This is a genomic window from Rhodococcus sp. SMB37 (genome assembly GCF_004345605.1).
Classification (GTDB): Bacteria; Actinomycetota; Actinomycetes; order Mycobacteriales; family Mycobacteriaceae; genus Rhodococcus.
In genome coordinates this window covers 1-57,671 of sequence record NZ_SLVY01000016.1, presented here as the reverse complement: position 1 = coordinate 57,671, position 57,671 = coordinate 1, and the positions used below count along the sequence as shown (strand labels likewise).

Sequence of the window (57,671 nt, the reverse complement as noted above, 5' to 3'; positions counted from 1 at the left end):
ACACGCGCGGCGAGCGAATCACCCTCGAAGGACGCGTATTCGACGGGTCCGGCACCCCGGTCCGCGACGTGCTCATCGAGATCTGGCAGGCCAATGCCGACGGCAAGTACGCCCACCCCGGCGACAACCAGGACAAGGACGTCGATCCGTCGTTCCGCGGGTGGGGTCGTACCGGTGGCGACTTCGACACAGGCGTCTACACGTTCGAGACCATCAAGCCCGGCGCCGTGCCCGGAAACAACGGCAGGACCCAGGCCCCGCACGTGCTGATGGTGTTGTTCGCGCGCGGCATCAACGTCGGCCTGCACACGCGGCTCTACTTCGACGACGAGACCGACGCCAACGCCGCCGACCCGCTGCTGAGTTCGATCGAGTGGGAGGTGCGCCGCGATACGCTGATCGCCAAGCGCAGCGAACGCGACGGAAAGCCCGTCTATACCTTGGATATCCGGTTGCAGGACACCCCGGACGGCGGACGCGAGACCGTCTTCCTCGACATCTGAACGCGGGACTGTCGAAGCCGGCAGCACAAACAAGAACCTCGCAGGGCCAGTGGTACGCCACCGGCCCTGCGAGGTTTACTTCTGCCCTGCTTACTTCGCTTCGGCCAGCGCCGCCGCAGGCTTCCGGATGAAGAACGCCGCGACCACCGCCAGCAGCGACACGACGCCACCGCACAGGAACGCCATGTGGATACCGTCCTGATTCGCAGCGAGCTCGCTCGCACCGTCGGATGCGGCGGATGTGGCAGTCACGGTCATGACCGTGATGAACAGCGCCGTACCCGCAGCACCCGCAAGCTGCTGGACGGTGTTGAAGATCGCGCTGCCGTGCGAATACAGCTCGGCCGGCACCGCTCCGAGCGACGATGTCATCAGCGGCGTCATCACCGATGCCAGGCCCAGCATCAGCATCACGTGGACGCAGACGATCATCGGCGTCGACGACTCCGCGTCGAGGAGGGTCATCAACCACAGCGAGGCACTGACGACGGCAGCACCCGGGATGACGAGGGGGCGCGCACCGATGCGGTCGTAGATGCGTCCGACGAACGGCGACAGCAGACCCATCGCCAAGCCACCCGGGAGCAGCAGCAGACCGGTCTCGAGGGTGTCGAGGCCGCGCACGTTCTGCAGGTACAGCGGCAGCAGGATCAACGCACCGAACAACGCCATCATGCTGACGACCACCATGCTCAAACCGATGCTGAACACCGGGTACCCGAACGGGCGCATGTCGAGGAGGGCGCGTCCATCCTTCTGCCGGGACAGCTGACGCAGTACGAACACGACCAACGCACCCACACCGACGACGAGCGGCACCCACACCGGGATACTCGACTCCTCCGCCGAATGACCGATGCTGCTCAGTCCGTAGACGATGCCGCCGAACGCGAAGACGGACAGGATGACCGACACGACGTCGAGCGGGACCTTCTTCGTCTCGGTGACGTTCTTGACCAGCACGACACCGATAGCGAACGCGATGAGTGCGATGGGCAGGACGATCCAGAACATCCAGCGCCAGTCGAGGGCGTCGAGGATGATGCCGGAGATGGTGGGGCCGATGGCGGGGGCCACGGAGATGACGATGGAGATGATGCCCATCATGCCGCCGCGCTTGTGGGCGGGCACCACGCGCAGCACAGTCGTCATCAGCAACGGAAGCATGATGGCGGTGCCTGCGGCCTGCGTTACACGACCGGCGAGGAGCAGTTCGAATCCCGGTGCGGACGCCGCCAGCAGCGTGCCGAGACTGAACACGCCCATCGCCGCGATGAACACCTGGCGGAGCGTGAACCGCTCGAACAGATAGCCGGTGATCGGGATGACGACGGCCATGGTGAGCATGAAGCCGGTGGTGAGCCACTGGGCGGTGCTCGCGGTGATGTCGAGATCGACCATCAACGGCGGCAGCGCGACGCTCATGATCGTCTCGTTCAGGATCATGACGAATGCCGCGACGACGAGGACACCGATCAGCACCTTGCTGCCCGGCTCCAGATCGGCCTCGCGACCGACGTCGGCCTGGCCTTCCAACTGAGGTGACTGCATATCCGATTACTTCCTGAACCTGAATGGGTATATCGATCGCGACTGCGACAACCCTGAAAGTCTCGCCCGGCTTGGAAGTGACTGTCAACTTGATTTTCACTGCTAGATTGACGCGGACTCTCAACGTTGCGGTCCGAGGTGAAAGGAACCCCACCGATGACCCAGAAAACCCAGCCACGCGTCCCGGACCTGCGGGAACGACGCAGGCAGGAGACGCGCCTCGAGATTTCGAGGGCCGCCCTGGAGCTGTTCGAACTCCAGGGATTCGCTGCGACGACCGTCGAAGAGATCGCCCGTGCGGCAGGTGTGTCTTCGAGCACATTCTTCCGATGCTTCGCCACCAAAGAGGAATCGGTGTGGGGCCCGGACCGCGAACTCGAAACCGAAATCGTCGAGTGGCTCGAGTCGATTCCGCAGGAAGACATCAACCTCCCCGGCATCGAAGCCTTCTACGAGCGTTCACTGCAGCGACTCGTGACGAGCTCCGAGGACACACGGGATCGCATCCTGCGCACCCGCCGGCTCATCGCGTCCGACGACCACTTGCGTGCTGCCGCGTTCGCCGCCGACGCCCTGGCCATGTGCCGCATCACCACGAGCGTCGCCGAGCGCCTGCGCGGACTCCGCTCCGAATCGTTCGCGCGGCTACTCGTCGAATCGGCCGGTGTGGCCTCGCGCATCGCGTTCGACACCTGGGTCCGGCGCATCGAACGCGGCGAGGACGCCGACCTCGTGGAGATCTACCGCACCACCCGAACCGATCTCCGCGAGATCGTCGTCACCTGATACTTCGACGGAGCGACCTCTCGCGTGCAAGAGTGACGTAATGCCCGATAGGTTGCGAGCCCGGTTCAGCCGGTCCGATCAGCTCACGGAGCGCCCCGACTTCGCCCTCGTCGGTGTGCTGAAAGTTCCCCAGACATCGACGAGCCCGGCGCGCGCGATCGTGCGTCGCATCGGCTACGCCCTGGCGGCCCTGCTGGTGATGGTGGCGCTCGTCTACATCGACCGCGACGGCTACCGGGATGCCCAGGACAACGAGCTGTCGCTGCTCGACTGCTTCTACTACGCGTCGGTGTCGCTCTCGACGACCGGCTACGGCGACATCACCCCGATCACCCCGTCCGCGCGACTGATGAACGTCCTCGTCATCACGCCGCTGCGCGTCTTCTTCCTCATCGTGCTGGTCGGTACGACGCTGGGCGCCCTGACCGAGACGTCACGTCAGACGTTCCGAATCCAGAATTGGCGACGCCGGGTCCGCGACCACACCGTCGTCCTCGGATATGGCACCAAGGGCCGCTCCGCCGTCGACGCGTTGCTCGGCGACGAGGTGCCGCCGTCACAGATCGTGGTGGTCGACACCGACCCCGTCGTCCTCGAGAGTGCGGCCGGGCAGGGCCTGGTGACCGTGCACGGCTCGGCCACCAAACAGGACGTGCTGCGTGTCGCGGGGGTGCAGCGCGCGGCGTCGGTGATCGTGGCGGCGAACCGCGACGACACCGCCGTGCTCATCACCCTCGCCGCCCGCGAGATCAATCCGAACGCGAAGATCGTCGTCTCGATCCGCGAATCGGAGAATGCGCATCTGCTGCGTCGCTCCGGCGCCGACTCGGTGGTGGTCTCGTCGGAGACCGCCGGGCGGCTCCTCGGTGCCGCACGAAGCTCACCGCGCGTGGTCGACATGATCGAGGACATCCTCACTCCGGAGGAGGGCTTCACCATCGCCGAGCGAGCCGTGGACCTCGAGGAGGTCGGTCAGGACCCGCGACATCTGGGTCAGATCGTGTTGGGCGTCGAGCGCAACGGAAGCCTGTTCCGGGTGGGATCGCCCGAGGTCAGCGCCTTGTCCGCACGCGACAAGCTCCTCTACATCCGGTTGGCGGGGGACGGGTCGGGTCACCGCGGCTGAACGTAGCTCTCCCGCTCCGCCCGATTTTATGGAAGAGTCATTTCCATGATTGAGAATGACATTTCCACAAAGGGAGGGATGGACGTGTCCGCTGACAACACTTTCACCTCGGATTTCGGCATCAAGTCGCTGCAGGTCTCGAGGGACCGCGCAATCATGGGCGCGACCGTCACCGAGAAGCTGTGCACCTCCGCGGGCACAGCGTCACTCGGCTTCCTCACGACCCTCGTCGACATCGTCGCGTCCTCCCCGGCGCTGGTCGTGGGCTCCCCCGACTGGACCGCGACGCAGGATCTGTCGATCCACGCCGCCGGCTTCCTGCGACCCGGCCCGGTCGCGATCGACGCCGAGCTGGTCCGCGTCGGGAAGAAGACAATCCTGGTGGAGGTCGACGTGTACGACACGCACGGCGTCACCGATCTCCGTGAGATCGCGAACTCGATCGACACCCCGGGCACGGGCGGTCTCACCCTCGCCGCACGCGGACTCGTGACGTTCGTGCGTCTCCCCCGCTCCGCCGCGACCCACGGCGATGTCGCGTCGTACACCCCCGAGCAGTGGGTCGGGACGATTCGCGAATACCCACCCGTCCCCATCGACGACGACGTCTTCTCGCGCCTGAATCTTCGCGAGGTCGACGCCGCCAACGGGGAGTTCGAACTCGATCTCACCGCTTTCGTCGCCAATTCCATCGGCACCATCCAGGGCGGCGCGCAGGCTCTGCTCGCCGAGGCTGCCGCACATGCGATGCGTCCCGGTCTCGTCGCCACCGACGTCCAGGTCCACTACCTCGCACAGGTGAAAAAGGGCCCGGCGCGGTCGCACGGCACGGTGGTGCGCGACGCCGACGACCACTCGGTGATCAAGGTCGCACTCGTCGATTCCGGCAACGAAGACAAGCTGCTCACGCTGCTGACGATCACCCTTCAGCGCCCCACGCGGTAACCCGACGAGCGCCACCCTCGTTTGACGAGGTATCGGGGCGGAGGCCGCACTCCTTCCCGCGCGCCTGCCAGTTTCAGACAACGGCAATCACCGAAGCGGAAAGCTGGGCCGTACGCGGGAAGGAGGGATGATCGCTAGTGACGCCTCGCTCGCACAATCGCCCGCTCGAAGCGGGCGCGAACGACGTCGAATCGGGACAGTTCCGCCCACGTCCAGCGGATCACGTGGAAACCCAGATCGCGTAGCGCGTCCTCCCGAAGCTTCTCCCGACGAAAGACGTCGGGGCTGGCACTGCCGTACTTGCCCATACCGTCGAATTCGCCGACGATCCGATGCTCCTTCCAGTAGAAGTCGGTGCGGGCAACGAACTCGCCCTCCGGAGTGTGCACAACCTCCTGCAACGAGGGGGCGGGCAGCCCGATCTGTTCCATCCGCAACCGGCTCAGCGACTCACCGGGGCTTTCGCTACGTCCGTCGAGAAACGCGATGACCCGTCGCGCTGCGGCGATACCTTGCCGTCGGCCGAGGGACTCGAAGGTCTCAGCCAGTGCCGCCCTCAGCGACGGGTTTCTCGCCAATGCCGAATCCCCGGCAATCACGACCTCGTCGATCGGTGCCGTGCAGGCAAGGTCCGCGACCGTCCGCGCGATGGACGTACACGGCACTCCGTCGACCTCGACGACGTCGCCGGCGCCGAGGTGCACCACGTGCAGATGACGGCCGGTGCCGCGACGGCCACCGGATGTCCCGTCACGGCTCACGTGGACACGGCTCAGGTCGGGGCGCCACAATGTCAGTCCGTGCAGAACTGCGGCAGACACATGGCTGATCGCGGACCCGTCAGGCAGTCCTTCCCCCGTGGTCCGCGCCCGGATTCGATGTCGTTCGGTCGCGTCGAGGCCCTCGGCCGTTGGGCCATCCAGATAGATTCCGGGAGCGAGGCGCTCCAGTTCGCCGGTCCGGAGCGCACGACGGATCTCGGAATCGCTCAGACCTGAGCTGAGTGCGTCGCTGCGGCGGAAGGGTTTCGGTGAGGTCATGACGCCGAGAGTGTCACCGCGAGACATCGGGATCCTGCCCAGTGCAGGGATTTCCGCAGATCTGTGGATGGTTCTGACAGCTGTGGATAACTCCCGCGACGCAATTCGCTTCCCACAGCCTTCTTTACAGGTGTGCGAAGCCAATTTCCGCGCGGGAAGCGCCTACCGGGTAGTGAGGGAACTCAAGAAGCTCCGCGTCCGCTGGACCGAGCCGCGCACGTCGTCGCCGACGGGGAAGATCGCGGCCCAGACGTCGGTGGCGCCGGCGTCGAGCAGGTTCTGCAGTTGGGCGCGGACGGACTCTTCGGTGCCGACGATCGCGACGTCGGCGGGGGTGCTCGCTCCCCCGACCTCGAGGACACGCTGATAGTTCGGCATTCCGGCGTACATGGTGGCGGTCGCAGCGACCGCTGCGCGTGCTTCGTCGGCATCGTCGTGCACCGCAACGGGTAGCCCCGCGACGATGCGCGGCGACGGGCGGCCCGCTTTCTCCGCCGCAGTGCGGATTGCGGGTGAGATGACGGATTCGACCACCTTCGCCGACGCCATCCACAGCACCGTGCCGTCGGCGTATTGCCCTGCGACACGCAGCATCCGAGGCGACATCGCCGACAGCAACACGGGTACCTCATGCGCGACAGGCGTCATCCGACCCTCGCTCCGGGTACTCCACTCGCCGCCCTGGAAGTCGACGTCCTCGCCGCGCAGAAGCGCGGTGACGATGCGGACGTATTCCTCGGTGTTGCGACCGGGCCGGTCGTACGACATGCCGTAGACGTCGCGCACGAGACTCTCGTGCGACGGTCCGAGGCCCAGGGTGAAACCGGGACGCCCCATCGCTTCCGCCACCGCTGCGACACGGTTCGCCTGCAACAGCGGGTGGACGGGGTAGGTCTGCAGCACCGCGGTGCCCAGTTCGATCGACGAGGTCTCACGACCCGCGACGGCGAGCGCAGTGAGTGGATCGCCCGCGACCGTGCTCGCGTACCAGAGCGACGTGAAGCCGTCGGCCTCCGCTTTCTGCGCCTGTCGCACGATCTTGTCGGTGGTCGATGCGCCGCCCGTCAACCCGATACGCACTAGAACCTCCTATGAGAACCTTACCTATACTGAATGAGAATAGTACTCTCAGAAAAACAGTATCCACTTCTTGTCGACCCGGAGGCCGCACCTTGTTTCCCGACATCACCCCCATCTCGGAAGAAATCGGCGCAGAGATCACCGGCGTCGCAGGCCACACGCTCAACGACCCGGGGGCCGCCGCGCGCTGCCGAGAACTGGTCGACGAATACGGCGTCGTCGTGTTCCGCGAAGCAAAGATCAGCGACCGCGATCTCGTCGAACTGAGCCGCATGCTCGGTGAGGTCGTCGTTCCGCCGATGGGCGGCCAGGAAGACCACCCCGAGGTGTCCGCTATCAGCCTCGATCCCGCCAAGACGGTCCTCGCGGCGTACAACACCGGCACCTTCCACTGGCATATCGACGGCGCCACCGATGAGGTCCCCCAGAAGGGCACGCTGCTGACCGCGCTGCAGGTGTCCGACGAGGGCGGCGACACCGAGTTCGCGAACACCTACGCGTCGTACGAAGCCCTCTCCGACCAGGACAAGGCCGAGTTCGAGACGCTCCGCGTGGTGCACAGCTTCGCCACGGCCCAGCGGCTGGCCAACCCCGATCCGACGGAGAAGCAGGAGGCCGCGTGGGCTCGGGTGCCCGAGCGTGAGCATCCGCTGGTGTGGACACGGCGCAGCGGCCGCAAGTCACTGCTGATCGGCGCCACCGCCTCGCACGTCGTCGGCTGGCCCGAAGAGCAGGGCAAAGGCCTGATCGGACGCCTCCTCGCATGGTCGACGCAGCCGCGATTCTCACTGCGCCATCACTGGCAGCCCGGCGACCTCGTGCTGTGGGACAACACGGGCATGCTGCACCGCGCGGTGCCGTATTCGGCCACGTCACCTCGGCTTCTGCACCGCACCACACTCGTCGGCGAGGAAGCCGTCGCATGACCGACCTGACCGATCTCGAACGCAACGTGCAGTACCTGATGGACAGGACGGCGATTCTGGACTGCATCGCGAACCATGCACGCGGATGTGACCGACACGACACCGACCTTCTCGGTGGTACCTACCATGACGACGGCGTCGACGAGCACGGCGCGACCATCAACAGCGGACCGGACTACGCGGGCTGGGCCAACTCCACCCATGCCGCGACGGCAGACGCCCACACCCACAACATCACCACCCACACGTGCGAGATCGACGGCGACACCGCACACTGCGAGAGCTATGCCATCGTCGGACTGCTCGGAAAGGGTTCGTCCACAGTGCAATTGATGAGCGGTCGCTACATCGACCGGCTCGAGAAGCGCGACGGCACCTGGCGGATCGCGGTGCGCAGGTCGACGGTGGAGTGGACTGCCTCGGCCGACGCATCGCTTCTGCAGTCGCCCTTCTTCACGAAACAGGCCTTCCTCAAGGGCACCCGCGACACGTCCGATCTGTCCTATCAACGCCCCCTCGAAGCCGACTCCGATGCTCCCGCTCGCTGGCGATAGCAATCCCGATCAGCGGCTACTCCTTTTGACAAGGGCACACGGTCCCTGTTCGGATGGGAGGGATGATTTTGCGCGAAATTGGAGATACTCGACGATGATGGACTCGCTCGACACCTTCCGGCTGTACGTCAACGATGGGTTGTCGGACGAAGAAATCGCAGCTCAGGCAGCGCGCTACCAGCCGCTTGCCCAGGATCTGCGCGACCTCATCGTGCTGTCGATCCAGTCTCGTGGCGGCGACGACGACATCCTCGCTGCCCGCAAACACCTCTCCGACGCCAAGTCGGTCCTCGAACAGGATCGGGAAACCGGTCCGTACGGGACGCGCTTCAACGATTCCGGCACCTTCAGGACGTGGGGAAACGCCGCGATCGGACTGCGCAACCCGATCGCGCCGCCGCTGGACTTCCAGTTCGAGGACGACGGTCGGGTGTGGGCCGACTTCCATCTCCACGCCGGCTACGAGGGGCCCGCCGGGTTCGCGCACGGTGGAGTCTCCGCCTTGGTGCTCGATCAACTCCTCGGAGACACAGCCCGCCACGCAGGCGCTCCGGGAATGACGGGCACGCTCACCGTGAAGTATCGGCGTCCCACCCCGCTCGGCGATCTGCGCTGCGAGGCGCAGCTCGATCGGATCGAGGGCGCCAAGGCGTTCGCGACGGGAACCATCTCCGGTCCGGAGGGAGTGTGTGTGGAGGCCGAGGGCGTCTTCATCGCGCCGAAGTGGATGCGTGAGCAGCGCGAGCGCACCGGCGTCCGGGGCGGCTGAGAGTAACCCAGAACACCCGCGCAGCTACGGCAAGCGCGGCGTCGCGCTGAGTACAGTGGTTCGGGTACGCAGCGCGAAGGATGGTGACCGCACATGGAGAACGTCGAGTTCTATTCACTCGTCGCCATGTGTTCGCTCTTCGCGGCGTCCACGTGGTGTCTTGCCCGCCCGCATCTGCTGTCGAGCCTCGCCGCTGCCGTCGCGTCCTGCTTGTGGGTTCTCCTCAACGGGCCGATCGAAGGCCGTGTCCTCTATGTGGTCACGCCCGATCACGGACTCACCGAATCGGATCTGCTGTCGGCTGTAGGACTGTGCATCGCCGTGTGGGGCTACTGGTACAGCGTCCGGAACAGGCGTCGCCGGCGTCGGCGCCACACGAACGGGCCCACCCACCGGCATCCCGACGACTCTCGTGCAGTGCCCGTCCGCGTCGGCGATTAGCGCATGAACTTCCCCGAATCTCGGCGTTACATCACCATTCGGTATCGGTTCTGGACGAATCATCCAGGCTCACTTAGACTTGCCAACGGCCACTTCGGGTGGCCGTATCTCCCTGAAGTCCTCCCCGACACAGGAGATGCAGCGCAGAGCCCCGCTGGCTCCTCCCCCCTCAATTCGCCGGCGGGGCTTTCCTGCGCCCGCCTGTCGACAGTCCGGCGACCACACCGTCGAGGATCCTCCCGAGCAGCGCGTCCGACGTTGCGAAGTTGATCCGCACGTGGTTTCGGGAATCGAGCCCGAACCGTGAACCTCCTTCGACGAGGACGCCGCGCTCACCTATGCGGGTCACGGGGTCGTCGATTCCGAGTGGGCCGGTGTCGATCCACGACAGGTACGTTGCTTCGGGCACATGATGTCGTGCAGCGGGAACCTCGGCTCGTAGCACCTCGTGCACGCGTCTGCGATTGCGTTCCAGCACCCGCAGCAGGTCGGTCTGCCATGCGTCGCCGTCCTGCCAGGCGGCCAGTGTCGCCACCACTCCCGGCACCGACACCGTCCCGTACAGATCGAACGGTTCTCCGTCGCGTCGCGACAACAGACCAGATGGTCCGTAATGCACCACGGCGCAGCGCAGTCCGGCCAGATTGAAGGCCTTGCTCGCCGACGTGATGGTCACCGTGCGTGCCGCGGCCGCACTGCCGAGTGATGCGAAGGGAATGTGCCGGTGCGGCTCGTAGGTCAACTCGGCGTGGATCTCGTCGCTGACGACGAGGATGTCGAATCGCTCGGCGATGTCGGCGATGCGCTCGAGTTCGTCGCGGGTGTGCACGCGTCCGGTCGGGTTGTGCGGGTTCACCAGCACCAGAACCCGGGGACGATACCGCGCGACCGACTGCTCGAAGGTATCGAAGTCGAGTTCCCACCTGTGGCCGGTGTCGACGAACGGAAAGTCGATCTGCTGCAATCCCATTCGCCTCAGCGTGGAGAGGAACGGCGGGTAGTTCGGGGTCTGGATCGCGACGGCGTCGCCGCGGGTGGTGGCGAGATGCAGGATGATCTGCAATGCCTGAATGAGGTCGGTCTGCTCACGGACCGCTTCCGGATCGGGTTCCCACCCGTATCGCGCGGCCATGCGCCGGGAGAATTCTGTACGCAGCGGTGTGCCGCGGAACCAGTCGGGGTATCCGAGGTCGCTGCTGTCGATCCGGTCGTGTAGCGCGCGCCGGATCTCCGGGGCTACGGGGAAGTCCATGTCGGCGACCCAGGACGGGATCAACCCTTCTGCTGTCGCTTGCGCCCATTTCGCTCCCGCGCGGGCCGACAGCTCATCTACATCGAGATCGTCGAAACCGGGGACACCGGTCATCGAGCCTCCGAACGCTTCCGCTGCGGACAGCCGCGCGCTGCAGACAACGCGCGGCTGACTTCGCAGCACGCGGATGATGTCAGTTGCGTCGGTCTACTGCCCTGTCGTCGCCCTGAACGTCTTCATCCATCCGCGCGAGGTGGGCTTTGATCCACTCGGTGCTCCCCGGTGCGGCGGAGCTGTCGAACGTCGAATCGGTAATGCAGGTGCTCAAGTCAATCCTCGTCGCACTCGACGCCGGTTTGCCCGGCGGACGCAGGTCACATCCACCCCTTGTGAGTGACCGTCGTCACTATAGCCCTGGAATCAGAGCTCTGCCAAACCGCCTCGTAGCGGCCCGGCAGCGCCCGTAGAGGAGGGCACCGCCGGGACTACGAGTTCACCTCACGGCTGCGAGGACTGAGGTGCGAGCAGGTCTCGAATGAAGTCGAGGAACCACTGGATCGGATCGATCGGCAGTTCTTCCAGCGGCGGCTCCGGCGTCGTCACCGGCTCGTCGGAGACGGGCCCCGCCTGTGCCGGAGCACCCTCAGCGGGCGCGGCCGGAGCGGACTCGGCGGGTGCACCCTCGGCAGGCGCGGCCTCGCCGCCACCGACGGTCACCGTGATGGGTTCCTTCGCGAACGGGCGGCCCGATGCGTCGAAGATGTTGTCGTAGGTGGTGCCCGCGGCGTCCTGGCAACCCCAGTAGACGTCGTACGTGCCCGGCGTCAGCGCGCGAGCACCGGTCTGAGCGGGCGCGCCGTCCTTGACGTAGGTGGCCGACGACGTCTCGGTGTTCCTCACCGAGAACTTGGTACCGGCGGGCTGGTTGTCGATGCGGCCCGACGGGGTCGCGGTGTCGACGGTGCCCGGCTCGAGGACATAGGTGACGCAGGTGGCGCCGAGTTCGACGGAGTCCTGCGGCAGGTCGAAGTCGACCGTGATCGAGGTGTCGTCCGCGGACGCGGAGACGTTCGGGCCGGCAGCGGATGCGACACCCGGGACGGCGAACGCCAACGCAGCGGCACCGGCAGCAGTGAGGGCAGCTTTCTTCGCGACAGAATTCATAAATTTCCTCCCCGAAATTTTCTGGTGCGCCCGCGTCGTGAGCGGCACGCGAAACCCACCTCTGTCAGGCGCAGCTTCGTCTGCACGTTATCGCAGGTAACGAGCCGTGTCGCGACGAAGGGGCATTGCACGCCGGGAAGAACCGGAATGTCCCATTATCGATGCGGTCGGTCAGTTCAGGAGGGGTGGCTGCGCGTGATCGCGTTGCTCACGCTGCAATTCGACGAGCTGTTCTTCTCGCTCCGCCACCCGCAGGAACGCCCCCACAGCGAACGCAATGGCGGCCGACACTGTCAGCCAGGCCATCAGTCCCACTGCGATCCACCACCACATGAGCACAGTGTGCGCGAAAACGGGAGGCCTGCCAAACACCCTTACCGGACGAAACGACAACACTCCTGTCACGAAACGGACACGTCCCGTCGCTCACCTGGAGTTTCTTTCACCGGCAGTGCAGACCGGGCGAAATACAACATGTTTGCAACGCCACATCGCGGTGTCCCACAGCCGACATGTCAGGCAGCGTCCCCTACGATCGCCCAATGCGGATCTTCTTTGTGTGCACCGGAAACGTTTGCCGCTCGCCAACCGCTGAACGTCTGACCTCCGCATACGCGGCCGAGGCCGGCCGGACCGATCTCACCGCACACAGCGGTGGTACCCGCGCAATGGTCGGGCACGGGATGGAGCCCACGGCAGCGCTGGTGCTGCAGCAACTCGGTGGAGACCCCGAGGGGTTCACCGCACAGCGCATCTCACCGCAGCTCGCGGAAGATTCCGACATGGTCATCACCATGAGCGAACGGCAGCGCAACAAGGTCGTCGAGGTGGCACCGCGCATGATGCGCGTGACGTTCACCCTGAAGGAAGCGGCCCGTCTCATGGAGGCGAGTGGCGCAACCACCGTCGCAGAATTGGCAGCGGCCCGGGCTCAGCACACTGCTGAGCCCGGGCCGGAAGACATCACCGATCCGATGGGCCAGGACGAGGAGACGTTCGTCGCGGTCGGTTCGGAGATTGCCGATCTGTTGCTACCCCTGCTTGCCCGAATCCGGGTCTGAGTCGTCCACCGGGCGTCGCGGTGCTTGGATCACCGGCCGCGATACCTGATTCTCGGATGCATGACCGTTGTTGGGTCCGTAGCCCTGCACGGCCGAGTACGCCTGCGGCGGGTACTGCTCGTCGCTGTGGCGTGACGGTGCCTGCGGGAACTCGGATACCCGCCAGGAGTGACCATTGCTGCGCGGATAGTCGCTGCCATCACCACTGCTGCGCGGATAGTCGCTGCCATCACCACTGCTGCGCGGATAGTCGCCGCTGGTGCGGTACTGCATCGCCTGCGTCTGATCGGGCGTCGCATGCTGATCCTGCTCGGGGCCCTGTGGACTCCGGGGAACCGGCGGATTCACGACTCGCTGGGCGACGGGAGCGGGCTGCGCCGCAACCGGTGTGGCAGGCGCAGCCTTGGCAGCGCCGGCAGCCGGCTTGTCCGTCTCGTAGTAGTAGCGGTACTCGTACGATCCGCCACGACCCTTCGACGGGGTCATGTTGAGGATCGTGCCCAGCACGGTCGCGTTGACCGAACGCAGATTGCCGACCGCGCGGGAGAGCTGTTCCTTGGTGGTCTTGCCGTAACGCGCGATGAGCAGCGCGCCGTCGGTGATGGTGCTGAGCACGGCTGCGTCGGTGACGGGCAGCAGCGGCGGCGCATCGATGATGACGTAATCGAACCGCGACCGCAGATCTTCGAGCACATGGCGGGCGTGCTCGGAGCCCAGCAGCTCGGACGGGTTCGGCGGCAACGCGCCCGCACCGAGCACCCACAGGCCGTCGTACTTGGTGGTCTGCATGACGTCGGCGATCGACGCCTGGTTCGCGAGCACGGTCGACAGACCGGCTCCGCCCATCACACCGAGGTACTTCGACACACGCGGACGACGCAGATCGCCCTCGACGAGTGCGACGGTGTGCCCGGCCTCGGTGAGCACCAGCGCAATGTTGATCGCGGTGGTCGTCTTGCCTTCGGTGGGCAGTGCGCTGGTGACCACGATCGCGCGCGGCGGGTGGTCGACTTCGAGGAACTGCAGGTTGGTGCGCATTTCGCGGTAGGCCTCGGCGTCACCGCTGTTGGCGTCGACGAACGAGATGGGCGGCGTCTCCTGTCGCGCCTTGTCCATCGGGATCACACCGACCACACCGGCTCCGGCGATCTCTTCGATGGTCTCGCGGTCCTTGACGGTGTTGTCGAGGCGATCGCGCAGCACCGCGAGGGCGATGCCGAGCAGAACGCCGACGGCCAGACCGAGCGCAACGTTGCGCGTGGTCTTGGGTGTCACCGGTGCCGACGGGGTCGAGGCGTGGGTTTCCACCACGACGCGCGCCGTGGGAGGACCGCCGTTCTCGGGGGTTTCGAGCTCACGGACCATGACGACGAACTCGTCGGACATCGCGTTGGCGATGTCGCGCGCCCGCTCGGGCGACGGGTCGGTCACGGCCATGTCGATCAGGACCGTGTCGGGGGCCGACGCCGCAGTGACCTTCGAGGCCAGTTCGTTGGGTGTCACGTCGGTGAATCCGAGCGTGTCGATGGTGCGCTCGGCGAGGTTCGTACCCGTCAGCAGCTTGGTGTACGACGCGACACGCTGCTGCGAGAACAGGTTGCCCTGGTAGATCTCCTGCACCGATCCGCCCGACGACGTCGACACGAACATCCGCGTCTTCGCTTCGTACTGCGGCGTGGTGAGCAGTGACGCACCGAGCGCGGCGAGAACGGCGACCACCGTCGTGACCGCGACGATCTTCCACCTCGCCTGCAGAATTCGCAGGTAATCGTGTACTTCCATCAGGGCGTCTCCCTCATTGCGGTTACTGCGCACCCAACGGGCACGGTAGGACAGTCGTCGCGATCCGCCAGCGCACCGGCGAGAACCGGACCGAACGAACGCAGAGCATCCGCGCCGGTCAACTCCGAGTGCGTGTACGGCACCGGGTGTTCGACGACGAGACCGTGCACGTATCGCTGCCAGGTGGCAGCGAGATCCGGGTGCCGGTCAAGATCTGGGGTGGCGACGAACAAATCGATGTCGCCCTCGTAGGTACGTGGCGTGTGCCGCAGCGCGGCCGCTTCGATGGCATCTGCTGCTGCGTCGATGCGGCGGAGCGCGTCGCCCACGAGTTCGTCGGGCAGCGCTGCGATATCGAGTGCTGAGATATCGACTTGGGGGGTGTCGACGTCGGGTTCCGGCTCAGAGGTTTCTCCGAGCGGAAGGGTTTCCGGGGTCAGGGTGTCGAGCAGTGCAAGCACCCCCACCTGGTCGCCGCTCTCCCGTAGCTGCACAGCCATTTCGTGAGCGATGGTGCCACCGACCGACCATCCGAGCAGGTGATAGGGACCATCGGGCCGAATATTACGGATGGCGTCGATATACCGCGCGGCGAATTCGGAAATGCTGTGGGGCATGTCACCCGATCCGGTGGCCTGCACTCCGTAAAGCGAGCGGCCGCCCAGGTGATCGGCGAGACCGCGGTAGGTCCACGAGAGCCCGCTGATGGGGTGGATGCAGAACAGCGGCGGACCGGTGTCGCCGGCAGCGAGTTCGACGACCGTCCCGAGCGGATCGGGTGTCGCACCGCCGTGCTCGATGTGGTGGGCGAGTTCGTCGACTGTCGTTGCGGTGAAGAGCCATTCGAGTGGAATGTCCCGATCGAGTTCGGCGCGCAGATCGCCGGCCACCGCAACAGCGGTGATGGAACTCCCGCCGAGATCGAAGAAACCGTGGTCGGCAGAGACGCTCTCGACAGGTACGTCGAGATTCCGGGCGAAGACCGCGGCGACGGTCTGCGCGATCGGTCCCTGCGGCGGCACGAACTCGGCTCCGGCCGGGGCAGGTGTCGGCAGTGCTGCGCGATCGATCTTCCCCGACGACGTGAACGGCATGGCGTCGACGACGGTGATGCTCGCGGGCCGCAGGTGGCGCGGGAGCTGGGCAGCGACGCGTCGTCGCAGGCTTGCGACCGTCGCCGTGCCCTGAACGTAGGAAGCGAGGACGGTGTCGCCGGAAGAGCCGGCGGCGGCGGAGCTGGGGACGGTGATGGCTGCGCCGACCTGCGGGTCGGAGAGGAGCACGGCGTCGACCTCGGCGGGTTCGACGCGGATGCCGTGGATCTGCACCTGGTCGTCGGCGCGGCCCACGTGGTCGAGTTCTCCGTACGCATCGATCCGCACCAGGTCGCCCGTGCGATACAACCGGTCGCCGGGTGCACCGAACGGATCGGCCACGAATCGTATTGCGGTATCGCCGCGTCGGTTGCGATATCCGCGGGCGAGTCCGCTTCCGCTCACATACAGCTCCCCCACCGCGCCGACGGGAACCGGGTGCAGCCGCGCGTCGAGGACGTGGACGGTAGCACCCGCGACCGGAACTCCGATGCCGGGTTTCGCATCACCGAGCAGTGGTCCACCCACAGAGACGCCGACGGTCAGCTCGGTGGGGCCGTATCCGTTGAACAACCGGTGCGCACTCCACTTGCCGGCAAGCGCAGCAGAAAGCGATTCACCCGCGGCGACGACGGTCATCGGCGCCACATCCGGCGACAGGGTCGCCAACACGGTCGGTGTGAGGTTGGCGTGGGTGATGCGCCCGTCGATGATCAACTGCTGCAGCGGCTCTCCCGCGAAGGTGTGCTCGGGCGCCACTACCAGTGTGCCGCCGTGCACGTGCGCAGTGAGCAGTTCGAACACCGCGGCGTCGAAGGTGTGCGACGCCGCCTGCAGCACCCGCACGCCGGGCGCGGCGTCGAGGCGTTCGCGCTGCAGGTCGACGAGGGCGGTGAGTCCGCGGTGCGTCACCTCGACGCCCTTCGGGGTGCCCGTCGTGCCGGATGTGTAGATCACGTAGGCGACGTCGTCGACGCGCACGGCCGGTGCTGCGGGCACAAGCACGTCGTCGCGGTCGGCGGTGAGGTCGAGCCAGGCGATGTTGCCGGGTCCGTCCTCACCGACGGTGAGTCCGAAGACGGCGCCGCAGTCGCGCAGGATTGCGTCGATGCGCGCGGCGGGCTGCGCCGGATCCACCGACACCCACGCGGCGCCGCTCTTGGCGACGGCCCACACCGCGAGCGGCCAATGCTGATCGCGCGGAGACGAAATCGCGACGACGGAGCCGGGGCCCACACCGCGTCGGGCGAGGTCGGCGGCGATCTCGTCGGCGCGGGCAGAGAGCCCGGAGTACGTCCACGCGACACGTCCCGCCTGCACGGCGATCGCACCGGGGTGCTCTGCGACGGCGCCCTCGAGCAGCTCCACCAGGGTGCGGGGTTCGACGGCGGGCGTGGACAACGGTGCGGGTGCGGGGACGGCGAGGTCGCCGACGGGCAGTTGCGGGCGGTCCACGGCATCACCGAGCAGCGACACGTAGTCCGCGAGCAGCGACTCCGCGGTGGCGGTGTCGAAGAGGTCGACGGCGTGCACGAGACGCAGGTCGATGCCCTTGCGGTCGATATCACTGTGGTCGCCCCGTTCGACGATCTCGAGCACGAGATCGAACTGTGCGGGCGGTGCACCGACGTCGGCCTCGGTGATCTGCAGTCCGGGCAGGTGCGGCAGCGTCTCGCCGGCCACCGCACGGTGGGTGAGCAATACCTGGAACAGCGGGTGGTAGGCCTGCTCCCGCGTCGGCGCGACCTTCGCGACCACCTCTTCGAACGGCACGTCGGCGTGCGCGAACGCGCCGAGGTCGGCGGCGCGGATGTCGCGCAGCAGTGCGTCGAACGGGCGGGCGGGGTCGATGACGGTGCGCAGCGGCACGGTGCCGACGAACATACCGACGAGGCGCTCGAGCTGCGGGTCGCCGCGCCCGGCCACTGCGGTGCCGACGGTGATGTCGTCGCGGCCGCTGCGCCGTGCGAGCAGCGCGACGAGCACAGCGTGGGCCAGCATGAACACGGTCACGTCGTGGTTGCGTGCCGCTTCGCGGAGCCGGCGTTGCAGGTCTGCGTCGAGGTGGACGACGGTCTGCTCACCACGATGCGTCGGGCGTGTGGGTCGCGGCCGGTCGGTGGGCAGCGGCAGCGGGCCGTCGGGGGCGCCGCTCAAGATCGTCGCCCAGTAGTCGAGCTGCCGCGCGGCGAGCGACGTCGGGTCGGTGGGGTCGCCGAGCAGGTCGTGCTGCCAGCGCGCGTAGTCGCTGTAGGTCACGGTCAGCTCCGCGAACTGCGGTGTGTCACCGGAAAGTCGGGCGGTGTAGGCACGCGACAGGTCGTCGAGCAATGGGCCGACGGAGCCGCCGTCGAACGCCATGTGGTGTACGGCGGCGGCGAGGATCCACTTGCCGGGCTCGACGTCGAGCAGCCGGATCCGGAGTGGCGCCTCGGTGACGAGGTCGAACGGGTCAGCCACGGTCTCGGCGATCGCCGCATCGACATCGGTACGCGAGAGATGTTCGAGTACAGGCGGATCGAGAAGTACCTGACCGGCGTCGGTGTGTGCGGTGCGCAGGATCCGATGGCGATCGATCACGTCGCTCACCGCCGCAGCCAACGCGTCCACATCGAGTTCACCGGTGAGCGAGAGGACGACCGGCACGACATACGCCGCCGTGTCGGGGTCGACGCGGTTCAGCAGCCACAGTCGTCGCTGCGCGGGAGCGAGCGGCACAGAGACGTCGGTATCGTAGTGCCGCAGTGGGATTCGGACGTCCTCGTCACCTCGCTCCCCTCCGATGCGGTGGGCCAGCGCCGCGAGTGTCGGTGCGTGCAGCACCGACCGCACCGGCACGTCCACCTCGAAGGCATCGGTGAGGCGCGCGGCGAACACGACGGCCGACAGCGAGTCGCCGCCCGCCGCGAAGAACCCGCGGTGCGCGGACGGCCGCGCGCCGAGGACGTGTTCGGCGACGGTGACCACGAGGTCTTCGGCGTCGGTGAGTGGACGATCGTCGACCACCACATCGTCGAACGGCTGCGCGGCATCGAACGCTTCGAGCGCCGAGACGTCGAGTTTGCCGTTGGGGGTGAGCGGCAGTGCGTCCACCACGCGCACGCGACCGGGCATGCGCTGTGGCGGCACCACCAGCGACAGCGACGCCTGCACGTTCTGCGCGGTCAGCTCACGGCCCGCGACGAATGCCACGAGCGAGCCGCCGAGCGCGAGGACCGCGGCATGCCGCACGTCGGGTTGCGCGAGCAGCGACGCCTCGAGCTCGCCGGGTTCGATGCGCACGCCACGCACCTTGAGCTGACGGTCGGTTCGGCCCCGGTAGGCAAGTGACTCCCCGGTGCGGTGCACGAGATCGCCCGTGCGGTACACGCGAGTGCCGTCCGCCGCCGCGACGAAACGCTCGGCGGTGAGCACAGGCTCGTCGAGGTATCCGGCAGCCAATCCTTCACCGGCGAGGTAGAGCTCGCCGACGGCGCCGTCGGGTACCGGACGCAGCCGGGCGTCGAGGACGTGAGCGACGGTGCCCGGCACCGGGCTTCCGATACCGGCCGGGGTGTCGCCGGTGATCTCGACGAGGGTCGAGACGATCGTCGCTTCGCTGGGCCCGTAAGCGTCGAGCATCGTGCGGCCGGCAGCCCACCGCGCGGCCAGCGCGGGCGAGAGCGATTCGCCGCCCGACGCGACCACGCGCAGATCCGGTAGCCCGTCGGGGTCGAGGGTGCCGAGCACGGTGGGCGTCGACAGGTAGTGGGTGATGTGCTCGTCGACGAGCAGGTGGTGCAGATCTGCCCCCGCATACACATCGGGAGGTGCGACCACCAGCGTCGCCCCGGTCGTGTGCGCGAGGAGCAGTTCGAGCAGCGCTGCGTCGAAGGCCGGCGAATAACCTTGTAGTACACGGTCACCTGGGCCCACTCGGTAACGAGGCCCCACCTCCGCGGCGAGCGGCGCGAGTCCGCGGTGCGTGACGGCGACGCGCTTGGGGGTGCCGGTGGAACCGGACGTGGCGACGACGTAGGCGACGTCGGGCGGGCACTGCACCTCCACACCGGTGGAGTCCATGCCGGCAGACGACGTGAACGCCGCACCGGTCTTCGTGACGGCCCACAGCATGCGGATGTAGTCGACGCTGCGGGGCAGGTCGATGGGCACGACCCGGCCCGGTCCCGCTCCGGACGAGCGCAGTTCGTCTGCGAGGGCGTCGGACTGTTCTTCGAGTTCGCGGTAGGTGAGCGAGACGCCGTCGCCGCGCAGCGCTTCACGATCGGGATGCGCCGCGGCGGTGGCGCGCAGCAGTTCCGGCAGGGTGCGTATCGTCGCGGGGCTGCCGCCGACGAGAGGCGCGGCCACCGGCGCGAATTCGACCTCTCCCACCGCGGCGTCGGGTGCGGCGGTGAGGGCGTCGAGGATCGTCACGAACCGCTCGGCAAGTCGCGCGGCGCTGGGCTCGGTGAAGCGGGACGCGTCGAACAACAACGTCCCCGCGTAGCCGCCGGACGAAGCCCCCAACGAGAACTGCAGGTCGAATTTCGGTGTGTCGTCGACGCTTTCCTGTGTCTCGATCGTCAGCTCGCTCACCCGCAGCGGCTCCAGGCCGAAGTCCTGCAACGCCAGCGCCACCTGCGGGGTCCCGTGGATGTCGGCGACGACCTGTTCGAACGGCATGGCGGTGTGGTCGAACGCGGCGACGTCGAAGTCACGCACCTGGGTGAGCAGACCGGCGAACGGCATGTCGGATTCGACGCGTGCCCGCAGCACGAGCGTGTCGAGGAACGGCCCGACGAGATCTTCGAGCTGCGCCCAGTGGCGTCCACCCGTGACCGCGGCGATGGCAATGTCGTCGTGCGCGCCGAGGCGGGCGAGCAGCACCGACAGCGCGGCGTGCAGCACCATGAATTCGGTGGCGCCGTGCTCACGCGCGAGATCCGCGACCCGCTCCCGTACGCCGGTGGGAATCTCGAAGTCGAGACGCTGTGCCACGGCCTCGGCGCCGGTGTGATCGACGGGCAATTCGGTGACGGCGAGACCGTCGAGTGCGCGCTTCCAGTGCACCACATCGGCTTCCGGAACACCGCGCTCCTGCTCCCACAGTGCGTAGTCGGCGTACTGCAGCGGCAACGGCTGCCACCCCGGGGCCTCCCCTGCGAGACGTGCGAGATAGGCGACGGTGAGATCGCGCAGCAGCGGGCGCAGCGAGGCGCCGTCGGCGATGGAGTGGTCGACGTCGAGGTGCAGCACGTGCAGGTTCTCGGCGACAGGTTCGAGCCGGCTCGACCACCGCCCCCGGCCGGTCACCACCTGGTGCACCCCGTCGCCGTCGACGGCATAGTCGGTGCGCAGGATCTCGTGGCGCTGCGTCACGTCGTCGAGCGCATCTTCGAGGGCGGGTACGTCGAGCGGGCCGCGTAGCTGCACGGTGCTGTGCAGGCGATACGCCTCGGGCGTGAGGGTGCCCAGGCCCCACAGGCGACGCTGGGCGCGGCTGAGTGGAATGCGCCCGGGTCGCGGCGACACCGCGACCGGCCCGTCCTCACGCACGGACCCACCGGCGTCGATCACCGCGGCGAGCGCGTCGACGGTCGAGTGGGTGAACAGCGTCCGCAGCGACACGTTCACGCCGGTCTCATCGCGCAGGCGTCCGACGAGCACGGTCGCAAGCAGCGAGTTACCGCCGACGGCAAAGAAGTCGTCGTCGCGGCCCACTGTGTCCCGCACGAGCAGGTCGCCGAGGATCCTCGCCACCGTCATCTCGGTGAGGGTCACCGGTTCGGACGATCCCGATGCCGGCAACGCAGGCAGCGCCGCGACGTCGATCTTGCCGTGTGCGGTGAGCGGGATCGTGCCGAGCGGCACGATCGCGGTGGGCACCAGATGCGCGGGCAGCACGCCGCGCAGGTCGCGGCGAACCTCGTCGACATCCACCTCGGCGGGTGTCACATACGACGTGAGAATCCCGTTGCACAGCAACGTGACAGAACGATCGATACCGTCCTGCGCCGACAGTGCCGCATCGATCTCGCCGGGCTCGATACGCACACCGCGCAGCTTGAACTGGCTGTCGCTGCGACCGTGGAATTCGAGGGTGCCGTCGCGCCGCCACCGCACGAGATCGCCGGTGCGATAGCGGCGGGTGCCGTCGGGTGCGGCGATGAAGCGTTCGGCGGTGCGGGACGGGGCACCGCGGTAGCCGGTGGCGAGACGTCCACCGCCCACATACAGTTCGCCGATCACGCCCACAGGCACGGGCTGCAACCGGTCGTCGAGCACCACCACCGACGACGCGCGCACAGGTGTGCCGATCACGATGTCGTCGCCCGGATGCAGCGGCTGCGAGTTGGTGACGAACATGGTGGTTTCGGCGGGGCCGTAGCTGTTGATCAGGGTGCGTCCCGGCGACCAGCGGTCGACGAGCGCGGACGTGAGCCGGTCGCCGCCCAGCATGAGCACCCGCAGGTGCGGCAGGTGGCGGGGCGGCACGGTCGCGAGGGTGGACGGCGTCATCACCGCGTGGGTGATGGCATCGCGTTCGAGGAGGTCGGCGAGGGCGGCGCCACCGTAGCTGTCGGTGTCGGCCACGACCAGTGTGGCACCGGCGATCCCGGCGGTGAGGATCTCGAGCATCGCCGCGTCGAAGCTGGGTGCGGCCACATGCAGCACGCGGTCGCCGGGCGCGGCGGCGAGATCCTGGGCGATATCGTCGGCGAATGCGCTGACGCCGCGCTGGGTGATGGTGACGCCCTTGGGGTTACCGGACGTGCCGGAGGTGAACACGTAGTACGCGGGCGAATCGGGTGCCGGCTCGAACACCGGGACGGGATCGAAGTCGGTGCCGTTGTCGACCGGCACCCACGTCACCGCGCCGGGCAGGGCGTCGTCCTCGCCCACACCGACGGTGACGCCGTCGAGCATCGCGGCGAGGCGCGCGGTGGGCTGGGCGGGGTCGACGAGCATCGGGGCGGCCCCGGCGCGGACGATGCCCCACACCGCGAGCACCGACTCCAGCGACCGCGGTACGGCACACGCCACCGCATCGCCGGGGCGCACACCGGCGTCCTGCAGGCGCGCGGCGAGATCATCGGCGTAGAAGACGAGTTCGGGGTACGTCAGTTCGCGATCGCCGTCGCGCACGGCCAGGTTGTCGCCGCCGAAGTCGGCGCCGGCGGCGAGACGCTGCCGCAGCGACCGGGTCGACGCGGCGAAGCGGCCTTCCACGACGGGGTTCTGTCGGTCGATGAGGTCGATGTCGCCGAGTCGGATCTGCGGGTCGGTGACCGCGGCGCGGAGGATCGCGGAGTACCGGCCTGCGGCAGCGGCGATGGTCGCCTCGTCGTACAGGTCTGTGCTGTAGAAGAATTCGAGGTCGAGGCCGGTTCCGGTCGGGGTCGCGGTGACCTGCAGGTCGAGCTGCGTGTAGCGGGTGTCGACGGGCCGCACCGACACGTCCATGCCGGGCAGCGCGGCGGTGTCGACGACGGGCCGGTTCAGCGACAGCGACACCTGGAACAGCGGGTGACGCGCCGCGCTGCGCACCGGGTTGAGGTGCTCGACGAGCGTCTCGAACGGCGCGTCGGGATGCATGTACGCGGCGACGTCGCGTCCGCGCACCTGCTCGAGGAAGTCGGTGAACGTCGCGTCGGGGTTCACGTCGGTGCGCAGCACGTGGGTGCCGACGAACATGCCGACGAGGTCGTCGAGTTGCGGTTCGCCGCGGCCGGAGACGACGGTGCCGATGGGGATGTCGTGGCCGGCGCCGTGTCGCTGCAGCAGGGTCGCAAGCGCGGCGTGCAACACCATGAACAGCGTTGCGTGTCCGGTGCGGGCGAGGTTCTGCAGGCCGTCGACGAGTTCGGCGTCGAGAGACACCACGTGCGCGGCGCCGCGTCCGGTGGGCTCCGACGGACGCGGACGATCGCCCGGCAGCGTGGTTTCCTCCGGCAGGTCGGCGAGGGCATCGAGCCAGAACGGGAGCTGGTCGTCGGCCATCGCGCGTTGGCGTCGTGCGTAGTCGCTGTACTGCACGGGCAGCGGCGACCACGTCGGCGACGAGCCCGCGTGGCGGGCTTCGTAGGCGACGGCGACGTCGCGCAGCAGCGGGGTGAGCGACCATCCGTCGGCGGCGATATGGTGCAGCACCACCACGAGCACGTGCCGCTCGGGAGCCGTCCGGTACAGACGGGTGCGCAGCGGGCGGTCGACGGTGAGATCGAATCCGGTAGAGGCGAATTCGGTGACGAACTCGTCGAGTGCGTCGTCAGGGACGGCGATCGGGTCGAGTACGACGGGTTCGGCGGGCAGCAGCACCTGCTCGGTTGCCGTGGGATACACGGTGCGCAGCGTGTGGTGCCGCTCGACGAGATCGCTCAGGGCGGCGGCGAGAGCGTCGACGTCGAGGTCGCCGTCGAGTTGCACCGCGAACGGAAGGTTGTAGCCGGGCGAGGCCGGGTCGAAGCGGTTGACGAACCACAGTCGCTGCTGCGCAGCGGACATCGGAGCGGGGCCGTCACCCGCCACCAGTTGCGGACGCGAGCGTCCGGCTCCGGTGCGCTCCGAGATGATCGCGGCGAGCCCGGTGACGGTGCGCGCGTCGAAGATGTCGCGGACGGTGACGTCGACATCGGTGATGTCGGTGAGGCGCCCGGCGAGGCGGGTGGCGAGCAGCGAGTTGCCGCCGAGGTGGAAGAAGTCGTCGGTCGCGGAGACTTGTGCGGCACCGTGGTCTGCATCGACGCCGAGCAGACCGGCGACGACCTCGGCGACGAGTTCTTCGACGGGCCCGTGCGGCGCTGCTCCCCCGGCGCTCGTGATCTCGGGAGCCGGCAGGGCGTCGCGGTCGAGCTTGCCGTTCGCGGTGCGCGGCAATTCGTCCAGCGACACGGCGGCCGCGGGCACGAGGTAGTCGGGCAGGGTGCGGCGCAGTTCGTCCAGCGCAGCAGTGCTGTCGCCGCCCACGAGGTAGGCGACGAGCCGGTCGTCGCGCAGCAGCACCGCGGCCTGGGTGACGCCGTCGCATGAAAGGAGAGCGGCTTCGATCTCGCCGGGTTCGATGCGATAGCCGCGCAGTTCGATCTGATGGTCGGCGCGGCCCAGATAACGCAATCCGCCGGAGCGGTCGCGGCGGGCGAGATCACCGGTGCGATAGCGGCGGGCACCACCGGCTGCGGCGACGAACCGGACCGCCGTGAGGCCGGGCCGGTCGCGGTAACCGCGGGCCAGCTGATCTCCGGTGACATACATTTCGCCGATCGCGCCGGGGAGCGCCGGCCGCAGCGACACGTCGAGGACCTCGACGCCCATCCCCGGGATCGGGGTACCGATGCCGGTGGCGGTGGCTTCGCCGGCGGTGACGTGCACCGTGGTCTCGGTGATACCGAACATGTTGACCACGTGGACGTGCGGGTGCCGCCGCGCCCACGGTGTCACACGGGTCGGGTCGAGCGCTTCGCCGCCGAAGACGACGAGCCGCAGGTCGGGCAGTTGCGCGTCAAGTTCTGCGAGCTGGTAGAAGGCGCGCGGTGTCTGGTTCAGGACCGTGACGTGCTCGCGGCCGAGGAGTTCGGCGAATGCTGCGGGATCGCGGACAGTGTGGTGATCGACCACGACGAGGCGCGCGCCCGTGGTGAGTGCGCCCCACATCTCCCACACCGAGAAGTCGAAGGCCGGCGAGTGGAACAGCGACCACACATCGCCGGGGACGCAGCCGAGGTCGAACGTGGTGGCGGCGAGCAGCGTCGCGAGGTTGCGGTGGGTGACGAGCACACCCTTCGGGGTGCCCGTGGAACCCGACGTGTAGATCAGGTAGGCGCCGCTGTCGGTGGGGATCGGCGTGTCGAAGTCGGCGCCGTCCTCGATGCGGGCGGCGACCTCGGGGTCGTCGATGTGCAGAGCAGGCACGGACGAGTCGAAGCCACTGTGGGCGAGCACAATCGACGGCGATGCGTCGGCAAACAACGCCTGTAGGCGCGCCGGTGGGTGGGTGACGTCCACCGGCAGGTACGTCGCCCCCGCTCGTGCGACGGCGAGGAGCGTGACGACGAGATCGAGCGAGCGCGGCAACGCCACGGCCACCACGTCGTCGGTGCCGACCCCCCGCTCGTGCAGCAGCGCGGCCAGTCCGCCGGAGCGCGACCACAGCTGTCCGTAAGTGAGGCTCTCACCGGCATCGGACAGCGCGACGGCTTCGGCGTCGTCGGCGACGCGGGCAGCGAGGAGGTCGATGGGCGAGGTGGCCACCGGGGGGAGCGTGACGCCGACGGGGGTGTGGTCGGCGCCACGCAGTGGGATACCGCCGACGGGCAGAGCCGGGTCTGCGGTAACCGAATCGAGGATACCCACAAGCCACTTACGCCACTCCACCACGGTGGCTGTGTCGAACATTTCCGCAGGAAAGCGGAAGGTCCCGGTGAGACCCGCCGGGGTACCCGCGGCGGTGCGGTGATCGCGGATGCCCAGTTCGAGGTCCACACGCGCAGCACCGGACGGCAGCTCACGCACCGTCGTGCCGGGTACCGCGAAGGTGTCGATGCCGAAGCTCTCGTAGGCGAGGATCACCTGGAACACCGGGTGATGCCCGCTGGTGCTCGCGCCCACCGCGTCGACGATGCGGTCGAAGGGGACGTCGGCGTGGGCGAACGCGTCGAGATCGGCGCGGCGCGCCTCGGCGAGCAGGTCGGTGAAGCTGTCCCGCGGCCGCACCGACAGCCGCAGCGGGACGGTGCCGACGAACATGCCCACCATGTCGTCGAGCGCGGCCTCGGTACGACCGGAGACGGGGGTGCCGATAACGATGTCGTCGGTGGCGGCGAGCGAATGCAGCAGCGTCGCAAACGCAGCGTGTATCACCATGAACGGGGTGACGTCGTTGGCGCGGGCCAGTTTGTCGATCGCGGCATGCAATTCGGCAGGCACCGTGAACCCGACCTGCCCGGCCGCGCCGGTGGTGATGTTGCTGCGCGGGTGGTCGGCGGGCAGCTCGAGCAGCGGCGGGGCGCCGGCGAGCGTCTCCTTCCAGTGCGCCAGCTGCGTCGCGGCGAGGCTGCCGGGGACGGTCTCGTCGCCGAGAACAGCTGCGTGCCACCGCGCGTAGTCGCGGTAGGTGACCGTCGAGCCGGCGAGGTCGGGGGTCTCGCCGGCTCGACGATCAGCATATGCGGTCGCGGCGTCGCGACCGAGTGGGAGCAGCGACAGACCGTCGGCTGCGATGTGGTGGAGCACCACAGCGAGCGTGAACCCGTCGGTGGTGCGGTAGAGCGCGGCGCGGACCGGCGCGTCCACCGTGAGATCGTAACGTGCGCGAGCGAACTCGCCCATCCGATCGTCGAGGTCTACGGGTGCCTCGACCGGCTCGAGGTCGAGTTCCACGGTATCGAGCAGGTGCTGACGCGGGCCGTCGCCGCTGTCGGGGTAGATGGTGCGCAGCGTCTCGTGCCGGGTGATGACGTCCGAGAACGCGGCGCGCAGGGCGTCGAGATCCGTGTCGGACGGGAGATCCACGGCGAACGCGATGTGGTCGCCGCCGTCCGTGTCGGCCGCGACATCGAACCGGTTGACGAGCCACACGCGTTGCTGTGCGGGCGCAAGTGGTGTGTCGGCGGTGCCTTCGTCATGAACGAGCGGGATGGCGGCAACCGCGTCGGAGGATCCGACCACGCGTGCGAGGTCGGCGACGGTGGGATTCTCGAACACGTCGCGCACACCCACGCGCCGAGCGGCGACCGCACCGAGGCGGGCAGCAAGCGTGGTGGCGAGCAGCGAATTGCCGCCGATCGCGAAGAAGTCGTCATCGCCCGAAACGACGGGCACGCCCAGCACATCGGCGACGATCCCAGCGACGAGTTCTTCGGTGACGCTCCGGAACCCGCGGTCGGCGGTGGAGTCACCCGCGGGGTCGGGCAGTGCAGCGCGGTCGATCTTGCCGGTGCTGGTGAGCGGCATCGCGTCGAGCACGGTGACGGTGGCGGGCATCATGTGTCGCGGCAGGCGCGAGGCAAGCCAGTCGCGGATCTCGCGCCCGTCGAGTTCGGTGTCGGGGCTGTGCACGTAGGCGGCGAGCGCACTGTCTCGGACGAGCGTCACGGCGGTGCGCACACCCGGATGCTCGTGCAGGACGGTGTCGATCTCGCCGAGTTCGATTCGGAACCCGCGGATCTTGACCTGGTGGTCGGCGCGGCCCACGAATTCGAGGGCGTGGTCGCGGGTCCAGCGCACGAGGTCGCCCGTGCGGTACATGCGTCCGCCCCCGAAAGGATCGGCGACGAAACGCTCGGCGCTGAGGGCGGGGGCGCCGAGGTAGCCGCGGGCCACGCCCTGACCCATGAGGTAGAGCTCGCCGATCACGCCGTCGGGCACGCGTTGCAGGCGATGATCGAGCACCGCGGCGGTGACACCGACGAGCCCGGTGCCGATGGTGAGCTTCTCGCCCGGGTGCAGCGGTGTGCTGGAGGTGGCGATCACCGTGGTTTCGGTGGGCCCGTACACATTCAGCATGGTTCGGCCCGGCGACCACCGTGCCGCGGTCTCGGCAGGCCACATCTCGCCGCCCACCGCGAGGACTTCGAGGTCGTCGAGTCCCGCAGGGTCAAACTGGGTGGGCACCGACGGCGTGGTGAACCAGTGCGTGATGCGTTCGCGACGAAGCAGCTCGAGCAGTTCGTCGCCGCCGAACAGCTCGGGCGGCGCCACCACGAGGGTCCCGCCCGCGGTCAGGGCCATCACCTGCTCGAGCACGGCGCCGTCGAAAGCGGGGTTCGCGAAGTGCAGCACGCGGGCATCGTCGTGGAGTGCGAAATGGTCGACGAACGACTGTGCGAGCGGCCCGAGTCCGCGGTGCGCGACCGCCACGCCCTTCGGCTTACCCGTCGACCCGGAGGTGTAAACGAGGTAGGCGAGGTTGTCGAGATGCACCGGACGCGTGCGGTCGCCGTCGGTGATCTCACGGGTGTCGCCGTCGAGAATGAACGGCACGATCTCCACACCGGACGGCACAGGCACGTCGGGCCCTGCGATGGCGTACGCGACGCCGGAGTCGGTGAGCAGCGCGTTGATACGAGCGGCGGGCTGGCCGGGATCGACGGGTACGAACGCCGCGCCGGTGAGTGTCACGGCGGCAGCCGCGATCACCGACGACGCCCCGCGCGGCAACATCACCGCGACACGGTCTTCGGCTCCCACTCCCCTGCCGAGCAGCGACCACGCCAGCGGCCGGGCGGCAGTCGCGATGTGGATCGGCTCGCCACCGGGCTCGACGACCCGCGCCGCGGATCGTTCGATGATCTCCGCGAAGGTGGCTTCGGGTCCGGGTTCGGCGACTGTCACCGGCACGGCGCCGAGGTCGACGTCGCTCACCGGCTCGGCGGGGTGCTGTGCGACGTGCTCGAGCACCGTGCCCAGACGCTGAGACCATGCGGCGATGGTGGTGTGGTCGAACAAGGTCGTGTCGTAGACGAGGCGGCCCGTCAAAGATCCGTCGCGCATGGCGCGTATCGAGATCTCGAGGTCGAACCGTGCTCGTGCCGAGCCGATTTCCTGCGGCCGCACCGTGAGGCCCGGAAGTTCGAGGTCGGGGACGTCGACGTTGTCGTAGGCGAGCATCACGCTGAAGGGGCTGAACCCGAGTACGTCGACGACCTGCTCGAACGGCACGGTGGCGTGCGCGAATGCGTCGAGGTCGACGCTCCGGGCGGCGGCGAGTAGCGAGGTGAAGGGGGCGGCGGGGTCGACGTCGAGGCGGAGTGCGACGGTACCGACGAACATGCCGACGAGGGCGTCGAGGTCGGGGTGGTCGCGGCCGGCCGTGCCGGTGCCGATCGCGATGTCGCGGCCGGACGTCCACGCCGACAACCACACCGCGACGGCGGCGTGCACGGCCATGAACACGGTGGCGTCGTGGGCGGCGGCGACCGAGCGCAGGGCGTCGACCTGGTCTGCGGGCACCGTGAACTCCACCGCGGAGGCCGGGCCGAACCCGCCGTTGCGGGGGCGGTCGGTGGGCAGGGGCGCTGCGGCGTCGAGCCCGCCGAGGGTGGTGGTCCAATAGGCGAGTTCGCGGCCGGCGGGGCTCGCGGGGTCGGCGGCGTTGCCGAGCCGGTCGCGGTGCCAGCGGGCGTAGTCGCGGTACTGCAGCGGCAGCGGCTCCCACGCGGGTGCCTGCCCGTCGACGCGCGCGGCGTAGGCGACGGCGACGTCGGTGGTCAGCGGCACGAACGAGGCGCCGTCGAGCGCGATGTGGTGGGCGACCACCGCAAGCACGTGCCGATCCTCGGCCACGCAGAACAGCCGGACGCGGAACGGGATCTCGGCGGTGAGGTCGAACGGGGCTGCCACCCACTCGCCGATCACCGCATCGACAGCCGCCTCATCGATCGCCTCACGGTCGAATGCCGGGACGGCAGCGTCGATCCCGAGCACCTCTTGTACCGGTCCGTCGCTCGTGATCGAGAAGACGGTGCGAAGGATGTCGTGGCGGCCGAGCACATCGGTGATCGCGGCCTGCAGTGCAGGTACGTCGAGTGCGCCGTCGAGGTGGAGGGCGAACGGCAGGTGGTAGGCGGCGGGGTCGCCGTGCGCGCGGGCGAGGAGCAGCAGTCGCTGCTGGGCCGGGGCGAGCGGGGCCGGTCCGGTGTCGGCCAGCGCGACCGGACCCGACGTAGCGAGCGGGCGTGCCTCGGCTGCGGCCGCGAGCCGGGTGACGGTTGGGTGCTCGAACACGTCGCGGAGCTGCACGTCGCGCCCGAGTGCGGCGCCCAGGCGCGCGGCGAGCTGCGCGGCGCCGAGTGAGTGGCCGCCGAGTGCGAAGAAGTCGGCGTCACCGCCCACATTGTCGGCTGCGGTGAGGTCGGTGAACAGTTCGGCCACAAGTAGTTCGGTGGGGCCGTTCAGCGGCCTCGACCCGGTAGAGGCGACCGCGGGGGCGGGCAGTTCACGGTGGTCGATCTTGCCGCCCGGGGTGAGTGGCAGGGCGTCGAGCACGGTGATCGACGTGGGCCGCAGATAGCCGGGCAGTTGTTCGGCGAGGTGGATGGTGAGGTCGGCAACGTCGACGTCGCCCACCACGTAGGCGGCGAGGTGCTCGCCGCGCACCACAACGGTGGCGGCACGCACGGCGTCGAACGAGGTGAGTGCCGCTTCGATTTCACCGAGTTCGATCCGGCGACCGCGGATCTTCACCTGCTGATCGGCGCGGCCGAGGAAGACGAGTTGTCCGTCGGAGTGCCAGCGCACCACGTCGCCCGTCCGGTACATACGACCGCCGAACGGGGATGCGACGAACCGCTCGGCGGTGAGTGCAGGTGCACCGAGGTAGCCGCGGGCCACGGCGTCTCCCCCGAGGTACAGCTCGCCGGACACTCCGACGGGCACAGGGTGCAGGCGGGAGTCGAGGACGACGGCGGTCATGCCGTCGATGGGTCGCCCGATGGGGACACCGGCGCCGGGTTCCAGTGGCGCGCTGAGCGTCGCGAGGACTGTGGTTTCCGTCGGTCCGTATGCGTTGAGCATGGTGTGGCCTGGCGACCAGCGGTCGGCGACGGCCTGCGGCAACGATTCGCCGCCGGCGTCGAGCATCGTCAGATCGGGCAACCCGTGTTCGGGGGTGACGGCGAGGACGGCGGGTGCGGTGATCGCGTGGGTGACGCGTTCGGTGCGCAGCAGTGTCGCGAGGGCGGGACCGCCGACAGCGTCGGGTGGGCAGAGGACGACGGTGGCGCCTGCGTCGAATGCCAGCAGTAGTTCTTGCAGCGACGCGTCGAAGCTGGGTGCGGCGAGGTGCAGCACACGCGAGTCGGCGTCGGCGCTGTAGCGGTCGCGCAGGGTGGCCACCAGCGCGGCGAGGCCGCGGTGTCCGACGGCGACGGCCTTCGGGGTGCCGGTGGAGCCGGAGGTGTGGATCACCCACGCGGGGTTGTCGAAGTGCAGTAGGCGCAGCCGGTGCTCGGCGGTGAACTTCTCGGACGTCTCACGCTGTGCGGCGGGCGCGACCGGCACGACGTGTGCAGGAAGCGACCGCTCTCCCGCGACGGCAACCTGCACGTCGGCAAGCAGTTCGGTGAGGCGGATGTCCGGGAGTTCCGGGTCGATGGGGGTGTAGGCGGCACCGGTTTTCGCGACGGCCCACAACGCGATCACGGAGTCGATCGAGCGCGGCAGCAACACCGCGACTCGATCCTCGGGGCCGGCACCGGCAGCGACGAGGCGGTGGGCGAGTTCGTCGGAGAGGGCGTCGAGGTCGCGGTAGGTGAGCGAGCGGTCGCGGTCGTGTACGGCGATGCGGTCGGTGTCGCAGTGTGCAGTGAGGAGATCAGGCAACACCTGCGGGGCGGGTGCCTCACTGCCACGCGCAGGGGTGAAGCCGTCGAGTTCGTCGGCGGTGGCGAACGGCAGATCTCCCACCGGTGCCGATGGGTCGCTGACGAACTCAAGGAGGAAGTCGAGGAACCTGCGGTGCAGGAAATCGAGGTAGTCCTGTGTGTACAGGTTGGGGTTGGCTTCGAAGTCGACGCGGAGGGTCTTCCCCGGAATCCCCGCATACACATTCATCGACAGGTCGTCGACCGGCCCGGTGGACTGCACGTGGTAATCGGCCGGTACGTCGCCGTAGACGATCGGCTGATGGAAATTCATGATGTTGACGACCGGCCCGAAGGCGTTGCGCGTCTCGGTGTGTTCGCGGCCGAGTGCGCGGAGGTCGGCGAGCATGTCGGCGTAGGAGTACCGCTGATGACGCAGCGCACCGTTCATCTCCACCTGAACGCTACGAATCAGATCGGTCCCCGGCGCCGACAGATCGAGGTGTACGCGTAGCGGCACCACGTTGGATATGACGCCCGCGGAACGTCTCAGCGCAGCGGTGGTGCGCGCCGATACGGGAAGCGACAGCACTACATCGGTGGTGCTTCGAGTACGAGCCAAGAACGCAGCGAACCCTGCGAGCACGATCGGCACCTCGGTGGCATTCACTTCCTGCGCCCGTGCTGTGATCGCTTCGGCAAGCCCGGAGGTGACAGCAGTTCCTGATCGCCGCGCCGGGACCGTAGGGGGCGCGACGTCGCCGATCAGAGAGAGCGGCTCGGGCAGATCTGCCAGACGCTGGGCCCAATGTTCGCGGTCACCGGCCTGTCGCTTCGATCCCACATACGCGGTTTCGAAGTCGAGGATCTTCTCGATCGGCAGTGACGTGACCGGCGGAGTCTCTTCGCCTGCGATCCACGCCGAGTACAGCTCCGCGGCCCGGCTCAACAGGATCATGGCCCCGTGGCCGTCGAGGGCAATGTGGTGGACGTAGCTCGACAGGAAATATCGCTCGTCGGCCACGTGCAGCAGGGTGCTGGCAATAAGGCGGTCGCGAAGGGGATCGAGTGGCGCCGAGAAGCGCGCAGTCATCCAACGATGCGCAGCGGCTTCCGGATCATCGAACCCTCGACAATCGACATATGGGACATCATCGACATATTCGATATCGACGAATTGCTCGGGAACGCCGTCTCCGTCAGCGAGAAAGAGAAAGCCCGATTCCACATCGCGCGCAGCCTGCAGCATTGCCTCGGTGACGAGACCATGATCGAGACTGCCCCGAAACTCCAAGTACTGGGCAGTAATAAAAGGTACGCCCGGGTTCAACACCTGGGCGTACCACAGCCCCCGCTGGCTTGGGGACAGCGGAAGTAAATGCACCACGCTCCCTCGCCTCACCCGACAAAACACATACTCGAGGCGTGATAGCTACGCTGTGAACCGCCCCGACGAACCGCAGCTGATGCCTCCCAACACCGTTGCCACGATCAACGGAACAAAGTGTATCCGGGGTTATGGAAGCTCACCACTTGAACGGACGGCCAACTCGATCTCGGTTATCGTCTCGGCGAGAAAACATGAAGGGGGCACAGACCGCGTGAACAATGTTACCGGTGAGTCAGATTCGTCCGGCGAACGTCGACGCAAGGTACGTCGGCGCTTGTCAGACGAGGAGGTCGCAGCGCGAAACAAGAAGCGCCGACGCATACAGATCGGCTGCGGTGTCGGCGTTCTCGCGGTGGTCGGATTCGCCGGTTGGCTGGGATACGAGGGGCTGCAAGCGAAGTCGAACCTGGAAAAGGCGCAGGATTTCGCCATGCAGGCGAAAGATGCGTTGCTGTCTGGTGATACCGAGGCCGCAACGCGCGCAGCCGGCGATGCCGATCGCTACGCCCGAGAGGCGCAGGGTTCGGTTGATTCGTTCCCGTGGCGCGCGGCAGGCGCGGTTCCATGGTTGGGCAGCCCGTTCGATTCCACGCGCCAAATGACCACCATTGTGACCGGTCTCACAGCAGATGTTCTGCTTCCTGCAGTCGACGCCGGCAGCGCGGTCTCCCCCGATCAGTTGATTCTCGACGGCGCACGGATCAACCTCGCCGCCCTTCGCGACGCCGCGCCGGTATTGGAAACGACGGCTGCGGCCATCACAGATCTCGATGCGCAAGCCCAAGAAGTCGACGGCACATACATCGGCTTGCTCAACGATGCGCGGCTGGATCTGCAGGACCAAGTGTCCGAATTGTCTGGCCTGCTGAACAATACGTCGACGGCAGCTCAGATCGCGCCCGCAATGTTGGGCGCCGATGGGCCGCGCAGCTACTTCATCGGATTCCAGACCAACGCCGAAGCGCGCGGCACAGGCGGACTGTTGGGCGGCTTCGCGGTGGCCGAGGCCGACGACGGCGCGGTGAGAATGAACGAGGTTGCCAGCAACCGAGAATTGAAGTTCGACTACCAACCCCTCGACCTCGGACCCGACTTCAAGCAGGCATACGGCCACAGCCGCGCCACTCAGGACTTCCGCAATAGCAATGTCAGTTCCCATTTCCCGTATGCCGGTCAGATCTGGCAGTCGATGTGGGAGCAGGAGACCGGCGAACGAGTGGACGGCGCAATTGCGACAGACCCAGTTGCGTTGAGCTACGTGCTCGAAGTTGTCGGCGATGTGACGCTCCCGACCGGCGAAAAGATCACTGCCGACAACGTGGTCGAATTGACCGAATCGACGGCATATTCCCGATTCGGCGACGATCAGGCTGCACGCAAGGCGTATCTGGAGATGGTGGCCAAGACGGTGGTGGAGAAGCTGACCGGTAGCATCTCGAGGCCCCAAGCTCTGCTGGAAGCACTTGGGCGTGCAGCAAGCGAGGGCCGGCTCGCGGTCTGGAGTTCGGATCCGGAGGAACAAGAAGTGCTTGCCGGCACTGCACTGGGTCACGTCGTCCCCGACGATCCTGCCCCGTACGCCGGTGTTGTCATCAACAACCTCGGCGGCAATAAGTTGGACTACTACCTTGAACGAGAGATCGAATACTCCGCGGGATCGTGCGAGGGAGAGACGCGCGATTCAACTGTCACAGTTCGTCTGACGAACAATCTCCCCCAGGGCGATTACACGACCTACGTTGCTGGCATGTTCGACAACCCGATCGGCGCACCCGTCGGAACCAACCTCGCAGATGTCGCGCTCCTCACTACACAAGGAGCCAAGCTGAAGAAGACGACTGTCAACGGTACGTCTGGCTTCGTATTCAACAGCTCCGAATTGGGTCATCCCATGTTCAATGCTCAGGTTCCAATCCCTCAGGGAGAGACGGTTGAAATCGTCTATACACTTTCTGAGCCAACAGCAAGTGGATCTGCGCGAGTCCCCGTGCAGCCCTTGGTGGATTCACCGACGGTATCGATCAACGTCCCGGAATGCAGTAGCTAAACTTCGCCCGAAATGCGGACACCGTTACCATTCGATACTCTTTCTTCATGTGCGGAATCGTGGCGTATGTAGGATTCCGAGATTGCCTCACGGTCACCGTAAATGCATTGCAGCGGATGGAGTACCGAGGCTACGACTCGGCCGGTATCGCCGTCCTCGACGGCGAGGGTGGCCTCGCTGTCGAACGCAAGGCCGGTCGGCTCGCCAACCTCGAAGCCGAACTCGCCGAGATCGGCGAGGACCGATTCGACGGCACGGCCGGGATGGGACACACGCGGTGGGCGACACACGGGCGCCCGACCGACCGCAACGCGCACCCGCATCGCGATGCCAGCGGCCGGATGGCGGTGGTCCACAACGGCATCATCGAGAACTTCGCGCCGTTGCGTGCCGAACTCGAAGACGCCGGCGTCGAGCTGGAATCCGACACCGACACCGAAGTGGCGGTGCACCTGGTGGCCCGCGCCTACGCCGAGGGCCCGACGGCCGGTGATTTCGTCGAGAGCGCCCGCAGTGTGCTGCGCCGTCTCGAAGGTGCGTTCACGCTGGTCTTCGTGCATGCCGATCACCCCGGCACGATCATCGCGGCCCGCCGCTCGACGCCGCTGGTCGTCGGTGTCGGCGACGGTGAGATGTTCATCGCCTCGGACGTGGCGGCGTTCATCGAGTTCACCCGCAACGCCGTCGAACTCGGCCAGGACCAGGTCGTGGTGATCACGAAGGATTCGTACGAGGTCACCGACTTCGACGGCAACACCGATGTGCCGACGCAGCCGTTCACCATCGACTGGGATCTTGCGGCCGCGGAGAAGGGCGGTCACGACTACTTCATGCTCAAGGAGATCGAGGAGCAGCCCACCGCGGTCGCCGACACGTTGCGCGGGCATTTCGTGGACGGCCGGATCGTGCTCGACGAGCAGCGCCTGTCGGATCAGGAGCTGCGCGACATCGACAAGGTGTTCGTCGTCGCGTGTGGCAGTTCGTATCACTCGGGTCTGGTGGCGAAGTACGCGATCGAGCATTGGACGCGATTGCCGGTGGAGGTCGAGCTGGCTTCGGAGTTCCGGTATCGGGATCCGGTGCTGGACCGGTCGACGCTGGTGGTGGCGATCTCTCAGTCGGGGGAGACCGCGGACACGCTCGAAGCAGTGCGGCACGCGAAGGATCAGAAGGCGCGGGTGCTTGCGGTGTGCAACACCAACGGCGCGCAGATCCCGCGTGAGGCGGACGCGGTGTTGTACACGCGGACGGGCCCGGAGATCGGGGTGGCGTCGACGAAGGCGTTCCTGGCTCAGATGGCGGCGAACCTGCTGGTGGGGTTGGCGTTGGCGCAGGCGCGGGGCACCAAGTATCCCGATGAGGTGGCGCGCGAGTATCAGGATCTCGAGGCGATGCCCGCGAAGATCGCGCAGTTGCTGCTCGGGATGGAGCCGGTGCGGGAGCTGGCGCGGGAGTTGGCGGCGTCGCCTGCGGTGTTGTTCCTCGGCCGGCATGTGGGGTACCCGGTGGCGCTCGAGGGTGCGCTCAAGCTCAAGGAGCTGGCGTACATGCACGCGGAGGGTTTTGCGGCGGGTGAGCTCAAGCACGGGCCGATTGCGTTGATCGAGGACGGATTGCCCGTCATCGTCGTCATGCCCTCTGCCAAATCTTCGGGACTACTGCATAGCAAGTTGCTCAGCAACATCCGTGAGATCCAGGCGCGCGGTGCGGTGACCGTGGTGATCGCCGAGGAGGGGGACGAGACGGTACGTCCGTTCGCGGATCACCTCGTGGAGATCCCGGCGTCGCCGTCGTTGCTGCAGCCGTTGTTGTCGACGGTGCCGCTGCAGGTGTTCGCTGCGGAGGTCGCGCAGTCGCGTGGTTACGACGTGGACAAGCCCCGAAACCTCGCGAAGTCCGTCACCGTAGAATAGGAGATCCGATGCCCTCATGATGGCCCCCGCCTTTCACCCACATCCACAGTGAACGAAACTCTGGAGTCCCAATGCAACGATCGGGACCTTCAGAATCGTTTCGTCAGCTGGCTAACCCTGGCTCAGGGACCCCTCGTCCGCTTCTCCACTCAACATTCACCGTGCTTGTAAGGATACTAAATTGACTAAGTCCGTCGCCATACTCGGTACACGTGGGTACCCCAGCTATTACGGCGGTTTCGAAACCCTAATCCGCGAGCTATCCCCATATCTCGTCAACGAAGGATGGAATGTCTCTGTCTACGGACGAGAAGGCGCCACCAACCCGAACGACCCCGGACTCGATCCTCGCGTACACAGAATTACCACGCGAGGAATCGAGAGCAAATCGCTAAGCACCCTTTCCTACGGATTAACATCGAGCTTCCATACTGCCTCACAACATCCCGACGTCGCACTCATCATGAATGTCGCCAACGGATTTTGGCTCCCCATCCTGAAAGCACGCGGCATCCCCACCATAGTCAACGTCGATGGAATCGAATGGGAGAGAGCAAAGTGGGGAAGGAAAGCAAAAGCCGCGTTCAAGGCAGGCGCAAATCTGACAGCTAGGTTCGCCGACGAGCTCATATTTGATTCCCGGGCCATCGGCGATAGGTGGAGATCAGATTTTCGAAGATCAGGTAAATTCATTCCCTACGGCGCAGTCGAACCGGGTCAACTTCAACCCGTAGACAACCTTAAACGCGGAAAATACGCACTCATGGTAGCTCGTTTTGTCCCGGAAAATACTGTGCAGGAGTTCTTCGTGGCCGCCCAAGAAATCAGCGCCCGATGGGACGTCGCGATAGTCGGTTCCTCTGGTTACGGAGGAGAATTTGACCAACAAGCAAAGGCACTCTCGGAGAGCTCCGATCGAATTCACTGGTACGGCCATTTAAATGACGATCAGAAGCTATTTTCACTCTGGCAGAACGCCGGGGCATATTTCCACGGCCATAGCGTTGGCGGTACGAACCCAGCACTGATCCAAGCAATGGCGTGTGGATCTCCGGTAGTCGCACGCGATACTGTATTCAATCGTGAAGTACTTGGCGCGGAAGGTCTGTTTGTATCGCCGAACCCGGACGATATCGCGCGTACTGTTTGCAAGGTCCTATCAAACCCTGGACTACAGAGGCATCTCAGCACCAACGGAAAGCAACGGCAATCAACCGACTACACGTGGGCTGGCGTATGCCAGAGCTATAATAGTGCGCTTTTAGAACTTGTCCAGTCGGGTGAATATTCCACTAAGTAGCACAAGTGGACCCCGCAGAGTCGAGTTCTAAAACCTCGCGACAATAGAACCAGATTCCGCGACGTGAATAAATCAAAACAACTGTGACGCCCGCACGAATTCGAGCGTCACAGTTGTGAATGTCCGTAGATAGGCAATCTGAGATTCACGTGCTGCCGGGAGGGTTCAGTCAACGGTAGGAGACAGCAGCCAATTCTGCCGGTGCCCGCATAGTGTCTCCCCCATCTCATTGAGCATCGAAGCGAGACCGACCATTCGGACCCATCCTGTTCTAGAAAATTCATGCAGCAAGATTCCATAGGTCAGGCTATCTGGATACCATGCGCCGATGACAACAGGTCAATCAGGTCCTGAGTCTTTATACGTCAACACAGAATGATGCTCATCCTGGAGGCACGGAAGCGCCCTTTGCTGCAATTTTCAAGATCGCCTCGTAAATGCGAGCCTGCACTGGACCTCGTGCACGACGAAGCTGCTCTACACGTGCTTGCCGCCGGAGGGCCCTGACATCGAACTTTGCCTCGCCTGACGAATAACCATCCAGATGATCAACATGCCCAGCAGCCAAATAGAGAACCGACCAACCACGCCGCCGCAGCCTACGACACAAGTCGATTTCCTCGCCGAATAGAAAAATCGACTTGTCAAACCACATGACCTGATCAAGCGCTTCGCGCCGAGCAACCATGAAGGCGCCGTTAACCGCGTCCGTCTTATGCGTTTGTCGATGCGCCTTCACTGAACGCGCAACTCCAAACCTATCCCCGAACCCAAGTGAGTGTGCAAGGTAGCGGGGCAACGAAACCTCATGTTCAGATGTTGGGAACAAGGATCCATTGACATAAACCCGAGGCGATAGCAAAGCCACATTGGGCGACTCGTCAAGCTTCTGGACACACAACTCGAGCGTACCCCGGTCGACAACGAGATCTGGGTTCACAATCGCTACGTATTCGGTTTTCACCCGCTCAGACGCATAATTCACACCTCGCCCGAACCCCAGGTTTTCACCAGGTTCCAGCACGGTAACTCGAGCGGAAGATTCAATACCAAGCGGGGCCTCTGGTGAGTTGTTGACAACGTAGATGTTGCCATCGTCACTGAGTGACTCAATACAGCCGGCCAACACATTCTGCGTATTGTACGCAACAATAATCTTGTCGATCACTGGTCTAGTATGCACCGGATCCAATTACCCTGCACGACGAAACACCATACTCGCCATCGTCGTCAGAATCATCGCTCACACATAACACCATATAACTGGCCGGTACCAATGGGCGCGTCAACACTGAGAGCTATTTACCGAGCCTCACCGCTCGGCGCCTGCCTCGTTCTGGATCTCCATGTCCCCGCATTCTCGGGCCTTCCGATCAGCCGTCTGCTCGCCGAAGTCACAATCCCCGCCTTTTTGGGTCGCAAGACCCAACAAGACTCCGAGCACAAGGATTACAGGCATTGACTCCACCGTCGATCCGACAAGACCGAAACCAACTAAACATATCGTGGCAGCAATGACTTCCGGGGACATATGGCCGGCATCACGAATAGCCTTGAAGAGAACGACCACCAGCCACCCGACTAGGATTAGACCAATCACACCGCCCTCGACAAGATACTTCAGAACGGCATTGTGCGAAGTCACGTGGTTCCCGGTAACAAACTCCACACTCAAAGTATCCCCAGAGCTACCCGAGCCGTAACCAAAGACCGGGGAATTCAGAAACATCTCCCATGCATGTGACCACGTGAAAATCCGGCCTTCGAATCTGCTGTCAGTCGATAGACCAAAGATAGATTCGACAACCTCGTTCTCGAAGAACGCAGTCTGAATGGGGTGGAATATCAATTCCACGAGAATTACGCCAATAATTGCGATCAGACCTGCTGGCCGCAAATATCCAACAAGCCGCCGACGAAGAGGTTTGAACAATAATCCGACTAGCAGCCCAACTAGAATAATGACGTAGCCAGTTCGGACCATGCTGAGATGCAACGAGACGATTCCGATCGCGATGGATGCAATCGCGATTCGCCGTTGGCCCCTATCTACGACCGAAAAGATTCCATACAGAAATAAAAAACTGCCCGCGAGAGCCATATGGAACGGACCCGCAAATATCCCTTGCATTCTCGTTTCCCCACCAAACATGCCCGTATACATGTCGGCGGAACGAACCACTGAACTCTCGATTTGAGGAAACCATAGGTGAAGTACAATCGATCCCAAGCACGCCACATTCAGGAGCCATATCAGAAACCTAGTCGCCTTCACGCGGGACTGAAGCCAAACAGCTCCCAAGAGAATGCTGACGACAATCATGACCGATTTGGTCCAGCCCAACATCCCAGTAATTGTGGTTGGAATGTTCGGGTGGAAAATCAACACCGCCCAGTAACCGCAGACAAAGAACGCAGGCGGGAGCACAACGGTGGAATACGCTCGCTGCCCGCTGAATATCGCCGCGCCTAGAGCGAGCAGCAGAAGTCCGATGCTTACAGCCCCAACACCAGCACCAAATGGTGCCGCAAGGAAAGCGGCGACCACCGCCACCGATCCGGTCAACCATAGAGAATTATCTAGTTCGACTAGATTCTTCAATTCCAACCTCCCGCCACTTCCGGACTACGTAGATGGTAAGGAAGAACCAGACTGCGTAACAAACCAGCTTACAAAATGCTGCGCCGTAATAACCTACATGGGGAGATAGGAACCACAACAATATGTAGGAAGCGGCAGCAGTAACTGCGATCGGAACAAACAACTCACGCACCTTGTTTAAGCGGACGCACTCCACATAGTCCGGTCCCGATAAGGCGTAGAAGGCGAGTGCACCGACGAGCACAATTGGTAGCCCCAGATCGACCGAATATCGCCCCCCGGAAATCCAGTCAACCATCACAGGTGAAAGCATCGCGATGGTAATACCAAGGATTGTAACCACGAGTCGATATTGTTTCGCCCACCTCTGCGCCCCGCCAGCAAGAACCACCGGCATCGTCGACGAAACGTATGTCGAATTTGTGACTCTGAAGGCCCGGTCGGCCAGCCCATAGATAAGGGAATAGGTTGCAAGCTGGGTTGCATCAACCGTGAAACCCAAAATGACTCTATCGCCAGCTGCAATAACCCATAGAACGAGATTAGTGGCTCCGACAAAACCAACCGCCGAAAGATTTGACATACGAACTATCTTTGGCGCTTCTCGGACCTGTATACCAACCGCGACAACACTAGATACGATCATCCCTGCAAGAACCATTTGAATCGAAACGGTCTGGCCTTCGTCGATGAGAACTACTCCACCGAATACCAGTCCGCCCAGATTTCGGATTACGAGGCTGCAGGCATATGTCCATTTTTTGCCTCTTCCCAGCGACACGTAACTCGCGACCTCGGCACCAATTGATGCGAGTAGGGAAAGGCCGATTAGCGAAGTAATCAGGGCGTCACCGGTGTATAAGAAGGATACGATCGATGCAAGAGCGACGGTTAAACCGCAACTAAACAGTTCACGCTGGCCGAGCAATATCCGAGATGCCCCATCAACCAGGTCACGCATCACCCGAGTCCCAATAGAACTTCCCGTGAACGCTACCCCCATAGCCCAGATAGCAGTCGTGAAACCGAAGATAGCAAAGTCAGAAACAGGCATGTACCTCGAGAATACGAGCATCTGCAAGAACGCAACGAGAACCGTCAAACACTGCCCAATGAGGAGCGGTTTGAAAAGCTTGTTACTGACACTCGCCAGTTTCGCCCGACTCTTACTCGTCATTTTCTACGGCACCGGATTTCAACATTTGCACGATGACACCGGTCTTATACTCCCATGTCAGCTCACGCGGTAACGGCGAAAGATCTCGAGCCACACGCCCTTCCTTGCCAACAAGACTACTGATGATGGCGCTATGCTCTGCCGCTGACGCAACATGCACTCCGTCCATTGGACGTTCACGAGTACCGATGATTGGCGTGGTGACTACTTGGAGCCCGGCTGCCCGATACTCGTATATTTTGATGGCGTCACCACCCACTTGACCCTTCTCAACGCCATGCGGCACCCATCCAATGTCAAATCTGCTCAGCAACTCTGGGATCTCAGGATAGCGAACGTCTCCGAGCATATCGATGTTGGGGATTCTCGACAATTCGCGACCTACGCGAGTCCCCAACACGGGCCCAGCGAATACGAATTTGACATTAGGTAGACTCTCGCAGACGTCCCGGATCATGTCCACATCGAGTCGCTCACCAATTTTGCCAATATATCCGACCGTAGTATCTCCACTCGCCTGAGATATTGTGGAGAACTTCTCCGGGTCGCAACCGTTTGGCAGCAACACGGCGTCGGTGCGTCCGAATCGATTCGCGAGCGCTATTGTGCCTTCCGAGTTTGCCGTCACAGACGTAGCCAAACCCAAAATTATCCGGTAGGCCTCATTCACTCGATCTCTAATTGAAACGAAATCGTGATGCACGGACCAATCATCGAGTAGGTCTAAGTGCAAGGGAGTCGTCGAGTTCTCCCAGTAATTGCGCAGGCTCGGGGAGAGCGCAGTCATAGGATTCCACACGATGGACGGCCCATCGTGTTGTGGGGACTTATAAAAGCGTGCAGAAGTGACCCACCAATTTTTCGGGTCGCGTGGATTCGGTGGCCACAGCACGTCTGGGGTGAGGTCGCGAGTGTTGGCGAGTGGTTTGTCTGTCGTTCCACGTAACTTCCACCTTCTATAGCCCACGGGCTCAGCACGTGAATATACATCCACATTCTCACACCCGTTGGCGCCCTCGCTTGCCAACCATTCCATGATGTGGCCATCGCGAGTACGGAAACCAGTGAGAAGTGATTTGTAGTATCCATGCATGGGGTAGATGTTTATTACGCTCTGTTTCACCTCGAACCGCCTTCCTTGATAGCGATCATCCTGATTCCTATCGAGATGATTGGGGTTACAGGTATTCGGTGAATTTCGATTTCACTGCTCGGCGCGTATCAAGGACCGGAATGCTTGATTTCTCGAAATTGATTGATTCAAACTCACGGTGGTAGGTGACGACTACAGCTGCATCGAAGTTATCTACGTTGATCTCATTCACGGAAACTTCAGTCGCCTCGGATGGCCACTGCCGTCTCTCGACATATGGATCAACTGCGGAGACATCCGCACCGAAGTCTCTGAGCAGGTCGATGATGCGGATCGAGGGAGCCTCGCGGATATCGCCAGTATTCTCCTTGTAGGCCACACCTACGATCAAGATCTTCGATCCGCTGATGGCCTTTCCAACCCGGTTTAGCATTGCCATCAGACGCTGGACTACATAATCGGGCATATGATCATTGATGTCATTTGCGAGTTCTACAAACCGGAAGCTCTTGCCAAGCTTCCTTCTGACCTGCCACGACAGGTAACTCGGGTCGACAGGGAGACAATGGCCACCTACTCCAGGACCTGGCGTGAACTTCATGAATCCGAAAGGCTTGGTATTAGCAGCTTCAATAGCTTCCCACGCGTCAACCCCAAGTTGATTCGCAAACACCGCGATCTCGTTGACCAGCGCAATATTTACGTGACGAAAGGTATTCTCGATGAGCTTTGCGAGTTCCGCTTCTTTCGGCGAGCTAACGGGAACTACGGTGAGAACAAGGTCTCCGTAGAACTCTCTTACCTTGGCGAGCGCTTTGTCCCCAACCCCCGAAACCACCTTGGGGGTCTCCATCAAACCCCATTTATTGTTTCCGGGGTCGATGCGTTCCGGAGAGTATCCAACATAAAAATCGCTTCCTGCCGCCATTCCGCTATTCTGTTCGAGTAGTGGAACCAACAACTCTTCAGTGGTGCCCGGGTAGGTCGTCGATTCTAGAATCACGAGGGAGCCCTGTTTCATCATGGAAGCGATCGATATCGCTGCCGATTCGATGAAGGACAGGTCAGGCAGACTCTCTCTGAGAGGCGTGGGAACGGTTAGAACTGCAACGTCAAACTCCGCGGCGGCATCATATGAAGACGAAGCTTTGTAACGTCCACCCTTCAATGCGGACTGAAGCTCTTCATCAGAGATATCACTGACATACGAATGGCCACTCTCAAGCGAAGTCACCTTAATTTCGTCCAGATCGATCCCGACGACGTCGTAGCCAACTTCCTGCGCCCTCATTGCGACCGGCAGTCCAACGTAGCCTTGGCCAACAACAACAACCTTGCCTTTTCCTGGCACCGCGACTCCTTCTGTAGCAGGCCAGCATCTTTCGCGCCGGCGTGGTTTTCTGGTTTTCGTGTCTAGCGCGCTTGACTCGATATGAAGCGATAGTTTGCGGTCTTCAGATGCATACATCGCCTGAAAGACCGAACCTCTTCGCGGAACGGTTGAGTGCCAAACCCGAGGCCGAGATCTACGTCATCGGAACTCAGCAAGAGTCGCGGCCTCCACCCGGCACCCCTACTCGTGGGCTCCGCAATTCTCTATACCGGTTGAAGCTGTGTAGTCGTAGAGTGTCCACCCGACGCGTCCCAATCGGTTCATACGGCGTCAACCAAACCCCAGTGGGCGGGCGCAGCGCGTCCCTCGGCACGGCTGCCCTAACGAATCTGAATGGGTCGCATCGGCCTTAAGGCCCGGACTCCCTCTATCATTGACAGCGCCATCCATCCGCTGACTGCCTCCCCAGTGAACGCAGATTAGAGGCGCGCACCTCCGACTCCGCACAACCACGACGCGCGAGGCAGACCTGCCGCCACCCTCCCAAGTGACGCACGCCAGCGTTCGCGAGCCTTCTTACCCTGCAATGCTGAAGCACCGGGCCGCTCTGCGCATCTCGAATGGGTCATTCAGGTTTCATCGAGAGCCTTGCACACTCGCCCGCGCGCACCCCCGCTCCCCAATGGGCCACTACGAAATGCCAGGTCAACTCGGACATTACGCCCGTGAGGTAAGTTACTATCGGGTACTTTTTGATGCAGACCCGGATCTTTAGTGGTTAATATCACAGTGATTGAGCGTGCATAGCGTTTGCACTGTTGCCGCGCTATAGCCGACCCCACCTAACGAACCACAAGACAGGGTACGAATTATCCTGTGTGTCTGAATTATTGGCCGGCCTTCCGATACCGAGATCTAGGCCGGTAGTCGACATCCAAGCTTCGCTTCGTGCAGGCTAGGTGCAGCCCGGTCCTTAGCCGACAGCTCGTACTCGAGCGGGCTGCCATCAGGCCCGACCGTCGGCCACTCGATCCCGATCTCCGGATCCAGCGGGTGAACCTCGTGCTCACGCTCCGGGTCGTAGCCCGTCGAGCACAGATACACCACCGTCGAATTGTCTTCCAACGCCAGGAATCCGTGCCCCAACCCCTCGGACAGGAAGATCGCACGACGAGCCACGGTGTCGAGCAACACCGAATCCCACTGCCCGAACGTCGGCGACCCCACCCGCAGATCGACGACGACATCCAGCACCGACCCCGACACGCAGGTCACGTACTTCGCCTGCCCCGGCGGGACATCTGCATAGTGGATTCCGCGCAGCACTCCCGCCGCCGACACCGAGCAATTGGCCTGGGCGAGGTCGAGTTCCCGGCCCGTCGCCTCCGTGAACGTGGCCTGCTTGAACCACTCGAGGAATACACCTCGGTCGTCACCGAACTGCTTCGGCGTGATCTCCCACGCTCCCGCGATCTTCAACTCTCGATAATCCATATCGCTTAGAGATCCCTTCCCTGATCAAGCATGTCCAGCAGATATGTGCCGTAGCCCGACTTCACCAACGGATGCGCCAGAGCGGCCAACTCGTCGTCGGTGATGAATCCGCGGCGCCATGCAACTTCCTCGGGCACACCGATCTTCAGGCCTTGGCGTTGCTCGATGGTGCGCACGAAATTCGACGCGTCGAGTAGCGAATCGAACGTGCCGGTATCGAGCCATGCGGTACCGCGCGGCAGTACCTCGACCTGGAGTCTTCCTGCCTCGAGGTACGCGCGATTGACGTCGGTGATCTCGTATTCCCCACGCGCGGACGGTTTCAGCGACCGTGCAATGTCGATGACGTCGTTGTCGTAGAAGTACAGGCCCGGCACCGCATAATGCGACTTCGGGTCGACGGGCTTCTCCTCCAACGACAATGCACGTCCCGCGGAATCGAACTCGACCACCCCGTATGCCGACGGGTCCGAGACCCGGTAGGCGAAGACCGCACCACCTTCAAGTTGATCGAATCGATTCAGTTGAGAACCGATCCGAGGTCCGTAGAAGATGTTGTCGCCCAGCACCAGCGCAGCTGATTCGGTTCCCACGTGATCGGCGCCCAGCACGAATGCCTGCGCCAGCCCGTCGGGCTTCTCCTGGACTGTGTAGGTGAGATTGATACCGAGCTGCGATCCGTCGCCGAGCAAACGTCGAAACTGGTCTGCATCATGAGGTGTGGTGATCAGAAGGATGTCCCGAATGCCCGCGAGCATCAGTGTCGAGAGCGGGTAGTAGATCATCGGCTTGTCGTAGACAGGTACAAGTTGCTTACTGGGGCCAAGAGTGATCGGATGAAGCCGCGACCCCGTGCCCCCAGCGAGAATGATTCCACGCATGGGGCATAGTCTTTCATCATCAGTCGCTACTGGCGAGTTCAGACGCGATCTTGGAGGTTTCTTGTCATGCGAGTACTCGTCACTGGCGGTGCCGGATTCATCGGCGCGAACTTCGTCCACCAGACCGTCGCCGAACGCCCCGACGTGGCCGTCACCGTCCTCGACAAGCTCACCTACGCCGGCAACCTCGATTCCCTGGACCCGGTGAAGGACAAGATCACCTTCGTCCACGGCGACGTCGCCGACACCGCCCTCGTCGACCGGCTCGTCGCCGACACCGACCTCGTGGTGCACTTCGCCGCCGAGTCCCACAACGACAACTCCCTGCACGACCCGTCGCCGTTCGTGCAGACCAACCTCATCGGCACGTTCGCGCTGCTCGAAGCCGTCCGTAAATACGACGTGCGGTACCACCACATCTCCACCGACGAGGTGTACGGCGACCTCGCGCTCGACGATCCGGCGAAGTTCACCGAGGCCACCGCCTACAACCCGTCGAGCCCGTACTCGTCCACCAAAGCGGGCTCCGACCTGCTCGTCCGTGCCTGGGTCCGTTCGTTCGGAGTCCGCGCCACGATCTCGAACTGCTCGAACAACTACGGTCCGTACCAGCACGTGGAGAAGTTCATTCCCCGCCAGATCACGAACGTCCTGCTCGGGGTCCGGCCCAAGCTGTACGGCAGCGGCACCAATGTGCGCGACTGGATCCACGTCGACGACCACAACCGTGCGGTGTGGACGATCATCGACAAGGGCACGATCGGCGAGACCTATCTCATAGGCGCCGACGGTGAAACGGACAACCGGACGGTCGTCGAGACCGTTCTCGAGCTGTGCGGCAAGGATCCGAGCGACTTCGATTTCGTCACCGACCGGCCGGGTCATGACCTGCGCTACGCGATCGACGCGACCCGGCTGAGGACGGAACTCGGCTGGCAGCCCGTCTACCAGGATTTCCGCTCCGGCCTGCAGGCGACCATCGACTGGTACCGCGCGAACGAGGCGTGGTGGCGGCCGCACAAGGACGCGACCGAAGTCGCCTACAGCCGAACCGAGCAGCTCATCCAACCCTAAAAAGCCCTCTCGGCGCTTCTGATTGGCGTCATCGATGGGCAGCCGCTGGAACGTCGCTCTGTCGTGCCAATGCGTGAAGGTTCAATCTCCACGTCACATCCGATACCAGGGCGCCGTTGTTGTTGATGAACAAACTCATGACCTGGGAATTCGAGGTGCCGAGAGAACCGGTGGAGGACATGAGGACTGGGATCGATCATGGTGTGGCTTACGCATCCCGATCGTCCACGAGGAGTCAGCCCTGCCCGCCGGGACAGTGCCTCCGATCGGCCCCTGTCTTGACCAGCTGATCCGATGAGGTGGGGACGTAGCCAGAGCGACACACAGATGCTGGATCTGCTCACCGCGCTCGAAAGGGTGCCCGATCCGCGCGCCAAGGCGCGGTCGCCATTCCGATTACCGTCACTGATCGCGGTGGCGCTGTGTGCGTTTCCAGCGGAGTCCACCCGTAGCACACCATCGCCGACTAGGCTGCAGGAGTTCCCCCGAAAATACTGCAGCGGTGCAGGGTCCGATTCCAAATTTCAGGCGAGGCCACGATCCGGCAGTGATCGGCCGCATCGACGGCCACGCCCTTGGCCTGGTGCTCGACCGGCACCGACCGCCCAAACCAACACCGTCACATCACGCCATCGACGAACGCAAGCCGCTGGTCATCGACATCGATGCCACCCTCGTCACCGCCCACTCCGACAAGGCATCTGCTGCCCCGAACTTCAAACGCGGCTACGGGTTTCATCCCCTCTGTGCATTCGTCGACCACGGTGAGCACGGCACCGGAGAACCTGCTGCGATGCTGCTGCGCCCGGAGAACGCCGGCTCGAACACCGCCGCCGACCACATCACCGTCGTGCAGGACGCCCTGACGCAGTTACCGTTCGACTCGGGATATCGGGTCGGGAAGAAGGTACTGGTCCGCATCGACGGCGCCGGCGGCACCCACCACCTGATCGAGTACCTGACCAAACGCAGACTCTCCTACTCCGTCGGATTCGGATTGACCGGCGCCCACGCCGAAGCAATCGATCTGGTCCCCGAGCAGGCATGGACCCCCGCCTACGACTCGGACGGGCAGGTCCGCGCTGGCGCCTGGGCCACCGAGATCACCAGCTGCTCGACCTATCGACGTGGCCGAACGGGATGCGCGTGATCGTGAGGACAGAGGGGCCTCATCCGGGTGCACAATTGCGGTTCACCGACCGCGACGGGCTGCGGTTGACCGCGTTCGTGACCAACACCCGCCGCGGCCAACGCCCCGATCTCGAGTTGCGGCACCGCCGTCGAGCTCGGTGTGAGGACCGAATACGGACAGCGAAAGTGACTGGGTTACAGAATCTTCTGTTGCACGGGTTCGATCAGAACCGGATCCGGCTCGCACTCGTGCAACTGGCGTGCGAGCTGACCGCGTGGATGCAGATGCTCGCCTTCACCGAGGTCTCGGCGCGGCGTGGGAACCGAAACGGTTGCGGTTTCGGTTGTGGTTTCGGTTGCAGTTACTGTCAATCGCCGGCAAGATCGCCCGGCATGCCCGCCGTGTTCGTCTGCGGCTGGCCGCGACGGCTCCTGGTGTCGATGTTCTCGTGGCCGGTCTGAACCGGCTTGCAGCATTGCCTGAACCTTCGTGACCTGCACGTATCTTCTTCATCGAGACGAAAGGACACTCAGTTCGAGGCCGTGGACCTCGACGTGATCCGACTGTGTCGGGTAGTCGATCGTGGGCACACACCGGATCTGCGGTCTCCACATCCAATCCGAACGGCTCAGGCCGGCACGCCAGGCTCAAGAAAGATCGCAGCTAGGGGGAGTCTGAAACTCTGATATCTCCCAGTCGGGCACGACGGTAATCCTTCTCAGAAGGAGCACCCTCATCCGTCATTCGTCGCGGCGACCGCCCGACTGGCCCGACAATGTACTTCCCAAATGGCAACCGCTGAATTATCTGTACGCTAACGGCAGAGAAGCTTACCCCCACCAAGAACAGAATCATTGCGAAAATCCATGCAGGAAGGTGCTCTGCTACCGGACGCAGGGTCTTTTCAGCAACAGCGATCCAGAAGAAGTGCATCAGGTAGATACCGAAAGAGTACTTGGAGAGCCAAGCTACCAGAGTCGGAACTGTTTTAGCTCGCCCTGCAAGGCCGAACACTATAACAAATACAAGCGGTACCAGCAGTAACATTTCGGGTCGTTTAGAACTGTGGACATCGTTGAGTCCGAGTTCGTAGGCCCCCACGAGCGCCGCGCCAACGATCAAGGCTGTCGTGGCCACGAGCACCGTATACTTCCTAGCCATATCTTGAGTCGAGCGCACCGCGGCACCTAAGTGGTACGCCACCGCGAAGTATAGAAGCCACCCAGGGAACGGGATCCACGACGATCTTACGTACAGCCGCATATTTTCTTCATCACTAGGCATTGGGCCGAAGTTAAAGAAACTTACCCACACAACACTAATAAGGGCACTGGCAGCCAGCAGCGCAACTGCGCTGTAGCGGTTCGCCAACCGTCTGTACATAGGAAACAAGGCCACAAATTGAATTACGATCAGGATGAAGTATCCATGGAAATCCGCGAAGAAGAGATTCTTCGCCAACTCCCAGCTAGCTTCAACCAGATTAAGTTCGTATATATACCAGTCCAAGAAGGTATAGAAGAAACCGAACACCACAAAGGGCGGCAACAAAACTTCCAAGCGCTTGCGGAGTAAACCTCTGGGCGCTCCACTACTCGAATACGAGACCGCCAAAACAAACGCGGATATCATGACAAATATCGGCGTTCCAGTTTTCAAGAGCAACGCGATATCATAGCCCAGACCACCTTCAGTCGATGCCCTGATATTGAGGACCGCTTCGATCGAGTGCAGGGCGACAACCATGAGACACGCGATCGCTCGGACTGAATAGATTTCCAGCACTTCTACACGTTTGAGCACGCTCCGCCCCCAGCTTTACATCGCAACAAAAGTTCAAGCTATTCAACGATGGAAACATCAGATCTACGATCAGTACGCGCCGTCACTCGCAACGACGGCCTTGACGGTCTTCCCGATGATCAGTACATCGGAAATCATTGACCAATTCTCCACATACGACAGATCGAGCCGCACCGATTCGTCCCACGACAGATCCGAACGACCACTGACCTGCCAAAGCCCGGTCACGCCGGGACGCACCAACAGGCGACGCTTGACGCGACCGTCGTAGTTTTCCACCTCACGACGCAAAGGCGGGCGCGGACCGACGACACTCATCTCACCGCGTAGCACATTGATGAACTGCGGCAGCTCGTCGATACTGTACCGGCGTAGCACCTTGCCCACCCTGGTCACACGCGGATCATCACGCATCTTGAACAGCACGCCCGCGCCCTCGTTCTGCACCAGCAACGATTCGACCATCGCGTCAGCCTTCGTGACCATCGACCGGAACTTGATCATCCCGAACGGCTCACCGTCGAGACCGATCCGCTCAGCTTTGTAGAACACCGGGCCCTTGTTGTCGAGCTTGATCAGGACTGCAACCACCGCGAACACCGGAGCCAGCGCGACTAACGCCAACGCCGAGAACACCAGATCGAACACACGTTTACCGCTGCGCTTCGCCCCGTGATAGCTCGGCTTCTCCACGTGGATCAACGGCAGACCCGCGACCGGCCGCATCTCCAGGCGCGGCCCCGCGACATCGACTACACCGGTCGCGACGACGAGATCCGCGTCGAGCGGATCGAGCTGCCACACCAGATCCTTGATGCCCTCAGGCCCGAGGGTCTCAGTGGCGGCAACTGCGACAGTATCTGCGCCTGATGCACTTAGCGACTTGATGATTGAATGTTCATCACCGAGTATTGGTACGGGTCGACCGTCGACATCGATCTCGTCTCCAACTGATCCCGAATATGCCGGAACACAGACGCCCACAACGCGATAGCCGTCAGTGAACTTGCGCTCAAACGTACTACTCAAGTGCCGCACGGCGCGTGCGCCGCCGACGACCAGAACGGACGTCGTATACTCGCCTCTGCGACGCTTCTGAGCGACCACCTTGCGCCATACCCAGCGACTGAGCAGCAACCCCAACAAGCCGACGGGCAAGGCAATCGCCAGATATCCACGCGCAAGTTCCACCTGGAACACGAGCGCCAGTATCGCAATGAAGCCGAACAGTCGAAGCGTGCTCGATACAACGCGTTGATACTCGTCGTAGCCAGCACCAATAACCCGACGCGACCGAGTACGGAATAACCGCAGGTTCACCATCCAGGCAACAGCTAAACCTGCGGAAATCAGTGTGTAGTTGAGCGTGCTGACCGGGTCCATCGTCAACAGATTCTCATGTCCGAATCGGACGATGTGCGCCAATAACACTGCCAGGACCACTATTACTGTGTCTGTCCAGAACAGATGACGCCCGTACGACGTCTGCCATGCCCATCTCGTGCCACTGGCGTCTGACCGCCCCACGACGCCCTTCGCCTCAAAACTGACGACACCGTCTTCGGTAGCCGGGTTTCGCTTCTCCCCGACGGCAGTCACCGCGCACCAACCCTCATCGTTGTCTCCTCCCCGAGACATGCTCTTCTCTTAAAGGCAGATCGGCCCGCCCTCGTAACCCTCCCCGGTCACATAGCACGCGCTGAACGCCCGCCGCGACGGCACTTCCCGATGCCACCCGGCGCAAGTATTCCGCACAGACCTACGCAGAACATCTACGAACGAGACTGTAACGTTACTTACCATCCTCAGCAGCCTGAACGTGTGTCCAGCTCAAGTGGGCGCGTAAACCCCTCCGCCGCAGCATCTTCGTGGTACCCCGCGATACAGCATCTATGCCTCGGGCCCCTGCTTCATGAAATACCCCTGGCCGCCCACGCTTTTCGCTTCCCACTCCAGGTCGCGCGGCTCGACATTTGACCATAGACTCCATTCGTCGCCGCCGACCACAATCGAGCGCACGGGAATAAACATCCAGACAATGAGATACAAATCACATTTTCTACGAATTGAACTCCGAGGATCAAGCATTCGACATCGGACAACGTTCGCAAACTCGACTGGGGAGGCGAGGTTCCACATTGGAGGGAAAAGCAAGGACGCATACTGCATTCCGCACCGCGGTAGTACCGGCGGCAGGGATGGGAACACGCTTCCTTCCGGCCACCAAGACCGTACCGAAGGAACTCTTGCCGGTAGTCGACACTCCGGGCATCGAGTTGGCCGCTGGGGAGGCGGCCGATTCAGGTGCTTCGCGTCTGCTCATCGTCACCACCGCGGGTAAGGACGGAGTTGTCTCGCACTTCATCAAGGACCTCGCCCTTGAGAGCCACCTCGCGGCCAAGGGCAAGCACACGTTGCTTGAGAAAGTCCGTAAGTCATCGAGCCTGATCGATGTGGAGGCCGTGATTCAGAATCGCCCGTTGGGCCTCGGCCACGCGGTCGGCTGCGCTGAGCAGTCGCTCGGCGATGACGAAGACGCCATCGCTGTGCTCCTTCCTGACGACCTCGTCCAGCCCTCGGGAATTCTGCAAACAATGTCGCAGGTTCGTGCCGAACACGGCGGAACGGTGCTGTGCGCGGTCGACGTCCCGAAGTCGCAGGTGAGCTCCTACGGTGTCTTTCATGTCGAAGAGGTCCCGGGCGTCTCTCAACCAGATGTGATGAAGGTTCTTGGCATGGTAGAGAAGCCTCAACTTGCCGATGCACCATCCACACTCGCCGCTGCCGGCCGATATATCCTCGACCGCCAGATTTTCGATGCGCTTCGTCGCATTGAACCCGGAGCCGGCGGCGAATTGCAGCTGACAGACGCAATCGCCCTTCTGATCAAGCAGGGCCACCCCGTTCACGTGGTGGTTCATCGCGGAACGCGACACGACCTCGGTAACCCTGGCGGCTACCTGCGCGCCGCCGTCGACACCGCGTTGAACGGTGATGAGTACGGACCGGCGCTTCGCAAGTGGCTTATCAAGCGTCTCGAACTGGGAGATAACGCGTAACAGCTAACAGACGCCAAGTTATCGAAACGGTGGCCGACCAACGATGATCGGCCACCGTCATACGGTATTGCTAATTCACCAACATCAGCACGACCTGGGCGAGACCATCGCGTCGCACAAATCGTTGACGCCCGCCAACTCCGGTGCCAAGATGATCAACCACACGCGACGAACGCGTGTGCGAACAACTGAAAACAGATGGCCCGCCGCGACTGGCATCGCGACGGGCCGGATGTCCGACTGAAACGGTGTCGAACGTGCCTCAGCATACCTATGTGCAGGTGACATCGTGAGTATCGAAGCGATCACCTGGACTCTCGAACACGCAGCCATCCCCTCCCCCACACCGCCCGGCATGCCGTCGGCGCCGGCACTGACGTTGGTGCTCTTGGGTTTGGCCAATCACGCTTCCCGGAACGGCGATGACGCCTACCCGTCGGTGCGGACCCTGGCCCGCTACGCCCGGATGAGCGAACGCCAAGTGCAGCGCTGCCTCAGCACACTCGTCGAACTCGAACTCATCACCCGCGGCGATCAGGAACGGGTCGCGGCAACGATCTCGCGCGAGGATCGTCGTCCCATCTGCTACAACCTCTGCATGCCGCGGGGCGACGCCCCGTCGCCCCGGCCGAAGTCACGGGGTGACATGCGAGTACCCGACGGGGTGACAGCAGAGCACGAACGGGGTGACGCTCATGTCACCCGAACCGTCCTTGAACCAAGAGATAAACCTGCCGCACCGTCGCGTACGGAGCCTCCCGCAAGAACGGCGCCCGCAGCGCAGCAGCAGCATCCTCACATCGACGACCTGGCCACGGCGTGCCGCCGGGCCGGTCTCACCGCACGGTTCGACACCCTCACCGCCGAGAAAGCCACGCTGATCGCCCACGCGGTCGACGTCCACGGCATCGACGCACTCGTGCGGGCCGCGCTCGAACGGCATCGTCCGAACGACCCTGCCCGCTCGGCAGCGGCCTGGATCTCGATCTGGCAGGAGCTCAGACCACCACAGCCGAAGCTTCCACCCACCTGCGGTCAGTGCGACGAGTACGGGTGGCTGCCCGACGACGATCTCGGCAGAGCGGTCCGCTGCTCGTGTCGGCGAAAGACACGTGCGCCATCCGCCAAACCCACCTACGCCAGAACGTCGAATGCTTCACGAGAACCGCGGCTGCCGTATGCATTTTGCACTCCGTCGACCGCATCTCCGGGTAGTGGTCATGCGCGGCCAGCCGCCCGTGTATCCAGTCGTCGTTGACCTCGGACCGTCTGCGATATCACCCGCACATCGAGATCGTTCCGTCTTCGCTTCGGCTCATCACCGTTGCTGGAGTGCCATTACTCGACCTCGACCTCGGGCTCCGGGCTCGGGCTGTCCGGCGAGGCGGGCGTGGCATCCGAGGTGCTCGACGTGGTGGACGGATCGTCGGTCGTCGACTCCTGTGGAACCACGGCAGGGCCGGGCGGGGTTGGGGTCGGAGCGGGTGCAGCTTCGGACGGCGGTGCGGCGGGAACCGTGAAGATCCAGCCTGCAGTGCCTTCCGGTCGCAGCATCACGGCGGAAGCAACTGGAGAGGAGCTGAATGTGATCCACCCGGCGTAGCTCGAAGCCGGTTCGAGCACCTGAGGTAGAGCGGCGCGTGTGGGATCGCACCCTCCTGTCGCAGGTCCGATGGCCGCAGTGCTGCCGTCGGAGAGAACCGCCCGGAAATCATTGGATGTGAGCGTGTTCCATCGTGGCTCGTCGGTCTGCGATGAAGTGCGAATGCTCATCTGCACAGCGATTCCACACCCGGGATCGTTGCGCACTGCCGTGACCGTCGCGGTACCGAGTTCGGTGCCGTCGGTGGCAACGAGCGTGAATGGTTGCCCGACTCCGACGTAGGTGGGCTCGGTCGGCCCAGGCGCCGGCGCTGGAGCCGGGGCGGTGTCGTTCGGCGACGCAGGGGTGGTCGTGGCTGTCGGTGAAGCTGCCGGTGGATCAGGTGTCGGTGAATCGGTAGGTGTGGTTTGTTCCGGGGACTCCTCGGCGGCGGTGGCATCCGTGGTCGTGTCCGCGGCCGCTTCACTGGCCGGTGATGTCGGCGTAGTGGTGGTCGGCGAGGTCTGCGTGCCCTGCGCGGAGGTGGACGGTTCCTGTCCGCCCACTTGGTCGGCGATGTCTTCCTCGGGCGCTACGGATTCCTCCGCGAGAACGTCGAGCACCGTCTGGGTTTCATCAGCACAGGGCGTAGCGACAGGCGCTGGATCTTCCGCAGATTGCTCCGGACGCTGGGCAAGATCGGTTTCGGATACGGGACCGGCCGCTTCCTCCTCACCTGAAGGTGGGGTCTCGTCGTCGGCGGGCAGCATCTGGTCAGGTGAGTCCGCACTATCTGCGCGGGCCTCATCCGGAGCAGCCTCGATGCACGTCTCGATGTTCGGATCGTTCTCGGGTTCGGTGAGACGAGCAGCGAGCGTGTCTGCCTGCAGCGCCACTCCTGCCGTCTGCAGACCCGGTGGAGGTGGGGTGTCGATACCGATTCCACATTCGGCGTGGGCGACAAGCATGTTCAATTTCCATGGCAGAAGCACATTGATAATGCCAGGTGTGAAGACTTCGAGCCACAACTGAGACGTCGCTCGATTCTCCGTGCTGACCTGAACGGATTTCACGGTAGCGGTGTAGCTGGCCAACGCAAATGATGTGGTGACAGACTCCTGCGAGTTCGGTGCAGGAATGGAGAATGGAGAACCTAGAAGGGTGAACGACCCACCGGTCACACTCCCAGTGCCGTTCTGACCAGGGCGGCACCCGGCCGTGGCCACGATCGGTTGCGGGCTGTTATAGGAAAAGAAGGACAGTACCTCCACCGGCAACCCCAAAACGCTGTCGAGCAACGCAACGGAGATCTCTTTGGCCTGCGATGTCGCATAAACCGGCACCCAGGGTCACGTCAAAGTCGTCTTTCCGCTGGTGAGAACCAGTTCTATCGCATCCTGAATGCAGAGTTGATACCGTCGGCAGGCCGCAGCGATA

At 64.1% G+C, this 57,671-nt stretch carries 34 protein-coding genes and 1 pseudogene (1 of these 35 running past the window's edge); 16 read left to right on the top strand and 19 right to left on the bottom strand.

The genetic code is table 11. The features are described from left to right. A protein-coding gene (gene pcaG / locus EV641_RS22475) for a protocatechuate 3,4-dioxygenase subunit alpha (protein WP_054719282.1) crosses the window boundary here: on the top strand, window positions 1-503 show its 3' portion. It extends 154 nt beyond the left edge of the window; the window shows 503 of its 657 coding nt (coding positions 155-657); the start codon falls outside the window, past its left edge; its stop codon occupies window positions 501-503. Between the two features lie 90 nt (window positions 504-593). Here pcaG and EV641_RS22470 read toward each other — a convergent pair whose 3' ends face one another. Continuing rightward, window positions 594-2,054 carry a DHA2 family efflux MFS transporter permease subunit gene (locus EV641_RS22470; RefSeq protein ID WP_054719285.1) on the bottom strand — a complete coding sequence of 487 codons (1,461 nt, stop codon included), beginning with the start codon at window positions 2,052-2,054 and terminating at the stop codon, window positions 594-596. A gap of 156 nt (window positions 2,055-2,210) precedes the next feature. Between EV641_RS22470 and EV641_RS22465 the strand changes: the two genes are divergently transcribed. From EV641_RS22465 to EV641_RS22455, 3 genes are all read left to right on the top strand, one after another. Further along, a complete protein-coding gene (locus tag EV641_RS22465; RefSeq protein ID WP_132474695.1) occupies window positions 2,211-2,840 on the top strand; it encodes a TetR family transcriptional regulator in 630 nt (209 codons plus the stop codon). Between the two features lie 40 nt (window positions 2,841-2,880). Then, window positions 2,881-3,966 carry a potassium channel family protein gene (locus EV641_RS22460; protein ID WP_132474693.1) on the top strand — a complete coding sequence of 362 codons (1,086 nt, stop codon included), beginning with the start codon at window positions 2,881-2,883 and terminating at the stop codon, window positions 3,964-3,966. A gap of 84 nt (window positions 3,967-4,050) precedes the next feature. After that, window positions 4,051-4,911 carry a PaaI family thioesterase gene (locus tag EV641_RS22455; RefSeq protein WP_241997406.1) on the top strand — a complete coding sequence of 287 codons (861 nt, stop codon included), beginning with the start codon at window positions 4,051-4,053 and terminating at the stop codon, window positions 4,909-4,911. Between the two features lie 134 nt (window positions 4,912-5,045). Here the strand turns inward: EV641_RS22455 and EV641_RS22450 are convergent, their stop codons facing one another. Beyond that, entirely contained in the window at window positions 5,046-5,951 is a 906-nt protein-coding gene (locus EV641_RS22450; RefSeq protein ID WP_132474689.1) for a type IV toxin-antitoxin system AbiEi family antitoxin domain-containing protein, read from the bottom strand. Between the two features lie 162 nt (window positions 5,952-6,113). Then, window positions 6,114-7,031: a TIGR03564 family F420-dependent LLM class oxidoreductase gene (locus EV641_RS22445; RefSeq protein WP_132474687.1), complete on the bottom strand. Its 918-nt coding sequence runs from the start codon at window positions 7,029-7,031 to the stop codon at window positions 6,114-6,116. A 92-nt stretch (window positions 7,032-7,123) separates the two neighbouring features. On the opposite strand from EV641_RS22445, the gene EV641_RS22440 reads away from it, so the two are divergent. From EV641_RS22440 to EV641_RS22425, 4 genes are all read left to right on the top strand, one after another. Then, entirely contained in the window at window positions 7,124-7,957 is an 834-nt protein-coding gene (locus EV641_RS22440; RefSeq protein WP_132474685.1) for a TauD/TfdA family dioxygenase, read from the top strand. Next, the gene (locus EV641_RS22435; protein ID WP_054716448.1) at window positions 7,954-8,511 is read left to right on the top strand and encodes a nuclear transport factor 2 family protein; all 558 of its coding nucleotides are present in this window, start codon (window positions 7,954-7,956) and stop codon (window positions 8,509-8,511) included. The genes EV641_RS22440 and EV641_RS22435 overlap by 4 nt, the downstream gene beginning before the upstream one ends. 97 nt (window positions 8,512-8,608) lie before the next feature. Then, window positions 8,609-9,280, top strand: a complete 672-nt coding sequence (locus EV641_RS22430) for a PaaI family thioesterase (protein ID WP_347238246.1) — start codon at window positions 8,609-8,611, stop codon at window positions 9,278-9,280. Window positions 9,281-9,373: 93 nt separating this feature from the next. Beyond that, a complete protein-coding gene (locus EV641_RS22425) occupies window positions 9,374-9,721 on the top strand; it encodes a hypothetical protein (protein WP_054716442.1) in 348 nt (115 codons plus the stop codon). Window positions 9,722-9,890: 169 nt separating this feature from the next. Here the strand turns inward: EV641_RS22425 and EV641_RS22420 are convergent, their stop codons facing one another. The 4 genes from EV641_RS22420 to EV641_RS29545 all read right to left on the bottom strand — a co-directional run bounded on the left by EV641_RS22420 (window position 9,891) and on the right by EV641_RS29545 (window position 12,470). Further along, the gene (locus EV641_RS22420; RefSeq protein ID WP_132474681.1) at window positions 9,891-11,087 is read right to left on the bottom strand and encodes an aminotransferase class I/II-fold pyridoxal phosphate-dependent enzyme; all 1,197 of its coding nucleotides are present in this window, start codon (window positions 11,085-11,087) and stop codon (window positions 9,891-9,893) included. 79 nt (window positions 11,088-11,166) lie between these two features. Next, window positions 11,167-11,301, bottom strand: a complete 135-nt coding sequence (locus EV641_RS30200; protein WP_277874520.1) for a hypothetical protein — start codon at window positions 11,299-11,301, stop codon at window positions 11,167-11,169. Window positions 11,302-11,471: 170 nt separating this feature from the next. After that, window positions 11,472-12,137, bottom strand: a complete 666-nt coding sequence (locus EV641_RS22415) for a hypothetical protein (protein WP_132474679.1) — start codon at window positions 12,135-12,137, stop codon at window positions 11,472-11,474. 171 nt (window positions 12,138-12,308) lie between these two features. Further along, entirely contained in the window at window positions 12,309-12,470 is a 162-nt protein-coding gene (locus tag EV641_RS29545; RefSeq protein WP_199233355.1) for a hypothetical protein, read from the bottom strand. A gap of 209 nt (window positions 12,471-12,679) precedes the next feature. Between EV641_RS29545 and EV641_RS22410 the strand changes: the two genes are divergently transcribed. Further along, a complete protein-coding gene (locus EV641_RS22410) occupies window positions 12,680-13,198 on the top strand; it encodes a protein-tyrosine-phosphatase (RefSeq protein ID WP_054718984.1) in 519 nt (172 codons plus the stop codon). Here EV641_RS22410 and EV641_RS22405 read toward each other — a convergent pair. Then, window positions 13,169-14,980 carry a polysaccharide biosynthesis tyrosine autokinase gene (locus EV641_RS22405; protein ID WP_132474677.1) on the bottom strand — a complete coding sequence of 604 codons (1,812 nt, stop codon included), beginning with the start codon at window positions 14,978-14,980 and terminating at the stop codon, window positions 13,169-13,171. The genes EV641_RS22410 and EV641_RS22405 overlap by 30 nt on opposite strands. Continuing rightward, entirely contained in the window at window positions 14,980-33,687 is an 18,708-nt protein-coding gene (locus tag EV641_RS22400) for a non-ribosomal peptide synthetase (protein ID WP_241997405.1), read from the bottom strand. The genes EV641_RS22405 and EV641_RS22400 overlap by 1 nt, the downstream gene beginning before the upstream one ends. A 268-nt stretch (window positions 33,688-33,955) precedes the next feature. Between EV641_RS22400 and EV641_RS22395 the strand changes: the two genes are divergently transcribed. The 3 genes from EV641_RS22395 to EV641_RS22385 all read left to right on the top strand — a co-directional run bounded on the left by EV641_RS22395 (window position 33,956) and on the right by EV641_RS22385 (window position 39,004). After that, window positions 33,956-35,791 carry a DUF4012 domain-containing protein gene (locus EV641_RS22395; protein WP_132474823.1) on the top strand — a complete coding sequence of 612 codons (1,836 nt, stop codon included), beginning with the start codon at window positions 33,956-33,958 and terminating at the stop codon, window positions 35,789-35,791. Window positions 35,792-35,838: 47 nt separating this feature from the next. After that, window positions 35,839-37,704: a glutamine--fructose-6-phosphate transaminase (isomerizing) gene (glmS, locus tag EV641_RS22390; protein WP_132474675.1), complete on the top strand. Its 1,866-nt coding sequence runs from the start codon at window positions 35,839-35,841 to the stop codon at window positions 37,702-37,704. Between the two features lie 181 nt (window positions 37,705-37,885). After that, window positions 37,886-39,004: a glycosyltransferase gene (locus EV641_RS22385; RefSeq protein ID WP_132474673.1), complete on the top strand. Its 1,119-nt coding sequence runs from the start codon at window positions 37,886-37,888 to the stop codon at window positions 39,002-39,004. Window positions 39,005-39,386: 382 nt separating this feature from the next. On the opposite strand, the gene EV641_RS22380 is transcribed toward EV641_RS22385, so the two are convergent. The 7 genes from EV641_RS22380 to rfbA all read right to left on the bottom strand — a co-directional run bounded on the left by EV641_RS22380 (window position 39,387) and on the right by rfbA (window position 47,584). Further along, window positions 39,387-40,172 (bottom strand): glycosyltransferase family 2 protein, encoded by a 786-nt coding sequence (locus EV641_RS22380; RefSeq protein WP_158289206.1) that lies wholly within the window; start codon window positions 40,170-40,172, stop codon window positions 39,387-39,389. A 144-nt stretch (window positions 40,173-40,316) separates the two neighbouring features. Further along, window positions 40,317-41,612, bottom strand: coding sequence for an O-antigen ligase family protein (locus EV641_RS22375; RefSeq protein WP_132474669.1), 1,296 nt, complete (start codon window positions 41,610-41,612; stop codon window positions 40,317-40,319). Next, window positions 41,581-42,660 carry a hypothetical protein gene (locus EV641_RS22370; RefSeq protein WP_132474667.1) on the bottom strand — a complete coding sequence of 360 codons (1,080 nt, stop codon included), beginning with the start codon at window positions 42,658-42,660 and terminating at the stop codon, window positions 41,581-41,583. The genes EV641_RS22375 and EV641_RS22370 overlap by 32 nt, the downstream gene beginning before the upstream one ends. Window positions 42,661-42,772: 112 nt before the next feature. Next, the gene (locus EV641_RS22365) at window positions 42,773-43,906 is read right to left on the bottom strand and encodes a glycosyltransferase (RefSeq protein WP_132474665.1); all 1,134 of its coding nucleotides are present in this window, start codon (window positions 43,904-43,906) and stop codon (window positions 42,773-42,775) included. A gap of 55 nt (window positions 43,907-43,961) precedes the next feature. Further along, window positions 43,962-45,227, bottom strand: a complete 1,266-nt coding sequence (locus EV641_RS22360; RefSeq protein WP_241997404.1) for a nucleotide sugar dehydrogenase — start codon at window positions 45,225-45,227, stop codon at window positions 43,962-43,964. Window positions 45,228-46,124: 897 nt separating this feature from the next. Next, window positions 46,125-46,703: a dTDP-4-dehydrorhamnose 3,5-epimerase gene (rfbC, locus tag EV641_RS22355; protein WP_132474661.1), complete on the bottom strand. Its 579-nt coding sequence runs from the start codon at window positions 46,701-46,703 to the stop codon at window positions 46,125-46,127. Window positions 46,704-46,708: 5 nt separating this feature from the next. Continuing rightward, complete coding sequence (rfbA, locus tag EV641_RS22350; protein ID WP_132474659.1) at window positions 46,709-47,584, bottom strand: glucose-1-phosphate thymidylyltransferase RfbA; 876 nt, start codon at window positions 47,582-47,584, stop codon at window positions 46,709-46,711. Window positions 47,585-47,650: 66 nt separating this feature from the next. Here rfbA and rfbB point away from each other — a divergent pair, with 66 nt between their 5' ends. Further along, window positions 47,651-48,658 (top strand): dTDP-glucose 4,6-dehydratase, encoded by a 1,008-nt coding sequence (rfbB, locus tag EV641_RS22345; protein WP_132474657.1) that lies wholly within the window; start codon window positions 47,651-47,653, stop codon window positions 48,656-48,658. A gap of 554 nt (window positions 48,659-49,212) precedes the next feature. After that, window positions 49,213-50,283: pseudogene (locus EV641_RS22340) on the top strand (IS1380 family transposase); the annotation flags it as partial. Between the two features lie 170 nt (window positions 50,284-50,453). On the opposite strand, the gene EV641_RS22335 reads toward EV641_RS22340, so the two are convergent. Together EV641_RS22335 and EV641_RS22330 are read right to left on the bottom strand one after the other, a co-directional pair. Then, window positions 50,454-51,593 (bottom strand): acyltransferase, encoded by a 1,140-nt coding sequence (locus tag EV641_RS22335; RefSeq protein WP_132474655.1) that lies wholly within the window; start codon window positions 51,591-51,593, stop codon window positions 50,454-50,456. Window positions 51,594-51,662: 69 nt separating this feature from the next. Beyond that, window positions 51,663-53,231, bottom strand: coding sequence for a sugar transferase (locus EV641_RS22330; RefSeq protein ID WP_132474653.1), 1,569 nt, complete (start codon window positions 53,229-53,231; stop codon window positions 51,663-51,665). Window positions 53,232-53,731: 500 nt separating this feature from the next. Here EV641_RS22330 and EV641_RS22325 point away from each other — a divergent pair, with 500 nt between their 5' ends. Together EV641_RS22325 and EV641_RS22320 are read left to right on the top strand one after the other, a co-directional pair. Continuing rightward, window positions 53,732-54,652, top strand: a complete 921-nt coding sequence (locus EV641_RS22325) for a UTP--glucose-1-phosphate uridylyltransferase (RefSeq protein WP_277874519.1) — start codon at window positions 53,732-53,734, stop codon at window positions 54,650-54,652. A 289-nt stretch (window positions 54,653-54,941) separates the two neighbouring features. Beyond that, complete coding sequence (locus tag EV641_RS22320) at window positions 54,942-55,910, top strand: helix-turn-helix domain-containing protein (RefSeq protein ID WP_132474649.1); 969 nt, start codon at window positions 54,942-54,944, stop codon at window positions 55,908-55,910. 80 nt (window positions 55,911-55,990) lie between these two features. Here the strand turns inward: EV641_RS22320 and EV641_RS22315 are convergent, their stop codons facing one another. Beyond that, complete coding sequence (locus EV641_RS22315; RefSeq protein ID WP_132474647.1) at window positions 55,991-57,202, bottom strand: hypothetical protein; 1,212 nt, start codon at window positions 57,200-57,202, stop codon at window positions 55,991-55,993. Between the last annotated feature and the right edge of the window lie 469 nt (window positions 57,203-57,671).

Coding starts and splice junctions, on each gene's coding strand:
- EV641_RS22470 (WP_054719285.1), bottom strand. CDS start 2,054: ATGCAGTCACCTCAGTTGGAAGGCCAGGCCGACGTCGGTCGCGAGGCC.
- EV641_RS22465 (WP_132474695.1), top strand. CDS start 2,211: ATGACCCAGAAAACCCAGCCACGCGTCCCGGACCTGCGGGAACGACGC.
- EV641_RS22460 (WP_132474693.1), top strand. CDS start 2,881: ATGCCCGATAGGTTGCGAGCCCGGTTCAGCCGGTCCGATCAGCTCACG.
- EV641_RS22450 (WP_132474689.1), bottom strand. CDS start 5,951: ATGACCTCACCGAAACCCTTCCGCCGCAGCGACGCACTCAGCTCAGGT.
- EV641_RS22435 (WP_054716448.1), top strand. CDS start 7,954: ATGACCGACCTGACCGATCTCGAACGCAACGTGCAGTACCTGATGGAC.
- EV641_RS22430 (WP_347238246.1), top strand. CDS start 8,609: ATGGACTCGCTCGACACCTTCCGGCTGTACGTCAACGATGGGTTGTCG.
- EV641_RS22425 (WP_054716442.1), top strand. CDS start 9,374: ATGGAGAACGTCGAGTTCTATTCACTCGTCGCCATGTGTTCGCTCTTC.
- EV641_RS22420 (WP_132474681.1), bottom strand. CDS start 11,087: ATGACCGGTGTCCCCGGTTTCGACGATCTCGATGTAGATGAGCTGTCG.
- EV641_RS22415 (WP_132474679.1), bottom strand. CDS start 12,137: ATGAATTCTGTCGCGAAGAAAGCTGCCCTCACTGCTGCCGGTGCCGCT.
- EV641_RS29545 (WP_199233355.1), bottom strand. CDS start 12,470: ATGTGGTGGTGGATCGCAGTGGGACTGATGGCCTGGCTGACAGTGTCG.
- EV641_RS22410 (WP_054718984.1), top strand. CDS start 12,680: ATGCGGATCTTCTTTGTGTGCACCGGAAACGTTTGCCGCTCGCCAACC.
- EV641_RS22405 (WP_132474677.1), bottom strand. CDS start 14,980: ATGGAAGTACACGATTACCTGCGAATTCTGCAGGCGAGGTGGAAGATC.
- glmS (WP_132474675.1), top strand. CDS start 35,839: ATGTGCGGAATCGTGGCGTATGTAGGATTCCGAGATTGCCTCACGGTC.
- EV641_RS22370 (WP_132474667.1), bottom strand. CDS start 42,660: ATGCCTGTTTCTGACTTTGCTATCTTCGGTTTCACGACTGCTATCTGG.
- rfbC (WP_132474661.1), bottom strand. CDS start 46,703: ATGGATTATCGAGAGTTGAAGATCGCGGGAGCGTGGGAGATCACGCCG.
- rfbA (WP_132474659.1), bottom strand. CDS start 47,584: ATGCGTGGAATCATTCTCGCTGGGGGCACGGGGTCGCGGCTTCATCCG.
- rfbB (WP_132474657.1), top strand. CDS start 47,651: ATGCGAGTACTCGTCACTGGCGGTGCCGGATTCATCGGCGCGAACTTC.
- EV641_RS22330 (WP_132474653.1), bottom strand. CDS start 53,231: ATGTCTCGGGGAGGAGACAACGATGAGGGTTGGTGCGCGGTGACTGCC.
- EV641_RS22315 (WP_132474647.1), bottom strand. CDS start 57,202: ATGCTTGTCGCCCACGCCGAATGTGGAATCGGTATCGACACCCCACCT.